This window comes from Exiguobacterium sp. s56 (genome assembly GCF_018618255.1).
GTDB lineage: Bacteria > Bacillota > Bacilli > Exiguobacteriales > Exiguobacteriaceae > Exiguobacterium > Exiguobacterium chiriqhucha.
The window spans coordinates 53,762-109,775 of record NZ_JACSLR010000009.1 but is presented as its reverse complement, the minus strand read 5'-3'; the positions used below and the strand labels follow the sequence as shown (position 1 = coordinate 109,775).

General features: G+C 53.4%; 65 protein-coding genes and 1 riboswitch (1 of these 66 only partly in view). Of the genes, 23 read left to right on the top strand and 42 right to left on the bottom strand.

The features are described from left to right. The 3 genes in view from arcD to arcA are tightly spaced (at most 53 nt apart) and all read right to left on the bottom strand, a layout consistent with a single transcriptional unit that may run on beyond the window. A protein-coding gene (gene arcD, locus KNP71_RS10110; RefSeq protein WP_214715650.1) for an arginine-ornithine antiporter crosses the window boundary here: on the bottom strand, positions 1-791 show its 5' portion. It extends 685 nt beyond the left edge of the window; 791 of the gene's 1,476 nt are visible here — the first part of the coding sequence; its start codon is at positions 789-791; the stop codon falls past the left edge of the window. Between the two features lie 53 nt (positions 792-844). After that, the gene (gene argF / locus KNP71_RS10105; protein ID WP_214715651.1) at positions 845-1,873 is read right to left on the bottom strand and encodes an ornithine carbamoyltransferase; all 1,029 of its coding nucleotides are present in this window, start codon (positions 1,871-1,873) and stop codon (positions 845-847) included. Positions 1,874-1,889: 16 nt separating this feature from the next. Further along, positions 1,890-3,119 carry an arginine deiminase gene (arcA, locus tag KNP71_RS10100; RefSeq protein ID WP_214830635.1) on the bottom strand — a complete coding sequence of 410 codons (1,230 nt, stop codon included), beginning with the start codon at positions 3,117-3,119 and terminating at the stop codon, positions 1,890-1,892. Between the two features lie 342 nt (positions 3,120-3,461). Here arcA and mgtE point away from each other — a divergent pair, with 342 nt between their 5' ends. From mgtE to KNP71_RS10070, 6 genes are all read left to right on the top strand, one after another. After that, positions 3,462-4,820 (top strand): magnesium transporter, encoded by a 1,359-nt coding sequence (gene mgtE / locus KNP71_RS10095; RefSeq protein WP_021065972.1) that lies wholly within the window; start codon positions 3,462-3,464, stop codon positions 4,818-4,820. 145 nt (positions 4,821-4,965) lie between these two features. After that, positions 4,966-6,747 (top strand): solute:sodium symporter family transporter, encoded by a 1,782-nt coding sequence (locus tag KNP71_RS10090; protein ID WP_214830627.1) that lies wholly within the window; start codon positions 4,966-4,968, stop codon positions 6,745-6,747. Between the two features lie 107 nt (positions 6,748-6,854). After that, on the top strand, positions 6,855-7,880 hold the full coding sequence (locus KNP71_RS10085) for a serine hydrolase domain-containing protein (protein WP_214830626.1): 1,026 nt from the start codon (positions 6,855-6,857) through the stop codon (positions 7,878-7,880). Then, entirely contained in the window at positions 7,880-8,266 is a 387-nt protein-coding gene (locus KNP71_RS10080) for a GNAT family N-acetyltransferase (RefSeq protein ID WP_214830625.1), read from the top strand. The genes KNP71_RS10085 and KNP71_RS10080 overlap by 1 nt, the downstream gene beginning before the upstream one ends. 11 nt (positions 8,267-8,277) lie before the next feature. Next, on the top strand, positions 8,278-8,982 hold the full coding sequence (locus tag KNP71_RS10075) for an SDR family NAD(P)-dependent oxidoreductase (protein WP_029594541.1): 705 nt from the start codon (positions 8,278-8,280) through the stop codon (positions 8,980-8,982). 88 nt (positions 8,983-9,070) lie between these two features. After that, entirely contained in the window at positions 9,071-9,277 is a 207-nt protein-coding gene (locus tag KNP71_RS10070) for a hypothetical protein (protein WP_021065967.1), read from the top strand. 19 nt (positions 9,278-9,296) lie between these two features. On the opposite strand, the gene KNP71_RS10065 is transcribed toward KNP71_RS10070, so the two are convergent. Beyond that, positions 9,297-9,728: a hypothetical protein gene (locus KNP71_RS10065; protein WP_021065966.1), complete on the bottom strand. Its 432-nt coding sequence runs from the start codon at positions 9,726-9,728 to the stop codon at positions 9,297-9,299. 146 nt (positions 9,729-9,874) lie between these two features. Between KNP71_RS10065 and KNP71_RS10060 the strand changes: the two genes are divergently transcribed. Further along, on the top strand, positions 9,875-10,870 hold the full coding sequence (locus tag KNP71_RS10060) for an MDR family oxidoreductase (protein ID WP_021065965.1): 996 nt from the start codon (positions 9,875-9,877) through the stop codon (positions 10,868-10,870). Positions 10,871-10,930: 60 nt separating this feature from the next. Here KNP71_RS10060 and KNP71_RS10055 read toward each other — a convergent pair whose 3' ends face one another. The 4 genes from KNP71_RS10055 to KNP71_RS10040 all read right to left on the bottom strand — a co-directional run bounded on the left by KNP71_RS10055 (position 10,931) and on the right by KNP71_RS10040 (position 13,418). Beyond that, positions 10,931-11,275, bottom strand: coding sequence for a YflT domain-containing protein (locus KNP71_RS10055; RefSeq protein WP_021065964.1), 345 nt, complete (start codon positions 11,273-11,275; stop codon positions 10,931-10,933). Positions 11,276-11,371: 96 nt separating this feature from the next. Continuing rightward, positions 11,372-12,832, bottom strand: a complete 1,461-nt coding sequence (locus KNP71_RS10050) for a UDP-N-acetylmuramoyl-L-alanyl-D-glutamate--2,6-diaminopimelate ligase (RefSeq protein WP_214830623.1) — start codon at positions 12,830-12,832, stop codon at positions 11,372-11,374. A gap of 155 nt (positions 12,833-12,987) precedes the next feature. Then, positions 12,988-13,188: a helix-hairpin-helix domain-containing protein gene (locus KNP71_RS10045; protein ID WP_029594536.1), complete on the bottom strand. Its 201-nt coding sequence runs from the start codon at positions 13,186-13,188 to the stop codon at positions 12,988-12,990. Then, positions 13,185-13,418 carry a hypothetical protein gene (locus tag KNP71_RS10040; RefSeq protein ID WP_029594535.1) on the bottom strand — a complete coding sequence of 78 codons (234 nt, stop codon included), beginning with the start codon at positions 13,416-13,418 and terminating at the stop codon, positions 13,185-13,187. The genes KNP71_RS10045 and KNP71_RS10040 overlap by 4 nt, the downstream gene beginning before the upstream one ends. 130 nt (positions 13,419-13,548) lie before the next feature. On the opposite strand from KNP71_RS10040, the gene KNP71_RS10035 reads away from it, so the two are divergent. Further along, positions 13,549-13,764 carry a hypothetical protein gene (locus tag KNP71_RS10035; protein WP_251128688.1) on the top strand — a complete coding sequence of 72 codons (216 nt, stop codon included), beginning with the start codon at positions 13,549-13,551 and terminating at the stop codon, positions 13,762-13,764. Positions 13,765-13,929: 165 nt separating this feature from the next. Continuing rightward, the gene (locus tag KNP71_RS10030; RefSeq protein ID WP_214827583.1) at positions 13,930-14,202 is read left to right on the top strand and encodes a sigma factor; all 273 of its coding nucleotides are present in this window, start codon (positions 13,930-13,932) and stop codon (positions 14,200-14,202) included. Positions 14,203-14,208: 6 nt separating this feature from the next. Here the strand turns inward: KNP71_RS10030 and KNP71_RS10025 are convergent, their stop codons facing one another. Then, positions 14,209-14,997, bottom strand: a complete 789-nt coding sequence (locus KNP71_RS10025) for an HAD family hydrolase (RefSeq protein WP_214827585.1) — start codon at positions 14,995-14,997, stop codon at positions 14,209-14,211. Between the two features lie 63 nt (positions 14,998-15,060). Here KNP71_RS10025 and KNP71_RS10020 point away from each other — a divergent pair, with 63 nt between their 5' ends. From KNP71_RS10020 to KNP71_RS10000, 5 genes are all read left to right on the top strand, one after another. Continuing rightward, a complete protein-coding gene (locus KNP71_RS10020) occupies positions 15,061-15,312 on the top strand; it encodes a hypothetical protein (RefSeq protein WP_214830621.1) in 252 nt (83 codons plus the stop codon). A 113-nt stretch (positions 15,313-15,425) separates the two neighbouring features. After that, positions 15,426-15,986, top strand: coding sequence for an RNA polymerase sigma factor (locus tag KNP71_RS10015; protein ID WP_214803226.1), 561 nt, complete (start codon positions 15,426-15,428; stop codon positions 15,984-15,986). Further along, positions 15,983-16,696, top strand: coding sequence for an anti-sigma factor (locus KNP71_RS10010; RefSeq protein WP_214754394.1), 714 nt, complete (start codon positions 15,983-15,985; stop codon positions 16,694-16,696). The genes KNP71_RS10015 and KNP71_RS10010 overlap by 4 nt, the downstream gene beginning before the upstream one ends. A gap of 84 nt (positions 16,697-16,780) precedes the next feature. Next, positions 16,781-17,692, top strand: coding sequence for a Gfo/Idh/MocA family protein (locus KNP71_RS10005; RefSeq protein WP_214827594.1), 912 nt, complete (start codon positions 16,781-16,783; stop codon positions 17,690-17,692). A 15-nt stretch (positions 17,693-17,707) separates the two neighbouring features. Then, on the top strand, positions 17,708-17,893 hold the full coding sequence (locus tag KNP71_RS10000) for a hypothetical protein (protein ID WP_021065953.1): 186 nt from the start codon (positions 17,708-17,710) through the stop codon (positions 17,891-17,893). Between the two features lie 37 nt (positions 17,894-17,930). Here KNP71_RS10000 and KNP71_RS09995 read toward each other — a convergent pair whose 3' ends face one another. Further along, complete coding sequence (locus KNP71_RS09995; protein ID WP_214827596.1) at positions 17,931-18,848, bottom strand: DMT family transporter; 918 nt, start codon at positions 18,846-18,848, stop codon at positions 17,931-17,933. A 326-nt stretch (positions 18,849-19,174) separates the two neighbouring features. On the opposite strand from KNP71_RS09995, the gene abc-f reads away from it, so the two are divergent. Then, on the top strand, positions 19,175-21,022 hold the full coding sequence (gene abc-f / locus KNP71_RS09990; RefSeq protein ID WP_214830620.1) for a ribosomal protection-like ABC-F family protein: 1,848 nt from the start codon (positions 19,175-19,177) through the stop codon (positions 21,020-21,022). 17 nt (positions 21,023-21,039) lie between these two features. On the opposite strand, the gene KNP71_RS09985 is transcribed toward abc-f, so the two are convergent. Then, positions 21,040-21,201 (bottom strand): hypothetical protein, encoded by a 162-nt coding sequence (locus KNP71_RS09985; RefSeq protein WP_214830618.1) that lies wholly within the window; start codon positions 21,199-21,201, stop codon positions 21,040-21,042. Between the two features lie 66 nt (positions 21,202-21,267). On the opposite strand from KNP71_RS09985, the gene KNP71_RS09980 reads away from it, so the two are divergent. Beyond that, the gene (locus tag KNP71_RS09980) at positions 21,268-21,480 is read left to right on the top strand and encodes a hypothetical protein (protein ID WP_214830616.1); all 213 of its coding nucleotides are present in this window, start codon (positions 21,268-21,270) and stop codon (positions 21,478-21,480) included. Between the two features lie 516 nt (positions 21,481-21,996). Here the strand turns inward: KNP71_RS09980 and KNP71_RS09975 are convergent. Continuing rightward, entirely contained in the window at positions 21,997-22,851 is an 855-nt protein-coding gene (locus tag KNP71_RS09975; protein WP_214830614.1) for an HAD family hydrolase, read from the bottom strand. Between the two features lie 192 nt (positions 22,852-23,043). Here KNP71_RS09975 and kynU point away from each other — a divergent pair, with 192 nt between their 5' ends. Genes kynU through kynB form a run of 3 tightly spaced genes read left to right on the top strand, consistent with a single transcriptional unit; the run spans position 23,044 to position 25,810 of the window. Beyond that, the gene (gene kynU / locus KNP71_RS09970) at positions 23,044-24,321 is read left to right on the top strand and encodes a kynureninase (protein WP_214830612.1); all 1,278 of its coding nucleotides are present in this window, start codon (positions 23,044-23,046) and stop codon (positions 24,319-24,321) included. An 11-nt stretch (positions 24,322-24,332) separates the two neighbouring features. Next, on the top strand, positions 24,333-25,172 hold the full coding sequence (kynA, locus tag KNP71_RS09965) for a tryptophan 2,3-dioxygenase (protein ID WP_214830610.1): 840 nt from the start codon (positions 24,333-24,335) through the stop codon (positions 25,170-25,172). A gap of 14 nt (positions 25,173-25,186) precedes the next feature. Continuing rightward, on the top strand, positions 25,187-25,810 hold the full coding sequence (gene kynB / locus KNP71_RS09960; protein ID WP_021065946.1) for an arylformamidase: 624 nt from the start codon (positions 25,187-25,189) through the stop codon (positions 25,808-25,810). Between the two features lie 30 nt (positions 25,811-25,840). Here the strand turns inward: kynB and KNP71_RS09955 are convergent, their stop codons facing one another. After that, on the bottom strand, positions 25,841-26,710 hold the full coding sequence (locus KNP71_RS09955) for a MurR/RpiR family transcriptional regulator (protein WP_214830608.1): 870 nt from the start codon (positions 26,708-26,710) through the stop codon (positions 25,841-25,843). A 204-nt stretch (positions 26,711-26,914) separates the two neighbouring features. On the opposite strand from KNP71_RS09955, the gene KNP71_RS09950 reads away from it, so the two are divergent. Then, a complete protein-coding gene (locus KNP71_RS09950; protein WP_214830606.1) occupies positions 26,915-28,312 on the top strand; it encodes a 6-phospho-beta-glucosidase in 1,398 nt (465 codons plus the stop codon). A gap of 38 nt (positions 28,313-28,350) precedes the next feature. Here the strand turns inward: KNP71_RS09950 and rbsB are convergent, their stop codons facing one another. The 7 genes from rbsB to KNP71_RS09915 form a co-directional block, all read right to left on the bottom strand. Beyond that, positions 28,351-29,262: a ribose ABC transporter substrate-binding protein RbsB gene (gene rbsB / locus KNP71_RS09945; protein ID WP_021065943.1), complete on the bottom strand. Its 912-nt coding sequence runs from the start codon at positions 29,260-29,262 to the stop codon at positions 28,351-28,353. Positions 29,263-29,285: 23 nt separating this feature from the next. Next, on the bottom strand, positions 29,286-30,251 hold the full coding sequence (locus KNP71_RS09940) for an ABC transporter permease subunit (protein WP_021065942.1): 966 nt from the start codon (positions 30,249-30,251) through the stop codon (positions 29,286-29,288). Between the two features lies 1 nt (position 30,252). Then, a complete protein-coding gene (locus KNP71_RS09935; RefSeq protein WP_021065941.1) occupies positions 30,253-31,731 on the bottom strand; it encodes a sugar ABC transporter ATP-binding protein in 1,479 nt (492 codons plus the stop codon). A gap of 11 nt (positions 31,732-31,742) precedes the next feature. After that, positions 31,743-32,132: a D-ribose pyranase gene (gene rbsD / locus KNP71_RS09930; RefSeq protein WP_021065940.1), complete on the bottom strand. Its 390-nt coding sequence runs from the start codon at positions 32,130-32,132 to the stop codon at positions 31,743-31,745. Continuing rightward, on the bottom strand, positions 32,132-33,016 hold the full coding sequence (gene rbsK / locus KNP71_RS09925) for a ribokinase (RefSeq protein WP_021065939.1): 885 nt from the start codon (positions 33,014-33,016) through the stop codon (positions 32,132-32,134). The genes rbsD and rbsK overlap by 1 nt, the downstream gene beginning before the upstream one ends. Further along, entirely contained in the window at positions 33,013-33,996 is a 984-nt protein-coding gene (locus KNP71_RS09920; RefSeq protein WP_021065938.1) for a LacI family DNA-binding transcriptional regulator, read from the bottom strand. The genes rbsK and KNP71_RS09920 overlap by 4 nt, the downstream gene beginning before the upstream one ends. Before the next feature lie 100 nt (positions 33,997-34,096). After that, positions 34,097-34,648: a GNAT family N-acetyltransferase gene (locus KNP71_RS09915; RefSeq protein ID WP_214830604.1), complete on the bottom strand. Its 552-nt coding sequence runs from the start codon at positions 34,646-34,648 to the stop codon at positions 34,097-34,099. Between the two features lie 67 nt (positions 34,649-34,715). On the opposite strand from KNP71_RS09915, the gene KNP71_RS09910 reads away from it, so the two are divergent. Continuing rightward, the gene (locus tag KNP71_RS09910; RefSeq protein WP_021065936.1) at positions 34,716-35,162 is read left to right on the top strand and encodes a DUF4385 domain-containing protein; all 447 of its coding nucleotides are present in this window, start codon (positions 34,716-34,718) and stop codon (positions 35,160-35,162) included. Here the strand turns inward: KNP71_RS09910 and KNP71_RS09905 are convergent, their stop codons facing one another. From KNP71_RS09905 to KNP71_RS09825, 17 genes are all read right to left on the bottom strand, one after another. Further along, the gene (locus KNP71_RS09905; protein ID WP_214830603.1) at positions 35,163-35,600 is read right to left on the bottom strand and encodes a GNAT family N-acetyltransferase; all 438 of its coding nucleotides are present in this window, start codon (positions 35,598-35,600) and stop codon (positions 35,163-35,165) included. An 88-nt stretch (positions 35,601-35,688) separates the two neighbouring features. After that, positions 35,689-36,138, bottom strand: a complete 450-nt coding sequence (locus KNP71_RS09900; RefSeq protein WP_021065934.1) for an OsmC family protein — start codon at positions 36,136-36,138, stop codon at positions 35,689-35,691. A 45-nt stretch (positions 36,139-36,183) separates the two neighbouring features. Further along, a complete protein-coding gene (locus KNP71_RS09895) occupies positions 36,184-37,749 on the bottom strand; it encodes a diguanylate cyclase domain-containing protein (protein WP_021065933.1) in 1,566 nt (521 codons plus the stop codon). A 134-nt stretch (positions 37,750-37,883) separates the two neighbouring features. Next, positions 37,884-38,519: an SDR family oxidoreductase gene (locus KNP71_RS09890; protein WP_214830602.1), complete on the bottom strand. Its 636-nt coding sequence runs from the start codon at positions 38,517-38,519 to the stop codon at positions 37,884-37,886. Between the two features lie 23 nt (positions 38,520-38,542). Continuing rightward, complete coding sequence (thiE, locus tag KNP71_RS09885; protein WP_029594509.1) at positions 38,543-39,181, bottom strand: thiamine phosphate synthase; 639 nt, start codon at positions 39,179-39,181, stop codon at positions 38,543-38,545. Then, complete coding sequence (thiD, locus tag KNP71_RS09880) at positions 39,153-39,989, bottom strand: bifunctional hydroxymethylpyrimidine kinase/phosphomethylpyrimidine kinase (protein ID WP_214830633.1); 837 nt, start codon at positions 39,987-39,989, stop codon at positions 39,153-39,155. The genes thiE and thiD overlap by 29 nt, the downstream gene beginning before the upstream one ends. Further along, positions 39,989-40,777 carry a hydroxyethylthiazole kinase gene (gene thiM, locus KNP71_RS09875; protein WP_214830601.1) on the bottom strand — a complete coding sequence of 263 codons (789 nt, stop codon included), beginning with the start codon at positions 40,775-40,777 and terminating at the stop codon, positions 39,989-39,991. The genes thiD and thiM overlap by 1 nt, the downstream gene beginning before the upstream one ends. Next, the gene (tenA, locus tag KNP71_RS09870) at positions 40,774-41,448 is read right to left on the bottom strand and encodes a thiaminase II (protein WP_214830600.1); all 675 of its coding nucleotides are present in this window, start codon (positions 41,446-41,448) and stop codon (positions 40,774-40,776) included. The genes thiM and tenA overlap by 4 nt, the downstream gene beginning before the upstream one ends. 81 nt (positions 41,449-41,529) lie before the next feature. Beyond that, positions 41,530-41,634, bottom strand: a riboswitch (TPP riboswitch). Between the two features lie 61 nt (positions 41,635-41,695). After that, positions 41,696-43,144 carry an exopolysaccharide Pel transporter PelG gene (gene pelG, locus KNP71_RS09865; protein WP_214830599.1) on the bottom strand — a complete coding sequence of 483 codons (1,449 nt, stop codon included), beginning with the start codon at positions 43,142-43,144 and terminating at the stop codon, positions 41,696-41,698. Then, positions 43,125-44,543, bottom strand: a complete 1,419-nt coding sequence (gene pelF, locus KNP71_RS09860; protein ID WP_021065926.1) for a GT4 family glycosyltransferase PelF — start codon at positions 44,541-44,543, stop codon at positions 43,125-43,127. The genes pelG and pelF overlap by 20 nt, the downstream gene beginning before the upstream one ends. Continuing rightward, positions 44,540-46,387: a DUF2194 domain-containing protein gene (locus KNP71_RS09855; protein ID WP_021065925.1), complete on the bottom strand. Its 1,848-nt coding sequence runs from the start codon at positions 46,385-46,387 to the stop codon at positions 44,540-44,542. Before KNP71_RS09855 ends, pelF begins: the two co-directional genes overlap by 4 nt. Further along, positions 46,369-47,307: a tetratricopeptide repeat protein gene (locus tag KNP71_RS09850; protein WP_214830598.1), complete on the bottom strand. Its 939-nt coding sequence runs from the start codon at positions 47,305-47,307 to the stop codon at positions 46,369-46,371. The genes KNP71_RS09855 and KNP71_RS09850 overlap by 19 nt, the downstream gene beginning before the upstream one ends. Positions 47,308-47,311: 4 nt before the next feature. Further along, complete coding sequence (locus KNP71_RS09845) at positions 47,312-48,481, bottom strand: GAF domain-containing protein (protein WP_214830596.1); 1,170 nt, start codon at positions 48,479-48,481, stop codon at positions 47,312-47,314. Positions 48,482-48,642: 161 nt separating this feature from the next. Beyond that, positions 48,643-49,470: a glycoside hydrolase family 191 protein gene (locus KNP71_RS09840; RefSeq protein WP_241764562.1), complete on the bottom strand. Its 828-nt coding sequence runs from the start codon at positions 49,468-49,470 to the stop codon at positions 48,643-48,645. Positions 49,471-49,689: 219 nt separating this feature from the next. Continuing rightward, positions 49,690-49,842, bottom strand: a complete 153-nt coding sequence (locus tag KNP71_RS09835) for a hypothetical protein (RefSeq protein ID WP_021065921.1) — start codon at positions 49,840-49,842, stop codon at positions 49,690-49,692. Between the two features lie 48 nt (positions 49,843-49,890). Beyond that, positions 49,891-50,730 (bottom strand): aminoglycoside 6-adenylyltransferase, encoded by an 840-nt coding sequence (locus KNP71_RS09830; RefSeq protein ID WP_214715750.1) that lies wholly within the window; start codon positions 50,728-50,730, stop codon positions 49,891-49,893. Beyond that, positions 50,727-51,329, bottom strand: a complete 603-nt coding sequence (locus tag KNP71_RS09825; protein ID WP_058765043.1) for a pentapeptide repeat-containing protein — start codon at positions 51,327-51,329, stop codon at positions 50,727-50,729. Before KNP71_RS09825 ends, KNP71_RS09830 begins: the two co-directional genes overlap by 4 nt. Before the next feature lie 53 nt (positions 51,330-51,382). Here KNP71_RS09825 and KNP71_RS09820 point away from each other — a divergent pair, with 53 nt between their 5' ends. Next, positions 51,383-51,829, top strand: a complete 447-nt coding sequence (locus tag KNP71_RS09820) for an NUDIX hydrolase (protein ID WP_214830595.1) — start codon at positions 51,383-51,385, stop codon at positions 51,827-51,829. On the opposite strand, the gene KNP71_RS09815 is transcribed toward KNP71_RS09820, so the two are convergent. Continuing rightward, the gene (locus KNP71_RS09815) at positions 51,800-52,510 is read right to left on the bottom strand and encodes a YjjG family noncanonical pyrimidine nucleotidase (RefSeq protein ID WP_214830593.1); all 711 of its coding nucleotides are present in this window, start codon (positions 52,508-52,510) and stop codon (positions 51,800-51,802) included. The two genes, KNP71_RS09820 and KNP71_RS09815, sit on opposite strands and share 30 nt — an antisense overlap. 71 nt (positions 52,511-52,581) lie before the next feature. On the opposite strand from KNP71_RS09815, the gene KNP71_RS09810 reads away from it, so the two are divergent. Continuing rightward, positions 52,582-53,424 (top strand): GNAT family N-acetyltransferase, encoded by an 843-nt coding sequence (locus KNP71_RS09810; protein ID WP_214830590.1) that lies wholly within the window; start codon positions 52,582-52,584, stop codon positions 53,422-53,424. A 12-nt stretch (positions 53,425-53,436) separates the two neighbouring features. On the opposite strand, the gene KNP71_RS09805 is transcribed toward KNP71_RS09810, so the two are convergent. From KNP71_RS09805 to KNP71_RS09790, 4 genes are read right to left on the bottom strand one after another with little or no spacing between them, the layout of a single operon-like run. After that, positions 53,437-54,384 carry an alpha/beta hydrolase gene (locus KNP71_RS09805; protein WP_029594495.1) on the bottom strand — a complete coding sequence of 316 codons (948 nt, stop codon included), beginning with the start codon at positions 54,382-54,384 and terminating at the stop codon, positions 53,437-53,439. Between the two features lie 59 nt (positions 54,385-54,443). Beyond that, positions 54,444-54,800 (bottom strand): hypothetical protein, encoded by a 357-nt coding sequence (locus KNP71_RS09800; RefSeq protein WP_021065914.1) that lies wholly within the window; start codon positions 54,798-54,800, stop codon positions 54,444-54,446. Beyond that, entirely contained in the window at positions 54,800-55,555 is a 756-nt protein-coding gene (locus KNP71_RS09795) for an HAAS domain-containing protein (RefSeq protein WP_021065913.1), read from the bottom strand. The genes KNP71_RS09800 and KNP71_RS09795 overlap by 1 nt, the downstream gene beginning before the upstream one ends. Beyond that, on the bottom strand, positions 55,530-55,883 hold the full coding sequence (locus KNP71_RS09790) for a PadR family transcriptional regulator (protein ID WP_128123661.1): 354 nt from the start codon (positions 55,881-55,883) through the stop codon (positions 55,530-55,532). The genes KNP71_RS09795 and KNP71_RS09790 overlap by 26 nt, the downstream gene beginning before the upstream one ends. Between the last annotated feature and the right edge of the window lie 131 nt (positions 55,884-56,014).

The following is a 56,014-nucleotide window of genomic DNA, read 5'->3' as shown; positions in this document are numbered from 1 at the left end:
ATGAGCAGATAGATGACGAGTGTCCCGAGCAACCCGATGACCGTCGCTTTCCCGACGTCCGAGCGCTTGCGGGCCCGTCCGGATAAGACGACCGCCCCTTCGACACCGATGAACACCCATAGTGTGACGAGCATCGTCGAGACGACCTGGTCTCTCACACTACCCCATGAGAAACCACCCTGGCCCCAGAAATCGAACGTGAAATTATCGAGGTTGAAGAAGAATAAGGTGATGGTGATAAAAGCAAAAATCGGTACGAGTTTCGCAATCGTCGTGATGATGTTGATCATGGATGCTTCATGAATGCCTCGTAAAATGAGCGAATGAACGAGCCACAGCATAATCGAGGCGCCGATGATGGAGGCGATGTTTTGACCGCCTTCGAAGATTGGGAAGAAATAACCGACCGAACTGAACAGGAGCGTCGCATAGGCGACGTTACCAAGCCATGCGGAGAGCCAGTAGCCCCACGCCGAGTTGAACCCCATGAACTGACCGAAGCCGGCCCGGGCGTAACTGTACACCCCTCCGTCGAGGTCTGGACGACGCATGGTCAAATTTTGAAAACTGAGACCGAGTGCGATAATCCCGATTCCGGTGATGACCCACCCAATCAAAATCGCCCCCGCGTTCGCACCTTGGGCCAAATCGGCCGCCAAGTTGAAGGCTCCCCCGCCAATCATCGAACCGACGACGAGTGCCGTCAACGCCCCGAGCCCTAATCGTCGATCCTTTTTCTCCGGTTGTACGCCAGCCGTTCCACTTGAGTCATGCGCTATTTTCGTAGACATTGAACTCATCCCTTTCGTTTAGTACGAACCGGAGGGGAAACCCCTCCCGTCCGTCAGCGTTCAAGCCATTCGTTCGTGTCGGTGAGCGTCGCCGCCATCACAGCTTTAATCGTGTGCATCCGATTCTCCGCCTGATCAAAGACGAAGGAATGACGACTCCGGAACACCTCGTCCGTGACTTCCATCTCGGTCAGACCGTATTCGGCATGGATGGCTCGGCCAACCTCGGTCTCCAAGTCGTGGAAGGCTGGCAGACAGTGAAGGAACATGACGTCTGGATTATTCGTCTTCGTGAGCATGTCCATGTTCACTTGGTAAGGATGGAGCAACTTGATCCGCTCGGCGAATTCCGCCTCTTCGCCCATCGACACCCACACATCGGTGTAAATCACGTCGGCGTCGGCGACAGCTTCATCGATACTCTCGGTCAACGTAATTTTCGCTCCCGTCTCAGCAGCGACCGAGCGGGCAAAATCGACGACCTCATCTGACGGCCAGAGCGATTTCGGCGCGCAGATGCGCATGTCCATCCCGACTTTGGCCCCACCAATCAAGAGCGTGTTGCCCATATTGTTGCGTCCATCGCCGACATAGACGAAGCGAATGCCAGACAACTCGCCTTTCTGTTCTTTGACGGTCAAGAAGTCGGCCAAGATTTGAGTCGGATGATATAAGTCCGTCAACCCGTTCCATACCGGGACACCGGCATCTTTGGCCAAACCTTCGACCGTCTCATGGGCGAACCCACGGAACTGGATGCCGTCGAACATACGTCCGAGCACGATGGCCGTGTCTCGCACCGATTCTTTTTTACCGAACTGGATATCCGATTTCCCGAGGTATTCCGGATGCATGCCGAGATCGATGGCCGCCACAGTAAACGCACAACGCGTCCGTGTCGATGGTTTTTCAAACAAGAGTGCCACGTTCTTCCCTTCACAGATGCGATGCGGGACGCCTTGTTGCTTTTGACGCTTGAAGGCGGCCGATAAATCGATCAAATAGTTCAACTCGTCTCCTGAAAAATCGTTCAATGATAGAAAATGACGGCCTTTCAAATCAAAGTTGTACGTTGTGGACATGCTCGTTTCCTCCTCGTTAAATGTCTTCGCGGATAATCGGACAGCTCATACAGCGTGGACCCCCACGACCACGCGACAGTTCACTCGACATGATTTCGATGACTTCGACGCCCTCGGAACGGAGCAACTCGTTCGAGACGTAGTTGCGGTCGTAGGTGACGACGACGCCTGGGGCGATGGCGAGCGTGTTCGACCCATCGTTCCATTGCTCGCGGGCAGCGGCAATCGGATCCCCGCCCCCACATGGGATTAAGACGATCTCATCGAGACCGAGTGCGGCTTTCAACACGTTCAACAGATCCGTGTGCTGCGTGATGTGAAGTTCGCCTTCGGCGTTCAACGTCAGTTCAAAGATATTCATCTTGCCTCCTGGACCTTGGATGAACGGATGAATCGTGAACTTGTCATGGTCGACCATCGTAAAGACCGTGTCGAGATGCATGAACGCACGCGATTTCGGAATCTCGATGGCGATGACTTTCTTGAATGTACCGCCTTTTTTCAACAAGTTGAGGGCGACCCGTTCAATCCCTTGGGCCGTCGTTCGTTCGGAAATCCCGATGGCGACGACTTCCTTCGACAACACGAGCTCGTCCCCCCCCTCCATCGCGAAACGATAGTCGCGGTCCGACCAAATCGGGATGTCGTGTTTCGCGAATCGCGGGTGATAACGCATAATATATTGTGTGAACAACGATTCACGACGACGAGCCGGCTCTTTCATCCGGTTGATGGATAGCCCGTTGCCGATTGCTGCCGCCGGGTCACGGGTGAAGTATAAGTTCGGCATCGGATCGAGATAGAACGGATACGTGTCCTCAATCATCTCGTGTAAGTGGCGCCGTTTTTCGGGCTTAATCTCGGATTTCCGAATCCCGGCCATGACGGTCTCAATCAACTTTTCATTGTCGTAGGCGAGCAAATATTCTTTCAGCGTCTCGTACGAACCGTTGATATTTGATTTGGACTCTGACAAGATATCAGCGACGAAACGTTCACGGACACCCGGCAACGACAACGTCTCAGCCATTAAATTTTCTAGATAAAGCACTTCGACGCCTCGGTTTTGGAGCACGCTCGCAAAGTAATCGTGTTCTTTTTGAATGACTGGAAGATGAGGAATGTCGTCAAACAGGAGTCGTTCCAAATATTCCGGGGTCAAATTTTCGAGTTCGCGTCCTGGACGTTTTAAAAGGACGGTCCTGAGTTCACCAATTTCTGAATACACGTGGATCGGATGTTTCAGCGTAGTATCCCGTGCGGTTTGTTGATCCGTCATCGATATCATCTCGCTTCCTCCTTGTGATTCGGGTGTGTTGCTACCCTTACATTATCAACTTACCCATTTCCACGATGGGCAAGTCCGACGTTTGGACTGTGGTGGATTCCACAGAAAAGTGCATAGATCATGACGTGACATGAATGAACAATCACTCGAGAAACTGTGTGGCCCCTCGAATCGAGAGAAAGTGACGTATACACGCTGTATAGATTGTGAAAAAAATTCATAGCTTTTTTTTGATTTTGTTTGAGACCGCTCAAACTCGTGACATAATATAGACAAATGATGTGAAAAGGAAGTGAGTCGATGGCAATCGAACGTACAGAACGCGCCCGTCATGAAGCCCAAGTGACAGCGCTCATTCAAAAAGGGGACCCGGTCGATTTCCGCGACGTGTTCCTCACCCTCCACCCTGGTGAACAGGCCGACCTGTTCATCGAACTTGAACGTCCGGGCCGTGAGTTCGTCTACGAGGCGTTATCCCCGGAAGCGTTCACCGACTTGTTTGAAAAACTTGAACTGGACGAACAGGAACAGTTCATTCAAGAGATGCCACGTCCGTTCGCCGTACGTGTGTTGAACGATATGTTCTCGGATAACGCCGCCGACTTGATGACCGAGCTCCCTGACGACTTCATGAACGAACTGTTCGAGTTGATGGACGAGACCGAGGCGACCGAGGTCAAAGACTTGATGCGCTATCCGGACGATACGGCCGGTGCCATCATGACGACCGAGTTTATCGTGTTGAAGGCGGACAAGACCGTCGGTGCGACACTCGAAGACTTGCGCGAACTTGGACCGGAAGCCGAGACAATCTATTACCTGTACGTCATCGACACCGATCGCCGGCTCGTCGGCGTCGTCTCGCTACGCGACTTGATCGTCTCCCCGCTCGACGTGCAAATCGCGGACATCATGGGCCGGCGCGTCGTGTCGGCCCACGTCCTCGCCGATCAGGAAGACTTGGCCCGGACCGTTCAGAAGTATGACTTATTGGCCCTGCCTGTCATCGACAGCGAGGACCATCTGCTCGGGATCATCACGGTCGACGATGTCATGGACGTCATCGAACGCGAGACGACCGAGGATTTCGAAGAGCTGTCGGCGACGAAAGGTTCGTCGGACATCAACATGGGACCGGTCGAGGCGGCGATGAAGCGCGCACCATGGATTATTAGCCTCATGTTCCTCGGGATGATCACTGCGTCGACAATCGGTGGTTTCGAGGACACGCTCGAAACGATCGTCTTGCTCGCCGTCTTCATGCCGCTCGTCATGGGTTCGGCCGGTAACGCCGCCACCCAATCGCTCGTCGTCGCCGTCCGCTCAATCGCGCTCGGGACGATTAATCGAAAGAACGTGTTGAAGATGATTCGCCGTGAGTTCGGGACGGGGCTATTGCTCGGTCTCGCCTGTATGGTCGTCATCTTCGGCGTCATCACCGTCCTCTATGACAGTGCCTTAATCGGCATAATCGTCGGTCTGTCGATTTTTGCGTCGCTCAGCGTGGCGACCATCGTCGGGACGCTCGTGCCGCTCTTGATCAATCGATTGAAACTCGATCCAGCCGTCGCGTCGGGTCCGTTCATCACAACAGTCGTCGACAATCTCGGCTTAATCATTTATTTCACGGTCGCGACTTCGTTGCTTCGCTTTTTTTGACACCTGACCTCTCAGGTGTCTTTTTTTGTTGTGAGGTTTGTTACAGTTCTTTTACAAAAGAGAAAACGGGAAATAATCATACTTCCTGAAGGGTAGTTATGAAAAAGTACTTATAAATAAGAAGAAGTTGAGGGAGGGAATGTCGTTGACCATTCAACAAGTTGTTTACATATTAATCACAGGGGCCTTATTCATGGGGCTCGTCGCTTACGTCTCTTATCGCATGACGAAAGGGAAAGTCGAGAGTGCCGACGACTATTTCTTGGCAGGACGGGGGCTAACCGGCATCTTTATCGCCGGATCACTCTTATTGACGAACTTGTCAGCCGAGCAGTTGATTGGCTTAAACGGGCAATCGTTCGCCGGCAACATGTCGGCTATGGCGTGGGAAGTCACAGCCGGAATCGCCGCCATCATCATGGCGCTCTTTTTACTGCCGCGTTTTCTCGGAATCGGGATTTCGACGATCCCTGAATTTTTGAGCCAACGGTATGACGAGGACGTCCGCCGCTTGACGGTCCTGTTGTTCTTGTTCGGCTATATGTGCGTCACGATCCCATCGATGCTCTATTCCGGCGGATTGGCCGTCCTGCAACTGTTTGACGTACCGGAATTACTCGGAATCAGCTTCGAGCAGTCGCTCTGGCTCGTCATTTGGTTCATCGGGATTATCGGAGCCGTTTACGCCATTTTCGGTGGTCTCCGCGCCGTCGCCGTCTCCGACACGTTGAACGGGATCGGATTAATCATCATCGGTTTCCTCGTCCCGACGCTCGGCTTCATCGCGCTCGGTGACGGCAACCTCGTCGATGGGATGAAGACGATTGCAACCGAGAATCCAGAGAAACTGAACGCGATCGGTTCAGAGAACGATTCCGTTCCGTTCTTGTCCATCTTCACGGGGATGATTTTTGCGAACTTGTTTTATTGGGCACTCAATCAATATGTCATCCAACGGGCACTCGGGGCGAAGAACTTGGCCGAGGGTCAAAAAGGGGTACTTTTCACCGGTTATTTGAAGTTGCTCGTCCCGATTTTCATGCTGCTTCCAGGGATTATCGCGTTCCATTTGTATGGCACGAACGTCGATAAGGCGGACCTCGCTTATCCGAGCTTGATTGCCGACTTGTTGCCGATGTGGCTCATGGGCTTCTTCCTCGCCGTCTTGCTCGGTGCCGTGTTCAGCTCGTTCAACTCGTTGCTCAATAGTATCGCCACCTTATTCGTGCTCGATATTTATAAGCCGAAGTTCAAACCGGACGCGTCTGACAAAGATTTGATTCGTGTCAGCAAATGGTTCGGGACGTTCGTCGCGCTCGTCTCGTTCTTCGTCGCTCCGAACTTGATGTACGCACCGGACGGACTGTGGGACTTGATTCGCCGCTTCACCGGTTTCTTCAATATCCCGATTCTCGTCATCGTCTTAATCGGGATGCTCGTGAAGCGCGTACCGCCGATTGCCGCGAAACTCGTCATCGGCTTCCACGTCGTCACGTATTACTTCCTCGTCTGGGGAACGGAGCAGTGGTTCGGCTTCGACCTTGGCATCAACTTCATTCACATTTACGGGATTTTGTTCGTCCTCGAAACGACCATCATGCTCGTGTTCGCAAAAGTTCGACCGATGCAACACATCAATCCGATTCGCATCGATCTTGGCCGCGTCAAGCCATGGCGTCATGCAATTTCGACTTCCATCATCCTTGTCGCGTCGATGATTTTCGTCTACTTCGTCTTCTCACCGATCGGTCTCGCCTACGCGGACGGGATCGTCTCGAGCTGGTTCTGGCCGGCGACCGTCGCCTTGTTCGTTGTGACGGGTGGCCTCGTTTGGGCGTCCTATCGCTACTGGCTCCCGAAATATGAGGCTTACTTGACGAATCTCGGTACGACAGACACTGAACATGAAGAAGCGATTGGTGAATAATCAGCGTCTCCTCCGCCTTTGACGGAGGAGACATTTTTTTGTGTGGTTAGGGATTGATTGGCCGTATGCTATGCTAAAAACACTAGACAATCTTTCGGAGGTGCCCGATGAACAAGCTTTTGCACGACGACTTTACTGACCTTCCCATTAAACCTGATTTTTCTGGATCGACGCTCGTCATGCGACAAGACGACATCCTGTTCGACCATCAACAAGGTTATGCGAATCGTGCGGAACGAATCGAAAATCGAACGTCGACCCGATTCGGTATCGCTTCGGGCTGTAAGTTATTCACGGCCATCGCCGTCTGCCAGCTCATCGAACAAGGCAAGTTGGCATTCACATCGACGCTCGGCGAATGCCTCACCATCGATTTTCCAACGTTCGATCCGGCCGTGACAGTCGAACAGTTGCTCACTCACACGTCCGGCATCCCCGATTATTTCGACGAGTCTGTCATGGACGATTTTGAGGAATTGTGGCAGCAACGTCCGATGTATCACATCAGGCAGCTACGTGACTTTCTCCCAATGTTCCAGCACGAGCCGATGCGACAAGAACGGGGCGTGTTCCAATACAATAATGCCGGTTATATCCTGCTCGGCCTCATCATCGAACAAGCGAGCGAGTTGATGTTCTCGGACTATATCGAACGATTCGTGTTCAAGCCGGCCGACATGACCGATTCGGGGTACTTCTCGCTCGATGCCTTGCCGGCGAATACGGCGCTCGGGTATATCGACAACGCGGACGGCTCTTGGCGGACGAACCACTATTCCATTCCCGTCAAAGGCGGAGCGGACGGCGGCGCGTTCGTGACGGCACAAGATATGGCCAAACTTTGGTGCGCCTTGCTCGCTCATCGCCTACTTGGCGAGGAGATGACATCACGACTGCTGACTCCTCATGTGAAGGTAAACGATAAAGGCGGACATTATGGCTACGGTCTGTGGATTCAATTGGATGCGAAGCGACACGTGTTCAAATATCATGTCATGGGTTACGACCCCGGCGTCAGTTTTCATTCTGCGTACTACCCGGCCACAGACATCGTCTCGGTCGTCTGTTCGAACGAGTCAGATGGTGCGTTCGACCTCATCAAAGCCATTGAAATGAAAGTAGGTGAAGGTTGATGGTCATTCGTCCTTATGAAGAATTTGATTTTGAACAGATTCAAGCGTTGAATGAAGCGGAAGGTTGGAGTCAACTCGTGCGACAACACGAGTTGACGAAACAGGCGTGGCGGCAATCGAACGTTGCCTATGTCGTCGAGTCAGAAGGACTGGTGATTGCCTACTTGCGTGGGTTGACCGACACGACCGTGAGCCTGTACGTGTGCGAACTGCTCATCGCGGCCTCGCACCGTCGCCTCGGGATTGGCGAGCAGTTGTTGTCACACGTCCATGCGCTCTACCCTGAGACGCGCCTCGAGATGCTCGCGAGTGCTTCATCCCAAACGTATTACGAAAAACTGAACTTCCGTCCGTTTTACGGGTACCGGAAGACGATTCACGAATAGGAGGAACTGTCATGAAACTAGCCATCGTGACCGGTGCGTCGCGCGGTCTCGGCCGTGCCATCGCCGAGGAACTATTGAAGCGGGATTACGAGGTCGTCAATTTTTCACGGACGCAGGCGACCGATGCCTCGTTCCGTCACGTCGAGGTCGATTTGGCTGATCCGACAAGTACACTGGCCGCGCTCGAACACGTGAAGCCGCTCATCGAGACGGCGACATCCTTGCTCGTCGTCCAAAACGCAGCCTTGATTGAACCGATTCACCGGGCCGGCCAATTGGACGCCGCGCAGCTCATCGCCCACGTCCAAGCCAACCTGCTCGCCCCGATGCTCTTGACGAACGCGGTGCTCGCGTACGATCTGCCCGTCTCGCTCATCCACGTGACCTCTGGGGCCGCCAAGCGCCCGATCTCGGGCTGGAGTGCATACTGTGCGACGAAAGCCGGGCTCGACCATTTCACCGAGACGGTCGCCCTTGAATTAACCGGTACGAACGATAAAATCGCCTTGTTCAACCCAGGCGTGATGGACACCGCGATGCAGGCAAGCATCCGGGCCTCATCAGAAGACGCGTTCCGTGACGTGGAACAGTTCCGTTCTTACGTGACAGAAGGCCGATTGCGCACCCCGGAGACCGTCGCCCATATCTTGGCGGAACACTTACTAGACGAGCCGTTCGAGAATGGCAAGACGTATTCTGTATATGACCTCGCTTGATTTTTGACCTGGTATAAAATTAAGTCACCCTTTTCTTACTAGACCGCCTACACTAAAGGCAGACGAAACAAGAAAGGATGAATTAATCATGAAGACGATTGCAGGAGGATTATTATTTTTCGGCTTGTTCAGTCTGACGCTGTCGTTCACGATGATTGGAGATACCGCCATCGTCGGCGCGTTAGTGAGCGGTGTCGCCGTCTTGTGTGGGGTCGGGCTCTGGTTCGGCGCGACGGAACTGACACGCATCCGTGCCTCATTCCTCGACAACAAAAAAACGTCTTTCCCTGAATGAGGGAAAGACGTTTTTGGATTCATTGATTGTCTTCGTCTTCGTAATCATCATCCACGTATTCTTCGAAATCATACTCTTCGAAGTCCGCTTCGTCGATGAAGATGTCGCGGTCATTGACGACGTGAATCGGACCGTTGGCCACATCGATTCGAATCGTCCATGCCCATGGAATGCGCAATCGGCTATAAACGCCTGTCCAGAATTCCATCGATTCTTGCTCGTATCGCTCGAACTCTGCCAGCAACTCTTTAAAAGTGATTCCTGACAACTGGAAGTTTGAGTCTTGGATTCGCTCAAGCGCATTATGCGTCGCCTCGAGCTCCGCCGCACGTACCATTTCTTCGGCCGTAGCCATCTCAAGAATGGTTCCATCCGGTGGCAGAATGTCGTATACGTTAAACAATTCGCCTTCTTCTACTTCTTCATCAAACTCATAGTCGTCGTGCCGCATGCTTCATTCCTCCTCACTCTAGTTGAATCTCTTTCATTGTACCATTCCACTCCCTGTTAGAACGAAACATTCGTGTATATATTTTGGCAGGTGGGGAATGATAACAAAAGAATAGAATACGTATCAGCGAAAGGGGCCAATTGACCATGAACGAATCATTTCAAGCACTCGTCCTCGACAAAAAAGACGACCGTCTCCATTCCACGGTGACCGACGTCAAATTCGACGCCCTTCCGAGAGAAGAAGACGGCAACGTCCTCGTCGAAGTCCATTATTCAGCGCTCAACTACAAAGACGCTCTCGGGCTGACCGGATCCGGCAAAATCGTCAGTCATTATCCGTTCATCCCCGGGTGCGAGTTCGTCGGGAAAGTCGTTGAATCCGACCATCTCGATTTCAAAGCCGGCGACGATATCATTGCGACCGGTTTCGGCATCGGCGAACGACATTTCGGTGGCTTCAGCCGTTACGCTCAAGTCCCTGGGAACTGGCTCATCAAACTACCGAAAGGCATGGCGCTGCGAGATGCAATGACAATCGGAACGCCAGGACTTACCGCCATGTTCGCTGTTGAGGCGCTCGAACACGAGGGTGTACATCCTGGTCAAGAAGTACTTGTGACCGGTGCTTCCGGGGGAGTCGGCAGTTTTGCCATCGCCTTGCTCCACAAGCTCGGCTATCACGTGATTGCCTCGACCGGCAAACAAGACCCGGCGTATTTGCGCGACCTCGGTGTCGAGAACGTGATGGCCCGAAGCGAGCTCGAAGGACCGGCCCGACCGCTGGATGAACAGCGGTTCGATGCTGCCATCGACTCGGTCGGAGGCGAGACGCTCGGTAATATCCTCAGCCGAACGCGCTATGAAGGGACGGTCGTTGCGTGTGGGCTTGCCGGTGGCCATGAGCTCCACACGACCGTCTATCCGTTCATCTTACGAGGCGTACGGCTCATCGGCATTGATTCGGTCATGCAACCGATCGCCCGTCGCGTGAAAGCGTGGGAACGGCTCCATGAACTTATCGACACACGCGTGCTGAACCATATGGTCCATGAGATTCCGTTGCATGATGTTCCGCGTCACGCCGAGGCGATGATGCGCAGTGAACTGAGCGGCCGGACCGTCGTCCGCATCCACGACTAATACAAACAGGGCTGAATCCTTCGATTCAGCCCTGTCTCTGTATTCTCCATGGTGGTGGAATTATAATGTGAATCCGGCTGGTGCGTCTTTGACGACGACAATCACCTTGCCTTGATCTAATTTCTTCTCAAGTTGATCGGCTTCGGTCGATGAGAAACCGAGCTGTTCGAACTGGGCTCGGAGCTCGTCCCCTTTTTTACGGAACAAGTTTTTCGCGGCCGTCCCCAGGCCGACGTCCGATGCCGTCACCGTATTCGCGTCGGCGTTATCGGCCACACGGTCGGTCCGGTCATCGTCGTGGGTGATGACATAAATGTGCTTGTCCTCAATCCCTTTCGCTTTCATCGATTGAATGGCGGTCACGACTTCTTCATCATTTGTAAACTCTTTGTACAAAACTGACATGTCTGTTCTCCTCCTTCGATAGCGTTACATGAATAGTTATTACCTTTTTCTGCAAAAATCACACATTAAAAAACGATGACAGCTGTCATCGTTTCGTTAAACGGCCGGTTCTTGGCCCTTCAATTTTTTTAATTCATCGAGCAGGATGTCTGATTCGTTGAACGGAATCGACTCTCGGCCGACGCGTTCGACGTGGTCATGCCCTTTTCCGACGACGACGATGCGTTTGCCGTCGAGCGCTTGTTGCGCCGCGTGGCGCAGGGCGTCCCGTCGTTCCTCGAACGTCACATAATGCGTGTTCGCGTCGATTCCGGCGAGCAGTCCATCGATGATGCGCTTCGGTTCTTCCGTGCGCACGTCATGCACCGTCACAATCAAGTCGTTCGAATAGTGACTCGCGATGCGACCCATCTCCGCCCGTTTGGTCGGGTCACGGTCGCCCGCCGCACTCAACACGACAACGAGTTCACGTTCCCCTTGCTGAAGCGTCGACAGACACTTCTCGAGGCCGTCCGGCGTATGGGCATAATCGAGATAAATCTCGGCGTCTTCCGTATCGAGTCGTTCGAGCCGACCTTTCGGAAGCGTGAGTCCCGGCACGTTGGCGATAATCGATCGCAGCATCAGTTCCGATGTGGAGACGAGACCGATGGCCGCGGCCAAGTTAGCGGCATTGAATGCGCCCATGAAGCGGACCGGAGCCTCAATTGTCAGCGCGTTCATTTTAATGACGACCGTCTGGTCATGCCAGATGACTTGAATATCAGCCGGTACGTCCGCATGGGTGCTGTACATGATGCGCCGACGAGTCGGGGCAAACGCGGCCATCGTGTCACTGGCCGAATCTTCAGCGTTTAAAATGATGGCATCCCCGTCCGTCGTCTCGACTTGTTCGAACAATCGGGCTTTGGCTCGGGCGTACTCATCCATCGAGCGATGGTAATCCAAATGGTCATGCGTCAAGTTCGTGAACGCCGCCGCGTGAAACCGGACACCTTCGACACGTCCTTCCATCATTGCATGCGAGGAGACTTCGACGACACAGTCGGTCACGCCGGCATCCGCCATCTCGGCCAAAATACGATGTAAGACGACGGCTTCCGGCGTCGTATTTGGTGTTTTTAATGTTTGATCTCTATAACGTGCTCCAATCGTACTGACAATCCCGACCGGCCGTCCGGACAGACGAAATAAATCATATGTCAATGTCGCGGTCGTCGTTTTGCCATTCGTACCGGTGACACCGTAAATACGCATCCGATGTGAGGGGTGGTCATAAAAGGCACTGGCCACCACGCCGGCTGTCCGCTTCGTGTCCGCGACGACAAGGTTCGGCACCTCAAGATCAAGCGGGTATTCCGAGATGACAGCAACCGCTCCTTTGGAGACGGCATCCTCAGCGAATTCATGTCCGTCCACCGTATAACCGCGGATACAGATAAATAAATTCCCTGGACTGACCTTTCTGGAATCTGTCTCAATTCCGGTCACCCATGGATCGCGTTCGATGTCATCCATCTCATTTTCTAGAATGGCGGATAAACGTTTCGTCCTCATGCTGTGTACTTCCTTTCTCATGGGTGTCGCTAGGTTCGCAAACCTTATCGTCATGGTACTAGATATTAGGCTGTAATGGAGATGACAAATATATTACTTCCCTTTTTACGTGCAATGCAATCGCCCAACCAAAAAATTCCTAGTCCAGGACGGGACTAGGAATGTATTTCGCTGTCGGTGAACCGAAGTCCTTGCTCATGAAGCGCGGTTTCCAAGATTCGCAGCACACTTGGCCCGACCCCATGTAAGGCCGCAATCTCTTGCTTCGTATACGTGGCCAACTGTTCGAGCGTATCGATATAGGCGGCCTTGAGCGCCCGTTCGGCCGGCGCCGAACATTTCGGAAGTGGTGTCATCCAATTCCCTCCTCTCGTCCTGAATCTCGTTCGATCGTCGGGAGACAGGCGAGGACACGTTCCATACAAAATGTCCGACGGGCCTTCTTGCGTATATCCCACGCGACAAGTCGATCGCCTTGTAGCTTCATCAGTTTGACGCGTCGCTTTGAAATGACCCCGTTCCGATCGATATACACCATTTCTACGACTTGTCCGTTCCGCATCCAACGCATGACCTCTTGCCTCATCTGATTTCCCTCCTTTTGTTACCTTTATTATATCGAACATTTGTTCGTAACTCCAGTCTAGAGGTGTGCGTTTGAGCGATTTGCCGTATGCTAGAAGAAATGAATCTTTTGCGAAAGGGGTTTACCCGATATGACCTATTTGCTGTTGGCCGTTTTGGCCATCGTCTTATTCATTTCCATGATTTATGCGGCCAAAGCCTTGCCAAATTTAAGCAATGTTTTATTCAACCGCGGCAGCCTGTTCGGTCAAGACACCGAGACCGTCACGTGTCCGAACTGTAAGAAAACGTTCAAACGGTCCGGCGGGAACACACAGACGTGCCCGCACTGTTATACGTCGTTTTAACTACAAAACAGCCAACATTCCGCTCATCAGCGGAACATTGGCTGTTTTTGAATGTGCTCGAATCGGAAAGTAACCGTTTACGTTCACCTTATAAGTGAAATAAGAAGGTTACGTCATTTGCCCGCAACCCAACCACGAGAGAGTCTCATTCTGAAGGAGTCCACCATGTCATTCATATCCGATCACGATTTATACGCACGCATGTTAAACCGCGACACTTCTGCGCTCGAACTGCTTTACGACCGCTATGATCGCATCTTATATTCACTCGCCCTCCGCTTGACGACGCGAGCCGACTTGGCCGAGGCCGTCCTCTCCGAAGTGTTCACAGAGCTTTGGAAACGTCGTCTGCCGCTCGATTTGACGACCCATCGGCTGAAAACTCATTTGTTCGAACGTGTGGAGACCGCAGCGCTACGTCTAGTCGCCAGCGCTTAAATCCGTCTACCGCACCGCTCGATGCAACACTTCTAGAATCCCATCCGCATACATGCCCTCGGTGACACGACCATGTTCTCGTTTGGCTTCTTCGGTCCCGTTGCCAAGTACATAGCCGTTGCCGACATACCTCAACATCCCTAAATCGTTCCCACTGTCCCCGAACGCATAGGCGTGCTCGGTCTGAAACGTATATCGGTCGCACACGTAGTCGACTGCAGCGACTTTCCCCGCCCCTCGTGGGATGAAATCAATATCGTAGGCGTCTGCCGGATCCCCGGCGAGCGGGTTGCAACGACTAACGTTGACCGCGATTCCGAAGTCACCGGCACTCGAACGAATATGCTCGAGCTCCTGTGCGCTCTCGCCGAAGTAATAATAATTGTGCATCCAGCCGCTTGTGCCAAGATTCGTCTGTGGTTCAATCGTGAGTGTTCGCCCTAGCCTGTCGACGACTTGGGTGACGCGGTCTGAAAAATCATCGGGAAACCGTGACGAATAACCGGGATCAAGCTCCAGTTGTCCGGACGCCGTCACTTGATACAGCTCTGTCCCGAGACTCGCCGCGATTCGATGTGGGAAGTAACGCATCTCGGCCCGCTTCACTTTCTCCATAATCGTCTCGAGCGAACTCCCCGTCACCCACATCGTCGATAAGTGATGTGAATGATGATCGAGAAAATCTTCGAGTTGCCGCAAGTGCTCCAACTGCTTTGCGGAACAAGCATGCGGGAAGTACGTCTCGTCGAAATCAAAACAGATGAGCGTCCGTCCTTCCTTTGTAAATCGTTTCATCGTCATCCTCCTTGTGTCGCCATACCCCCTTCTCGTATAGTAAAAGGAGAAAGGACGTGCAACATGAAAAATCGTTTAAGCCGCTACTACTGTCAGTATAGCGGAATCGTAATCGGGTTCGGGCTCGTCTTCACCTTTTTGTTCGGCATACGGACATATTCATTTTGGCAACAATGGCTCCCGAACGGATTTGCGCTTCTCATCACATTCCTCACAGCAACGCTGTTCAGTTACGTGACCTACCGCCTGCTCAGCGCCTTGAATCTACGCCTGTTCCGCCGTATCGGAGGGATGGCGTCCAGTTGTTCCCGTTAGACGCGGGAAAATCTTGACTGTTCACAAAATAGTCACGTCAAATAGGCATCCATTTCACGGTTTCATCCGTTAGATCAATACAAGGGATTCCCTTATGTGTAAAGGAGCAAGCCATGACTGATATTGAATTGTACGAGCGCGTCAGGCAAAAAGACAAACAAGCGCTCGAGACACTTTATGACCGCTATGAACGAATCCTCTACGCGTTCGTCATGCAGTTGACGAAAGACCGCGACCTCGCCGAAGAAGCGATGCAAGAAGTATTCATCAAGCTATGGCGCGGTGGCGGCGTGTATGATGAGACAAAAGGAAAATTCAAATCGTGGCTGTTCACGATGAGCCGTCACGTCACAATCGACTTGATTCGCAAACGAAAACCTGACCTGCAACTGGATGAGTCCTACGCGGAAGCCATCCCGTCCCCGGCCCCGTCCGTCGAGACCGAGGTCGAATGGCAAGAAGAGCGGACCCAAATCGAGACGGCGATGGCCGAACTGCCGGCCGAGCAACAACAAGTCGTCCGTCTCATGTACTTCCAAGGGCTCAGCCAACAAAAGATTGCCGATACGTGCGGCATCCCGCTCGGTACTGTAAAAGGAAGGATTCGATTAGCGTTGAAACAGTTACGAAGGCATTTATCCCATGATCTGAATGATAAGGAGGTGGAACGATGAACGCTTGTGACCAATTGATCGATTATTTCAACCAGCATTTGACAGAAGACGAACGCATCCGGTTTGAAGCGCATCTCGCGACATGTCAAACATGTCAAGAAGAGCTCGAACAACTCGAGGCCCTCGTCGGCGGCGTCGCGTTCCTCTCTGAACCGGCTGAACCGCCAAGCGGGATGAAGGCACGCATCCTCGACAACGTGTTCGCAGAAGACAAGACGGAGACGGAGTCGAAGCAAGACGAACCGACCCCGATCACACCGTTCACAGCCACGAAGAAGAAACAGAAGACGCCATGGGGGGCGCTCGCTCTCGCGGCCGCACTCATGCTCTCCTTGATCGGGAACGGCTATCTGCTCTTGAACCAAGATGACCCGAGCGGAATCGCCTTGACCGAGACCGTCCCGCTCGAAGGCGAATCGGAAGGCGTGGCTTACCTCGCCGAACAGGACGGCCAGCGCCAGCTCATCGTCCAGACGAACGGACTCGATGCGCTCGAAGCGAACGAAGTGTATCAAGTTTGGTTGTTAAAAGACGGCTCGCCGATTCCGACCGGGGCGTTCGTTACGGACGACAAAGGGAACGGGACCGTCATCTATACGCTCGATTCGACCGAATCAGAGATGGACTGGGATACCGTTGCTGTCACGAAAGAACCCGAACGGGGCAACACGGCACCCGAGGGCGACATCGTGCTCAGTGCCAGCCTATAAGCAAGGACCGAATGACCTGACGCACCGCGCGTACGTGTCATTCGGTTCTTTTTTCGTTATGATGATAGAAAAGGAGTGGTACATATGCGTCAGCCTAAAATTGGTGTCGTCGGTCTCGGCGGCATCGCTCAGAAAGCGTACTTACCGATTTTAACGAACAGCACGTCGTTCGAACTCGTCGGTGCCTATTCCCCGACCGTCGCCAAACGTGAGGCGATCTGTCGGGCCCACCGGATGGAATCATTCACGGGACTGCCCGAGCTCGCGGCAGCCGTCGACGCGGCGTTCGTCCACAGTTCGACCGAGACGCATTTCGACGTCGTCTCTTATCTGCTCGCAAACGGTGTCGATGTGTATGTCGATAAACCACTCGCTGCGACAATCGAACAGGCGGAACGTCTCGTCGAGCTGGCCGAGCAGAAGAACCGGAAGCTCATGGTCGGCTTCAATCGCCGGTTCGCCCCGATGTATCAGCACGTGAAAGCAGCAGCCCCATTCCACACGCTCGACTTCGTCAAGCATCGCGGGGACGGATTGCGCGGCCATGACTATCAGTTCACGTTGCTCGATGACTATTTGCATGTCGTCGACACGCTCCGGTACTTCGCCGGAAGCGAGTTGCGCTTAGTGACGGGCCAAATCGCGACGACCGAGGCGAACGGTCTCCACTTCGCGCGCCATATCTGGCAAGACGAGCACGGACTGCACACGACGTCGATGCACCGTAAAGCCGGGACGAATCATGAAGGACTCAGCGCCATCCGCGACGGACTGCGCGTGACGGTCGATGAGATGGTGACGCTTCAACGGTTCGAGCACGGCGCCCATTCAACGAAGACGTTCGGGTCATGGGACACGCTCCTGACCCAACGAGGCTTCCAAGGGGCAATCGACCACTTTATCTCGGCAGTGACCGAGGATACAGCCATCATGACGGACGGTCGTGAGGCGCTCCTCACACAACAGCTGGTGACGGATTTGTTCGGCTCACACTAAAAGGAGGCGTATCAAATGGATTTCTTTTTCTATATTATGGTCATCGTCGTCGTGTCCATCGCCGCAGATACATTTAATAAGACACGGAAGGCTCGTTTAGAAGAACTTCGACTCAAAATCGAGCAAGAGAAACTCGCGATTCAGCGGCTCGAACTCGAGATGAAGCGCGACGAAGACAAACTCGATCATCACGGATTTTAAAAAGACGATCGGCCCAGAGCGGGTCGGTCGTCTTTGGTTATAAGATATGGCGCTCCTCAGCTTGACGTGTCTCGCGGACACGCTTTTGCCGTCGCTCGGCGAGTGTCGACCACGTGACGGCCGTGACGATACAGGCGGCGCCGATAAAGAAGTTGCGGTCGAGTCGTTCGTCGAGGACGAGCCAGCCGAGGTAACCCCCGACGAGGGGTTGGAAAAAGAAGAATAATGACCCGACGCTCGCATCCATGAGCTCGAGCCCTTTGTTCCAAAAGAAGAACGCCCCGGCTGTCGAGATGATGCCGACATACAATACGCTCATCCACAGCACCATGGTCATATTCGGTAAGCCGGATGCGGCCACTTCCATTCCCATGAGCGGCGTCATCAACACGAAGGCGATACCGATGGCGAACGTCGTGATCGTCAACGACGACATCGTCTCGGATGCGATTTTCACATAGATGGACATGAGCGCCCACGTGATGGCCGCACCGACCAAGACGAGGCTCCCAATGAAATACGTGCCTTCAACGTGCCAACCGACGACGATGATGACTCCGAGCGTCGCCAACAGGAGTGACCCGATTTTGACAGGTGTGAGCCGCTCTTTCAAGATGACTCGGGCGAAAATCACCATGAACGCCGGTGTCGCCGCCGTGACGAGCGATCCCGTATGGGCGTCGGATAGTTTCGTGCCGATGAACTGAAACGAAATCGAGGCGACGTATCCGATGACACCGACGAGTGCAATCCATTTCCAGTCGCGTCGACCGATTCGCTCGCGCCCGAACGCCCACCACATCGCGAACAGGACGACAAACGCGACGGCATAACGCATCCAGATGAGCGTGAACGGTTCGATATAGCCGAGCGCATATTTACTGACGACGTACATCCCGCCCCAAATGCTGGCGGCGAGCGTTAAACTGATAGCACCTAACCATTCTTTGCGCATGACGTCTCTCCTCTCTGATGCCTAAACAATACGACATTGCCCCCTAATATTCCTGTCTCACTAGTTGTCGAGTCGACCGAAATCGCTTACAATGAGCGTAATGATGATAGAAAGGAGGGAGAAAGGTGAACTTTGTCGGACGTACGCATTGGTCAACAGAACATTTGTACATTTTGCGTGCGATTTTTCACGATGTCGCATAATCACAGGACCCGTCTGTCCTTTTTTAGACATTGCTGAAATACGACAAAGCGCCTCTCTCTCTTGCCGAGCGCTTCTTTGCGCTCGGCTTTTTTGATAGGCCTCTACTTTAGGAGGAACCACTCATGTTAATCGAGTTACAACACATCCAAAAACAATTTGGCGGCCATGCCGTCTTGACCGATGCCAATCTTCATGTGAACGCCGGCGAACGAATCGGGCTTGTCGGGCGAAACGGGAGCGGCAAGACGACTCTTCTGCGTCTCATCGTCGGTGCCGATTCGCCAGACGAAGGGACCATTTATCGCAAGCAACGGTTACACATCGGCTATTTGGCCCAAATCCCGGCCCATCCCGGTAAGTCAGGTCGAGACGTGCTCTACACCGCGTTCGCCGAGTTGACGCGACTCGGTGACGAGATGCGACAGCTCGAGGAACAGATGGCCTCAAATGACGACATCGACGCGCTGCTCGAGACGTACGGTGCCTTGCAGACGCGCTATGAGAACGGCGGCGGGTACGTCATCGATTCGAAAGTGAACGCGATGATCGACGGGCTGCGCCTGACCCGCTTCGTGGACCGACCGTTCGATACGCTCAGCGGCGGCGAACGGACCAAAGTCGGCCTCGCCTTGGCATTGCTCCAAGAACCGGAACTGCTCATCCTGGATGAACCGACGAACCACCTCGATTTAGAGGCGATGGCTTGGCTCGAGTCGTTCCTGCGTGACAGTCCGTCCACGTTACTCCTCGTCTCGCACGACCGTGTCTTTCTCGATGCGGTCGCCACGCGCATCGTCGAGTGCGAGGACGGTGAATTGACAAGCTTCGACGGCAATTACAGCGCGTTCGTTGCGCAAAAAGAAAAACGGCTGCTCGATCAGTTCCACGCCTACACGGAGCAACAAAAGAAAATCAAGAAGATGAAAGAGACGATTCGCCAGCTTCGGCAATGGGCGAACGAGGGCAATCCGCCGAACGAGAAATTTTACCGCCGCGCCAAATCGATGGAGAAGGCGCTCGCCCGCATCGAGACAATCAAGCGCCCTCGCCTCGAAGCCGTGCAACCTGACATCCAGTTCACAGCGCACGGACGGACCGGCCGCGATGTGTTCGAGGCGACCGATGTGACCGTGAGTTACGACCGGACCGTCTTCGAGCATGTGTCGTTCTACACCGGTCACGGGGAGCGTGTCGCCATCGTCGGTCCAAACGGGAGCGGTAAATCGACACTGTTGAAAGTGTTGCTCGGCCAACTCGAACCGACCTCGGGTACGATAAGACGAGCGGAACGCGCCCGCATCGGCTACTTGTCCCAACACATCGACTTCGAGGACTCCCACCGGCTCATCGAGGCGTTCCGCGACCGGATTGCCGTCGACGAGGGAAAGGCCCGTCAACTGTTGGCCCAATTCCTCTTCTATGGTGCGAGCGTCTTTAAACCGGTCAAAGATTTGAGCGGCGGTGAGAAGATGCGGCTCATGCTCGCCATTCTCATGCATGAGGATGTGAACGTGCTCGTCTTGGACGAACCGACGAACCACCTCGACATCGAAGCACGCGAAGCGCTTGAAGACGCGCTCGATCGTTTCACTGGAACGCTCGTCGCCGTCTCGCACGACCGCTACTTCTTGAACAAACTGTTCCCCGTCACCTATTGGCTTGACGTTACAGCGACACGTTTCCCGGGAAATGTCACGTATGCGCTCGAAAAACGCCAGTACGAACCGGAAGCAGTCGTGGCGGTACCGAAGAAAACGAAATCAACAGAAGCGCCCGTGACGGCGGTCGAGGCTCGAGACATCTCGGTGGATGAGGCTCGTCTGTCTGCGCTCGAAGAAGCGCATCAGGAACTCCTTCATCAAATGAATGAAACGAACGACCTCACCGAGCTGATGACGTTGCAACACCAGGCCGATGTCCTCCAGTCTGACATCGACACGTTGCTTGACCAACTCCTAGAATCGATGTAATGAAAAACGACGCCGGCTTAACGGCGTCGTTTTTGTTCGAACCAAGATTGAATGAGAAACCCGGTCACACCGAGCGCCATCAAAAAATAGGGAACGATCCGCGGGACTCCGCCCGCTTCTCCCATCGTCGTCAGAATCACTCCGCTCGCGAACGTCCCGAGCCAATAAATCTTTGGCATACCCTCACTCCTCTACAACTTTCCTCTACGTCTGCTACTCGACTAAGATTCAGCAGCTAACCCGCCTTGCAGCAACAGCTTGCGACTCATTATAACATTTCAGGCGACACGGGTATCCTCTCCCTAGACTGGTACGTGTACGGTTTAACGTCCGCGGACGGGGCGGACGCCGCCTATACGTTTCAAGTCAAGCGAACGGCGAACGACCGGTCCGCGTCACAACCTTCGCCCCATAAGAAAAGCGCCACGAACGTGGCGCTTACCGGTGAGCGTTTCTAGAATAGCGGACTTTCAACCGACCGAGAATTTCCCCGGCCGACCGTCCCATGCGGTACATGAATATAAACTAGAAAACGGACGTGGTTCAGAACGTGATTTCGGGGCGTACGTTCGTCTGAACAGCAATCAAGTCCTTGACGGGAATCTCGTCTCCACAATGACTCTGACTGCGTTTTGACGGATGTGGTTGAAATCAATCATGAACCTCATCGGGCCCACCTTTTTTTGAAACACCGAGTTGCCTAAACGTCTAGTCTCCCACCGATTCTCTTTTGTCTGCCCCTCACCCCTTACGCGAGGTCAGGTGGACGACAGCTTGAACGAGGAGAGTCGTCTAGTCAGCCGATGCTTCATCCAACATGTCTCTCATTTCACCGAGCCGGCCTCAGTTAAACAACGATGGAATCTTTGTTTCATCCGTTGCCCCCTTTCAGCTCAACACGTTGAATGAGGACTACACAGATACATTAACCGTTTTATCGATTGACGAATCCTTGTTCACCATTTCTCCAAAAATTAGTTATCGATATAGTGGTCGAGCGCATAGGCGACGCCGTCCGCTTCGACATCTTTCGTGATATGGGTACTGATGTCTTTCAACGGATCGACGGCGTTCCCCATCGCGATCCGTGTTTCCGCCACTTCAAACATCGAGATATCATTCAAGTTGTCACCGATGGCCACGATGTCTGATTGCGGGATGTTATGATGCTCCGCTAACTGCGTCAACGCCATCCCTTTGCTTGCGTTCGGATGACCGATTTCAATCTTCGTCCAGCCCGCCGTCGTGATTAAAATATCTGTCCGTGGTTCATACAATTTCCGGAGCTCATGCAGCTTGCGCCGGTCGAACGAATAGACGAACACTTTATACACTTCGTCGGCCTCGAAGTCGATGTCCTCAATCGCATCGACGTATGTCAACCCGAATTGTTCGTTTTGAATCTCGATCTCCCGCTCGCCCCACTCTCGTGTGAACGATTGATCATGTGGCAACACCTCGTCCAACTCACCCTTCAACAAATCGGTGCCCGATCGGAGCACTTTCACTCCGGCGTTCGTATAGAATTCAACGTACGCTCCGTGCTCGTGGGCCACATCCCACAACTCTTGCACGACATCTTTCGGGAGCGCATGGTAATAAATCCGCTCATTTTCATAGAAGGCGATTGCGCCGTTCCCTGACAAAATCGGGCACGACAAATCGCTCCGCTTCAACAGCTCCTCAATATCATGAATCGAACGTCCGGAAGAAATCGAGACTAAATCCCCTTTGGCCTGACGCCGGCGAATTGCCTCTTGGTTCGCCTCCGTGATGACACCTGTCCGAGATAATAGCGTCCCGTCTAAATCGATGGCAATTAGTTTCATGTCCTCTTCTCCTTTCACGTGGGTCTGATCACCCAATTCCCTCAGATTGACTCTCTCCATTTCATCATCACATATACACGCGCGAGAAGCACGTGCGAACCATGCCCGAACTGCGGTCATTCGTGTTGACACGCCATGCCCTGATTGCTACGCTTTTGTCAGCATGACACGCAAGTCAAAGGGGGAAATGATATGGCTCAAGATTTCACACGGGCGTACGCAGAAACACGCGACGCCAGCGACTCGCTCGCACCATACCGGGGAGAATTTTATTTGCCGCAAGACGGCATTTATATGGACGGTAACTCGCTCGGCCTGTTATCGAAACGGGCCGAACGGACGTTACTCGAATCACTGAGCGATTGGAAAGAGCTCGGGATTGATGGGTGGATGTCGGGACGCCACCCTTGGTTCAACTTATCGGAACAATTAGCCGCACTTAACGCCCCACTCGTCGGAGCCAGAGCCGAAGAAGTGATGGTCACCGGGTCGACGACGGTCAACTTGCACCAACTCGTCGCCTCATTCTTTAAACCCGAAGGCAAGCGGACGAAGATTTTAGCCGACACGCTCACCTTCCCATCTGACATCTACGCCTTGAAGAGTCAACTCGAGCTCCGTGGACTCGACCCGAGCGAACATTTGGTTCAAGTCTCGAGCCTGGACGGACGCTATTTGAAGGAAGAAGACATCATCGCAGCGATGACGGACGAGATCGCCTTGATCGTCTTGCCGACCGTCCTCTATCGCAGCGGACAAATTCTCGATATGGCCCGTCTCGCCAAGGCGGCGCATGAACGGGATATCTTGATCGGCTTTGACGCCTGCCATTCGGTCGGCGCCATCCCGCACGCATTCCACGACTGGGGCGTCGATTTTGCCTACTGGTGCAACTATAAACATTTGAACGGCGGACCGGGCAGTGTCGGCGGCCTGTTCGTCCATGAACGTCATTTCGGGACGACACCTGGCCTGGCCGGTTGGTTCGGTTCACGCAAAGATAAACAGTTCGATATGGATCACACGATGACGCCGGCCGATGACGCCGGAGCGTTCCAAATCGGGACACCGCACGTCTTGAGCCTGGCCCCGCAACTTGGTGCCCTCGAGATGTTCAACGAGGTCGGGATGGACGCCATCCGTGAGAAATCACTCGCTTTGACGACGTATATGACTGCATTAATTGATGAGGTGCTCGCCCCATACGGATTCGTCATCGGCAGCCCGCGCAACGAGACGCAACGCGGTGCCCATTTGAGCCTCGAGCATCCGGAGGCGGCCCGCATCTGTAAAGCGCTCAAACAGCATCGCGTCATTCCGGATTTCCGGGCCCCGAACATCATCCGACTCGCACCGGTCGCGCTCTACAACACGTTCACCGATGTGTATGATGTCGTGATGACGTTACAGACAATTATGGAAAACAAAGAATACGAGGCGTTCGAGAACGTCCGCGAAGTCGTGGCCTAAGGAGAATCGATATGAGTGAACGGATTGAACATAAAGTCGAGCAATCGATTCAGACAGACTTTTCAAAAGACATGTCATACGGTGACTATTTACAACTCGACCCGATTTTATCGAGTCAGCACCGCTTATCGGACCATCATGACGAGATGCTGTTCATCATCATCCATCAGACGAGTGAGCTCTGGATGAAATTGATTTTGCATGAACTGACGGCAGCCGTGACCGCCATCGAGACGGGAGAGCTCGAGCGTTCGTTCAAGATGCTCGCCCGCGTCTCGAAGATTCAACAACAGCTCATCCAGTCGTGGAGCGTCCTCGCGACGTTGACCCCGGCTGAATATTTGGAGTTCCGGGACAAGCTCGGTTCGTCTTCTGGTTTCCAATCGTATCAGAACCGCCAAATCGAGTTCGCGCTCGGCTTTAAGAACGCGCGCACACTCAGCGTGTACGCCCATGACGAGAAATTGTATCCGCTTCTCGAGTCGTCGCTACAGGCACCGAGCATCTATGACATGACCGTCCGCGAAATGCATCGCCGTGGTCTCGCCATCGATGACGCCGTGCTCAACCGTGACGTCACGAAAGACTGGGAATGGAACGAAAGCGTCGAAACGGCTTGGGCCGAGGTGTACCGGGACGTGGACAAGTATTGGGACTTGTATGAGCTCGGAGAGAAACTGCTCGATATCGGCAGCCAGCAACAGATGTGGCGCTTCAACCATATGAGCACGGTCGAGCGAATTATCGGTCAAAAGATGGGGACGGGTGGATCGTCCGGCGTCAACTATTTGCGACGCGTCCTCGACCATCGCTTCTTCCCTGAACTTTGGACCGTCCGGACAAAACTGTGAGGAGGACGAACACGATGACATGGATTGATGTTTCGCAACCGCTCGAAGATTCCATCACGACATGGCCAGGTGACACGGCGTTCCGTTACGAAATCGCTTGGCCGATGGCCGACAGCGGTTCGGTCAACGTCGGGAAAGTGACGATGAGCCTGCATACAGGCACGCACATCGATGCCCCGTTCCATTTCGACGACGCCGGACAGCGCGTCATCGACCTTGATCCCGGTCTCTATATCGGCCCGGCCCGAGTCATCCATCTCCCTGGCCGCGAACGGATCGAGGCGACAGACTTGGACGGCTTTGACTTGACCGGCGTCGAACGATTGATTTTAAAGACGGACGGCTGGCCGAATAAGCAGGAGTTCCCGAGCCATATCCCTGAACTCACACCTTCACTCGCCGACCGGCTTGGCGAACTTGGGATTTACTTGATCGGTCTCGATCTGCCGTCGGTCGACGCGATCGACAGTAAAGAGATGGCGGCGCATCATGCACTCGCCCGGAACGGGGTCCATATTCTCGAAGGACTCGTCCTCGACCATATCGCCCCTGGTGATTACGAATTGAACGCCGTGCCGCTCCCGATCGTCAAAGGAGATGGCAGTCCGGTGCGCGCGCTCTTGCGTTCGCTCGATTGAACAAACACCCCTTCGCTTGAAGGGGTGTTTTCACTCTTCCTGCATGACTTCACTCGAACTTTTACGATGATCAAACCGTTTCGAGATTTGCACTTTGTAAGCCATGTTCGCCTCATAGTCTGTCGAGAACACACCAGCGTACAACAGGTCGAGCAGACAATGAATCGAATCGTTCGTCGTGAAGCTCCCAATTTTCGAGTAGAGGCGCTCACGGGTCGTCAAACGGAGCGTGCAGTCGGCCTGATGCGAGATCGCGTTCTCTCCGAGACTCGTTAAGGCGAGCACCGGCACACGTTGTTTCTTTAAGTAAGGAATAAGCCCGACCGTATAATCACTTTCCCCCGTATAGGAAATCAGGAGCGCGCACGTCGTTTCGTCCGAGTTGGCCGCTTCGAACTCGGCGTCGAATTCGCAGAGACTGACTTGCTTGCCGATTCGGTTCATCTTTGACTTGAAGTCGTGACAGAGCAACAAATTATGGATGACAGAAAAGACTTTAATGTGCCGCGCCTCACATAACATCGTTACGGCCTGCTCGAACGCCTCGTGATCGAGCAACGACAGCGTATCCTCAATCGTCATCTGCTTGAGCGCCGCCAGCTTGTTCGCCACGACCATCAAGTTGTCCTTGGGTGAGAATGGCTCATTGGCATCGATATCCGAGAAGTGACGATTTAAATACTCGATTTCTTCCAAAAACTGTTCCTTCAACTCGAGCCAACCCGCAAACTCCAATTTCATGGCGATACGACTTAATATCGACGGGTGTGTATACGTCACCTCGGCGATTTGTTTCATCGTCTTGTCGTGGATTCGCTCCCGTTCGGCGAACAAATAGTCGATGACGGTCCGTTCCGATTTAGAGAACAGGTCTTGTTTCATTTTCTCGGTCAATAGCATGTCCGGTCTCCTCTCGTAAATTGAATTCACAAAAATAAGTATATATGTGTTTTATTTTGTAAACGCTTTCGGAGTTGTCTGTAAATCTATTGTGTTCATTTTTCTTTATTTTATACTGAAATGGACATGAGGAGTTGTATTCAGCCAGCAAATATATTTACACATCCAGAACTTTTTTTGTGAACAAATGAGGAGGAGATTGAAATGACAACCGGAATCAAGCTCGTCACCATCGGGGGCGGCAGCAGCTACACACCAGAATTGATGGAAGGGTTCATCAAGCGTTACGAAGAGTTACCCATCCGTGAGATTTGGCTCGTCGATATCGAAGCCGGCCAAGACAAACTCGACATCGTCGGACAGATGGCGCAGCGGATGTGGGACGCATCCCCTTATGACGTCAAAGTCCACTTGACGCTCGACCGTCGAGAAGCGTTACAAGACGCCGACTTCGTCACGACCCAGTTCCGTGTCGGTTTGCTCGACGCCCGAATCAAAGACGAACGAATCCCGCTCTCGTACGGTATGGTCGGCCAAGAGACGAACGGGGCCGGCGGCATCTTGAAGGCGTTCCGTACCATTCCGGTCATCCTTGATATCGTCGAAGACATGAAACAGCTCTGTCCGGACGCCTGGCTCGTCAACTTCACGAATCCGAGCGGAATGGTGACCGATGCGGTCATCCGTTACGGCAAATGGGACAAAGTCATCGGCCTGTGCAACGTGCCGGTCAATGCGATGATGGCAGAACCGGAACTAATCGGCAAGAAACCGGAAGAATTGATTTACTCGTTCGCCGGATTGAACCACTTCCACTGGCACCGGGTTCATGACGTCCATGGTCAAGACGTGACACGCGACATCATCGACAAGATGTATGATGGTGATTCCGGCATCCCCGCCAATATTCATGACATGCCGTTCTTCCAAGAACAACTGCAACAGATGAATTTGATTCCTTGCGGCTATCACCGATACTACTATCGTGCCGAAGAGATGCTCGCCCACATGCTCGAGGAATATCGGGACCCGTCCGTCGGCACGCGGGCTGAGCAAGTGAAGCAGACGGAAGCCGAGCTGTTCGAGCTCTATAAAGACCCGAACCTCGACCATAAACCGGAGCAACTGTCTAAACGCGGCGGTGCCCACTACTCGGATGCGGCGTGTGAGACGATCGCCTCGATTTACGCCAATAAGAACACACATATCGTCGTCTCGACGAAGAACAACGGGGCCGTCCCTGACCTCGCCCCGGACGATGTCGTCGAAGTATCGGCCTATATCGGTGCGACCGGTGCGAAACCAATCGCGTTCGGCGCGCTCGCCCCCGCTGAAAAAGGATGGCTCCAAGTTATGAAGAACATGGAGCTGTGCGTCGAAGAAGCGGCCGTGACCGGTGACTACGGACTCGCCCTTCAAGCGTTCATCATCAATCCGCTCATCCCGAGCGGCGAGACCGCGAAACGGGTGCTCGATGAACTGCTCATCGCCCACAAAGCGTACTTGCCGCAGTTCGCCGATAAAATCGCTGAACTCGAAGCGAGCGGCGTCACGATCAAAGACGAAGTCGTTCAAGCACTCCAACCCATTAAACAAGCATAAAAACAGCCGACGCACCTCGAATGCGTCGGCTGTTCATATTATTTAATCAATTCGAGGTCGACCGGGATGTTCTCTTCCACTGTCTCCCCTTTTAAATGGTTCACAGCAGCCTCGACACCGAGTTTTCCAATCTCCGTCGGTTTCTGCGCGACCGTCGCGGCCATCGTTCCGTCTTCGACCGCCTTGACGGCATCATCCGTCGCATCAAAGCCGATGACTTTGACATCGTTCAAGCCAGCACTGTTCAACGCTTGAACGGCACCGAGCGCCATCTCATCGTTATGAGCGAATACCGCGACGATGTCTTTATTGTCTTGTAGGATGTTCTCCATGACCGTCAACCCTTGGGCCCGGTCAAAGTTAGCCGACTGTTTGGCAACGACGTCAAGTTTTCCGTCAATCGCTTCGTTGAACCCTTGACCACGGTCACGCGTGGCTGACGCTCCTGGAATGCCTTCGAGCTCGACGACTTTCCCGCCTTCACCGACGAGTTCGACCATATATTCACCTGCGAGCTTCCCACCAGCGACGTTATCTGACGCCACGTGCGCGACCACGTCGCCTGACTCGGCGTTACGGTCGACTGTGATGACCGGGATGCCCGCATCGTTCGCACTTTGAACGGCTGCACCGACTGCTTCCGAATCCGTCGGGTTGATGAGAATCAAGTCCATCCCTTTTTGAATCATGTCTTCGACGTCGCTCACTTGTTTGGCTGCATCATTTTGCGCATCGGCCACCGTAAGTGTCGCATCTAGTTCAGTTGCTTGCTCTTCCGCACCGTCTTTCAACGCGACGAAGAACGGGTTGTTTAGTGTCGAAATCGAGAGCCCGATTTTGAAGTCCCCGTCTTTTGTCTCTTGCTCCGAACTTGTCCCCGGTTGTTCCGTCGAACAAGCTGCCATGACGACCATTGTCAATACGAGTAGCCAAGCTGTCCATTTTTTCATCTTCTGTTTTCCCCTTTCGATGATTAAGCGTTTTGTTTCCGATCAAGTAATACCGCGAACAAAATGACGGCACCTTTCACGACAAGTTGGAAGAACGATGAGACGCCAAGAAGGTTCAAGCCGTTGTTCAACGTTCCGATAATGAGCGCCCCAATGAGCGTCCCGACAATCCAGCCTCGTCCACCCGCAAGACTCGTTCCCCCGAGAACGACCGCTGCGATGGCGTCAAGTTCATAAGACGTCCCGGCCGTCGGTTGGGCCGAGTTGAGACGCGATGTTAAAATGATGCCGGCGAGCGCCGCTAACGTACCCGACAACGAGTAAATCAAGACTTTGACTTTATTGACCCCGATGCCCATCAGTTTGGCGGCTTCCTCGTTGCCGCCAATCGCGTACGTATGACGACCGAACGTCGTCTTTTTCAAAATGAAGTACAACACACCGAAAGCGATTAACATCGTCACGGCTGGCACCGGGATGATCCAGAAGTAACCGCGTCCGAGCAGTTCGAACCACGTCGAGTCGCCTAACCCGGTAATCGGACGACCGTCCGTATAGACGAGCGTCAACCCCCGGTAAATCGTCATCGTCGCGAGCGTCGCAATGAACGGTGCGACTTTCCCGTATGTGATGACGGCGCCGTTGAACGCACCGAGCACAGCACCGGCGATCAATCCGAGGGCGATGGCCATGACCGCATGTTGTCCATCGACCATCATGCCGGCGACGAACGCCGAAGACAAGGCGAGAATCGAACCAACCGATAAGTCGATACCGCCTGTCAAAATGACGAACGTCATCCCGAACGCAATCAAGGCGTTGATGGACACTTGGCGTAGGACGTTAAAGATGTTGTTCAACGAGAGAAAACCTGGTTCGAGCGCTGTCACCACAACGATGATGGCGAGCAATCCGAATAACGGTCCGAGTTTTTGTCCCCAACCGAGCTTTTGCGGTCGACCTAATGCAGTCGCTGCTTTCAATTCCATATCATTGTCCTCCTGTCGCATATGTCATGACTTTTTCTTGCGTCGCCTCGTCTTTTGCCAACGTTCCGGTGACGACACCTTCTCGCATGACGACAATCCGATCGCTCATCCCGAGTACCTCGGGTAAATCCGACGACACCATGATGATGGCGACGCCCGACTCAGCAAGCTCACTCATGATTGTATAAATCTCTTTTTTCGCCCCGACATCGACACCACGCGTCGGTTCATCAAGAATCAAGACGTCCGGCTCGGCGCCGAGCCATTTGCCGAGGACGATTTTTTGTTGATTCCCGCCCGAGAGCGACTTCACTTTCTGCTCCATCGAATGATGTTTGACGCGCAGCTTTTTCAAATAACCGTCCGCGAACTGTTCTTCCGCTTGCCTTGAGATGATGGTCCCCTTCGCTCGTTTCTCGAGCGTCGGCAGCGATAAGTTCTCACGTAACGTGAAATCGAGCAATAACCCTTCGCCTTTTCGGTCTTCCGTCAAGAAGGCGATACCGTGTCGGATGGCGTCGGCCGGTTGCTTGATTCGGATTTCGGTTCCGTTCAGCTTGACGATGCCTGCTTTGGCTCGGTCGGCTCCGAATAAGGCACGCATCACTTCGGTGCGTCCAGCTCCCATGAGTCCCGAGAAACCGACAATTTCACCGGCCCGGACATCAAACGAGACATTGTGGAACCGGTTACCTATCAATCCATCGACTTCAAGTACGACGTCACCAATCGTAGCGTTCCGATCCGGATAGCGTTCCCCAATCTCTCGCCCGACCATCTCTTTAACGATTTCTTCGAACGATGTCTCATTGATGCGGTGTGTCCCAATCGACACACCGTCGCGGAGGACCGTGATGCGGTCGCATAGTTCAAAAATCTCTTCCATCCGGTGCGAGATATAGATGATCGACACGCCTTGGTCACGTAATGCCCGAGATACCGAGAACAGCGCTCGAATCTCGCGGTCGGTGAGTGCGGCGGTTGGTTCGTCCATGACGATGACTTTCGCATCCGTCATGAGCGCTTTGGCGATCTCAATCATCTGCTGTTGTCCGACAGATAATTGTTTGGCAAGCTGATCGACTTCCATGAACACGTTCAACTCGGCCAAATACTCCCTCGCCCGACGCTTCATCTCTTGCTGCTTGATGACACCGAACGGACCGGTCAATTCCCGTCCGAGAAACAAGTTTTCCATCACGGTCAGCTCCGGTAGTATGTTCAACTCTTGATGGATGAACGCGATACCGGCTCGCTCGGCTTCTTTTGGATGTTTGAACTGCCGAACAGCTCCATCGATGACGACTTCCCCTTCATCGAGCGGATGCAGCCCGGTCATCACTTTCATGAGTGTCGATTTACCGGCCCCGTTTTCTCCCATCAACGCATGAATTTCGCCGGGTAACAATTCGAAGTCGACGCCTTTCAATACACTGACCGGACCAAACGACTTATGGATGCGCTTCAACTGGATGTGCATCGAACCCCTCCTTAAAATATGACGCCGGCATGTAAAATGACGTTCGCATACGGAGTCGCTTCCCCTGTCCGGATGACGACTTTCGCCTGTTCGACCTCACGCTTGAACGCTTCATGTGAACAAGTTTTAACCGTGTCAAATCGATCGGTCAACGCTTTTGCGATCGGCTCGTTCTCCGTGAACACCTCATCGGCTACGGTAATCTGTTCGATGACCATGTCCGCCTCGACCGCATCTAATACATCGAGGAACGACGGTTCACCGAGACGAAGCGCCAAATCGACTCGCGCCACGCCGTTTGGAATCGGTAGTCCACAGTCCGCGATGACGACCGTGTCCGTATGACCCAAGTCCGCAAAGATTTTGGTCAAATGGCTATTCAAAATCCCATGTTTCTTCATCACACTCGCTCCAATCGTCTCATGACGTCATTTCGGTTCGGCATGCCGCCTTGTGCCCCGAACCCTTCCACGCTCAATCCTGAAGCGACGACAGCGAAGCGTACCGCTTCACGTAACTCGCTTCCTTCCATCAGGGCGGCTGCGAGGGCCCCGTTGAACGTATCCCCTGCCCCCGTCGTATCGACGACATCGGCTTGAATGGCTGGAACGTGCTGAATCGTCTCGCCATCAAAGAAGCGGACACCGTTGACCCCTTCGGTCACAATCAGTTTGTTCGGATAGCGGCGCAGTACCTCATCAAGCGAGACATCTCCGAACAAATCTCGGCACTCATGCTCGTTGGGCGTCACGTAGGTCACATGCTCGAGCAGTTCATCCGTGAGCGGTTGTGACGGAGCCGGATTTAACAGCACCGGGATTTGGCGGGCGCGACAGTATGCACTCACGTGTTCGACCGTCGCAATCGGAATCTCGAGCTGGAGCAAGACGAGCGACTCGTCATCAATCAACTGTTCGAGCTCGGCTTCCGTGAAGACGACCTGTTTGTTCGCCGATTGGACGACGACAATCGAGTTGTCGCCTTCGGCGAGCACGATATGCGCCGTCCCGGTCACTTCGCCGTCAATCGTCCGCAGCTGTTGGGTCCCGACTTCATTCTGTTCAAAGTTTTGGCGGATACGTTGCCCGAACTCATCGGAACCGACGCATCCGACCATCTCGACTCGTCCTCCGAGTCGAGCGGCGGCGACCGCTTGGTTGGCTCCCTTTCCTCCGGGCACCGTCTGAAACGCCTGTCCGATGACGGTCTCCCCTGCCTGCGGACGTTTGTCTGTCGTGACCACTAAATCCATCGATACACTACCGATGACCACAATTCGCTTCATGTGTCATGCCCCTTTCGGATCGTCGTCTGTCGCTCCGTCAACGTGACGGGCAACAAGATTTCTTTCGTAACGGTCTCCTTCTTCTCAATCAAATCAAGGAGTCGCTCGGTCGCACGTCGTCCCATCTCATAGATGGGTTGCGAGATCGTCGTGAGCGGCGGCGATGTCATCTCACCGAGCTCGATGCCATCGTAGCCGATGACTTGCAAATCTTGCGGCACACGCACATTCCGACGCACCGCTTCCTGCAACACCGCGGCCGCGATGACGTCATTGGCGGCGAACAATCCATCGAACGGCCAATGCTCATCAAACAGCGTTTGCGCCGCCGTGAGCGCTTCTTTGAACGTGAAACTCGAATGCGTCATGCCGACGAGACGATCTCCCGCGACGTCAAGGAACCCATCCGTCCGTCGCTTCACCGTCTGCAGCTGTTCAGGTCCGCCGATATGAGCGAGCCTTGTCGCACCACAATTCAACAGCGTCTCCGCCGCCAGGCGACCGCCTTCATACCCGTCTGAGATGACGGCGTCAATGCCAGACTTGACGATTCGGTCGAGCGCGACCATCGGCAACTCTAACTTTTCGTAGTTCGGGTTGTCTGAATGGTTCGTCGTGATGATCAGACCGTCGACATGCATCGTCTGAAGCGCGACCAAGTACGACTGTTCTTTCGCCAGTTGCTCGTCCGTGTTGCACAAGACGACTTGATAGCCGTGTTGATTGGCCACGTCTTCAATCGCGCGGGCCAACTGCGGGAAGAACGGGTTGGTGATGTCTGGCATAATCAATCCGATTAGCCCGGACGTTTTGGTGAATAACGAACGAGCCACCCGGTTTGGGGCGTATTCGAGCTCGGCGATGGCCCGTTCCACGGCTTCCCTCGCTTCAGCGCTCACATAGCCGTTATTGTTCATGACACGAGACACGGTTGCGACAGAAACGTTCGCCCGTTTGGCCACTTGTTTGATTGTTGCCATCTCGTCCCCTCCTTTTGGTAACGCTTACAAACACATCATAATGTGTAACCGGTTACATATCAAGTGTTAATTTTCCGGCATCAAAAAAACGTCGGGCTCATCATTGAGCCCGGCGTTCCTCATACTCGTCTTTCGTCACGACGTAGATGAGGCTCTGCACAGTGCGCCCATCTAAGCGCGTCAACTGTTGGGATGTCGTGAACACGTATGTGAATCCTGTCTTTTCGACGACACGGCGCGACTGGTCGTTGAAGTCGAAATGACCGCACCAGATGCGCTCGAGGTCGAGGTCGTCAAAACCGTGACGCATCACTTCATGAACGGCCTCCGGGATGTACCCTTGCCCCCAATGGTCCGGGCTGAGGACATACCCGATCTCGCGTTGCCGGTCATGTTGAATCTCAGGGTCCGGCCGGCGGTCGTGCAACCCGAGACTGCCGATGATTTCACCCGTCTCTTTTAACGTGATGGCCCAGACGTCTTGGTCTTGTTGGAACAGCCGGATGACGTCACGCGTCTCCTCGACCGATTGGTGCGGCGCCCATCCTGCTTTTGGTCCGACCCGCTCGTCTTGCGCGTATCGAAACATCTGTTCAGCGTCCTCGAGTTGAAACGCCCGCAACTGGAGCCGGTCTGTATCAAGTTGAATCATCTTGTTCTTCCTTTCTGTCGTTTCCCTCGGATTCGTTCCGGGAATGAGTCCATGAGGAGGGATGACGATGCCGTTTGATTATGATTTAGATTTTGAAACGATTGATTTCCGTAAACAACCGGAGCTGTATCGAGTCGGACGAGGTGAACAAGGCGTCCTACTCGTCGAACCGTATAAAAGTGAGATTCTCCCCCATTGGCGTTTCAAGACGCCAGACATCGCCAAACAGTCCGCTGATGAGATTATGGAGCTGTTCGAAAAATACCGGGCCAACGATGATTTCGTCGGAATGGATATGGCCCGCAAATTCATCCAGATGGGCTATACCCGGGCGAGACGTTACGCCAACTATAAAGGCGGACGAAAATATAAGGACGACGGCGACATCCACGACCGACAAATCGATGAAGAAAAGGCGGAATCGGCCCGCATCTTCAAGGAACGATGGGACCAACTTCGAGCAGATGAAGACTATTTGAAGCGAAAGAAAGCCCACCAGAAACAGTACGGATGATTACCGGGTCATGACGAGAAAACGGGTCGACCCTTTTTCAAACGAAGTGACCTGTTGAAATCCTAGCCGCTCATAGAGATGGATCGCCCGCTCGTTGAACGCGGCCACCGTCAACCGGAGCGGTTTGCCTTCGCGCGCCGCTTCTTGCATCACCAACTGGACGAACGTACGGCCGTTTCCCTTCCCCGTTCGGTCCGGATGCATGCCGAGCCCGAGGTCGATGTATGTGTCATCGTAGACATATGTATCGTTCGGCACTTGTGCGTATCGGCCGAGACAGTAAAAACCGATCAGTGTACCGTCATGGACGGCCTGATAGGCCATCAGTTCATCCAGCCCTTCCGCTGAAGCTTCTTGATTATAAAAGTCATATGGCGACTCATACGTCCACGCTTGAATCGCGTGGGCGTCTTGTCGCGTCATCGAGCGAATATCCATGACAGCCTCCTTTCTCATGTCTCTTTTTGTTCGTGCTCGTCGGCAAACATTCCTGTCTGCATCAAAAAAAGGATGGGTCGCCCCATCCTCACTTCCGTGTCCACGTCGCCGTGATGTCGACGTCGGCCGCATGCATCAAATTATGGATCGGACAACGAGCTTCGACGCCTTTCTGGAGCGCCGCAATCCGTTCATCCGATTCGGTCGTATCGAGGACGATGTTGACGTGTACTTTCTCAAAATACGTCCGTACTCCTTCAACGCCTTGGAAGCCGCGCGGGTCGAGCGTTCCTTCAGTTACGAACGTCACTCCGTCGTAGTTGAAATCTTGATCTTGCGCCACGTAGGCAATCATGATTGTCGTACACGACGACAACGCCCCGAGCAAATATTCGAGCGGATTCGGACCGGCGTCCGTTCCGCCGAGACGTTCCGGCTCATCGACGACGAACGGCTCGAGGTCACGCACGTGCACCGTCGTCTTCACACTCGTCGCTTCCCCTTCGGCGCGCATCGTCACTAACGGTTTTTCAGTCATATCGTCTCCTCCTCTATCAAGGTACCATCTTCATTCTCGTTCCCGTTATTTCGGTCCGTGTAACACCTCGTCATAAATCGCATAGTCGTTTTTACCGTGTTGCTTGATTTGATACATCGCCTGATCGGCTTTGTGAATAAGCGTGTCTAAATCTGACCCTTGACCCGGTGCGACGCTGACCCCGATGCTCGCTCGAATCGGAATCGTCTCCCGTCCGAGTCGGAACGGCCGCTCGGCCAATTCGGATTGCAATCGTTCGACGAACGCGACGATCTCGTCTGCTTCGACATCCGTCAAATACATATAAAACTCATCACCGCCAACCCGCGAGGCGAGACCCGTTTCCGGCGTCACCGTTTCGAGCAGGACACCGAGATGAACGAGGAAATCATCACCGACCTGGTGGCCGTACGTATCATTGATACCTTTAAAACCATCGAGGTCGAGAATGACGAGCGCGAGCGTATCCGCTTGCAGTAACGCCTGATCGGCCTGTTCATAAAACGCGCGACGGTTCGCGAGTTTCGTGAGCGGGTCGTGATAGGCGAAGAAGCGAATCGATTGCTCGGCTTCTTTGAACGTATGGACGTCCCGAATCAAAATCATGCCATGAATCTTCTGGTCGATATAGACGAAGTCCCCGTCGATGACGACGTACCGCTCTTGTCCTGATTTTGTCTGAATCTTCGTCTCGAACTCGAGAAACTTCTTTTGCGCATTAAAATGTTGAGCGTAGTGTTCACACCATTCGTCCCGCTTTTTCTCGGGCAATAAATCGATGAAACGCTCATTGACGACTCGGACGGTATGGAACAACATACGCGCAGCCGGGTTCGCACTCTCGATGCGACCGGTGTCGTCGACGAGGAGAATTGCCGATGGATTCAAGTTGTAGAGGGTACCGTATCGTTTCGCATAAGACGCGAGGAAATCGAGTCGGTTCATCGCCACGACGAGGGCGACCGTCCAGACGAGGCCCCCATACATATACGCATACGGTGGCATGATGCCACGGAACTGGAAATAGCCGAAGACGATGTCCCAGATGAGGACGGCGACAGCGGTCCAAATGAGCATGCGCAGGACACGTTGATGCTCGGTCCGATCGGCGCGTTTGAGTGCATAGACGAGTAACAGGATGATGAGAAAATGGAACACGTTGCCGACGGTCATCGTCGTCAAATACGATGCGTTGAACTCAGGATAAATCCAGACGCCGACTTGGTCGAACCGCTGACTGTTCAAAATGTTCTCTTGGCGGATGAACGTCAACGCGACCGGCACGAGCGGCAAATAGATGACATACGGATACATCCATTTCGGCAGTTTCGCCCCGACTCCCGTCACTTTGACGATGAAGTGGACGGAACACACAAAAATCAAAATGCCAGCGTTGCCGAACCAATAGGTGACGAAGGCGGGACTGGCTTCAATTGGGGACAGATGTCGTCCAAACTCGGCCAAGAACAACATCGCGTAGCCAAATACGAACAGGCTGAGCAGTCGATGCTCGACTTGGCGAGGGTTCCGGAGCAAAACATCAAGGGCAAGGTGGCTCAATAAGAAAGCCGGAAGTAAATAAACGGCCATATAGAGAAATAGTGTGGTCACGGATAGACCCCTTTCTTCAAACAAATCCATCTCTTACTTTCTCTATCGGTCGAAGCGAATCCTTTCTCGAGTGCGCGGACACATCCATACAAAAAGCGAGCGGAACCAAGTCCGCTCGCAGTCGTCATCTCTTTTTATAACGTGTCTTCGATTGCCGTGTCGCCTTTGACGAGGTCAATCGCTTGATTGTAGGCCGCGTCATGACCGATGAGGTGGGCCAAGAAGGCCGCCACGTCTGCACGTGGAATCTCACCCGTTGAGACGTCGCCCGTCTTCACTTTGCCCGTGCCAGCGTCGTCCGTGAGGGCGCCCGGACGAACGATCGTATACGTCAGTCCGCTCTCCTCGAGCAAACGATCGGCATGATGCTTCGCGACATAGTATGGTTTCATCTCTTCCGGCCATGCCGAACGATCTTCCGCCTTCAAGGCGCTGACCATGACGAACTGTTTTACATTCCCGTTCGCCTGAGCCGCCTCGACACTTTTCGCCGCGCCGTCAAGATCGATTAACAGCGTCTTGTCGGCTCCGGTACTACCGCCCGAACCGGCCGCAAAGATGACCACGTCCATCCCAGACATCGCCTGTTCAAGTGACGACACGTCACCTTCGAGGTCGCCTAATACGGCTTGATAGCCTTTCGATGTAAAGTCGTCGAGTTGCTCTTGTTTCCGCACCATCGCCGTGACTTGATGCTTCCCTTCCTCGTGCAATCGTTCGACGAGCTGTTTTCCAATCTGTCCATTCGCGCCTATTACAAATACGTTCATCTGTCTTCCTCCTCAAGTTGAATTCAGAGACAAGCGAAACGCCGTGTGGCCATGGCCACATCCGGTGCAGAAGCGATGGCCGAGATGACGGCGACGCCGTCCGCCCCGTCGTTCCGAATCATCGAAACGTGTTCCGGTGAGATGCCGCCAATCCCCACGATTGGCAGCTCTCTATACAAGGCTCGAACTTGGCGGATGAGCACCGTCCCGTTCACTGCCCCGGCGTCTTCTTTCGAATTCGTCGGGTAGACCGGACCGATGCCCACATAATCCGCATGCTCGATGGCCGCCGCTACTTCTTCGAGCGTGTGCACCGAGACACCAAGCCATTTGTTCGGGCCGATTCGCTTACGAACGCGTGCGGCCTCGGCATCATCCTGTCCGATATGCACGCCGTCGGCATCGATGCGCTCTGCTAGTTCGACGTCATCATTGATGATGAACGGAACATCGTATGAGCGGCAGAGTGTTTGCAACGCTCTCGCCATCGCTTCTTTTTTATCCCCATACAGTGCATGTTTACCTTTTTCACGAAATTGAAAACATGTCACGCCACATTGAAGTGCCGTTTCCACCGTCTGGAGCATGTCTTCCGCGTTCGCGGTTCCGCAAATAAAGTAGAGCCGCAACTGCTCAGCGATGGTTCGTTGTGATGGATTCAAGCGTCACACCTGCCTCTCCATGTGTCGCATACGCCCAGTGATTCGTCGGTCCATGTCCGGCACCGATATCGAGTCCATGCGTGATGGCACTTTGAATGAATCGCTTGGCGGTCACCGTCGCCTCGAGGATAGAATGGCCTTTGGCCAGTTCCGCCGTGAGCGCTGCCGAGAACGTACAACCGGTGCCATGCGTGTCACTCGTCTGGATGCGCGGGGCCGACAGGAGGAACGCCTCTGACGCCGTCATGACCAAATCGTCCGCAGTTGCGCCATCGAGATGTCCCCCTTTTAAAATAACGGCACGGACACCGTACGCTAACATCCGTTCTGCTGCTTCGATGCTGTCTTCAAACGTCCGAATCGTCATGCCCGTCAACACTTCCGCTTCCGGCACGTTCGGTGTGACGACGGTCGCGAGCGGCAAGAGGGATGTCTTGAGCGCCTGGACCGCCGAATCCTGAAGCAGCGAGGCCCCGCCTTTCGCAATCATGACCGGGTCAACGACGAGCCGATTGAATGTGTGACGCCGCACCCCGTCAGCGACCACCTCGATGCGCGCCGCATCGAACAACATCCCGGTCTTGCACGCTGCAATCATAAAGTCTGAACCGATTGCATCGAGTTGTTGCGTCACGAGTTCTGGTGACACCGCCTCGACCCCATGCACCCCACGCGTGTTTTGGGCCGTGACAGCCGTCAAAACACTCGTCCCGAACACACCGAGCTCTTGAAACGTCTTCAAATCAGCTTGAATGCCAGCGCCACCGCCCGAATCCGAACCGGCAATCGTCAACACTTGCTGCCGTATCATGACACCACCTCGATGCGGTCACTCGGCAACTCGACCGCCGTCATCTTGCCGAGCTCATTCAAGAAGTGAACGGGGAAGTCACCCGGCCCGTCGGCCAAAGCGGTAGCGAGTTCCCCGCACCGGGCATAACCGGCTAGCGCTGTCGCCGTGGCCGTAACCGCATCCCGTTCGACCGCAAGGAACGCACCGACGACCGCACTCAGTAAACAACCGGTCCCTGTCGTCCGGGCCATCGCGCCAGTGCCGCCTTTAATTTCAATCGTCACGTCCCCGTCACTGACGATATCCGTCTCTCCGGTCACGGCAACGACACAGTTGTAGCGCTTAGCCGCTTCACGCGCGATGTGATTCAAATCATCCCGCGTTTCCCCGGCGTCAACGCCGCGCGCCGCCGCGTCGAGACCAATCAATGTGGCGATTTCTCCGGCATTCCCACGGATGACCGTCGCACGGACAGATTGCAGAATCGCCTGGGCGACGTCGCGCCGAAATGAGGTCGCCCCGACACCAACCGGATCGAAGACGATCGGACTACCTGCTTGATTCGCCGCCTGTCCGGCTCGAATCATCGTACGTTCCGTCATTGCATCGAGTGTACCGATATTGAGCACGAGCGCATCGCTTAAAGACGCCATCTCGGCCACTTCTTCAACCGCTGACGCCATGACCGGGGCCGCCCCGATGGCGAGCAACCCGTTCGCTGAAAAGTTGGCGACGACGATATTCGTGATGTTGTGGATGAGTGGCCGTTCGGCTCTGACTTTGTCCCATAAGTCGCGCTTCATCGTGTCACCCCCGCCGGTAAATCCCACGACTCGAGCGTCCACGCCATCTCCCAAAACGCATGTTCATAATAACAACTCTTCAAGAACAACTGTTGATACCGAAAGCGTTCTTCCGCCGTCGCCTGCCCAGCGAGCACGTCGAGTCGTTCAATCTGTTCCTCGACGAGGTCGCGGAACCATTCCGACCCGTACGTCGCAATCCACGTCGCATAAATCGGATGATCGGGTGTCGCGTCTTTCATGCGTTCGCCAATCTCGTAATAAACCCAATAGCACGGCAAAATCGACGCGAGCACATCACCGAGCGTTGGACCGGCCTGTTGCATATGGAGCGCATAGGCGTAAGCCGTCGGGGCCGGCTCAAACGTCGCCCACTCCGCCTCCGTCACGTTGAGCAAGGTGAAAAACTCACGGTGAAGCGCATGCTCTGCTTCGATGGTATGGAGCGCGTGCGTCAAAAAGCGGCTCGCCACTTCCATGTTCGGGGCGAGTGTCGCGCCTTTCGCCTGTACTTTCGAGAACTGGTTCAAATAATACGAGTCTTGCATGACGTAATGCCGAAACTTCGCCTCGTCGAGTTCACCCGTTCCGAGCTCGCGGACGAACGGATGGTCAAAGCTGGCTTGAAACAAGGCATCGGCCTCTTGTCGTAAATGTGCGGTGAATGTCATGTTTTCTCCTCCTTTGTAATCAAAAAAGACGCCGCCTTCCATAACGGAAGCGGCGTCGGATTTACACAAAGTGTACGAAAACAATCGGTTCGCCCACTTCCCTACGCTAGCGTGAACTAGATCAGGTTCAAAGGGTCTGGACCTCGTCCATCTCAGCCGCGTCACGCGACTCCCCTAGTGGTAAACATTATGAAATTCGGTCGTCTACGACCACATCATATCAGTCTTTCCCTGTACTGAAAACCCTTTATCGCGAAAAGCGCCGGTTCAACAACGTCCCCATTTGCGAGAACCGCTCGGTGCCGAGCTTGCGACGGTTCGACGCGGCGAACACGTAATAATCGACTTTGCCCATATAATAAATCAAACGCAGGCCGGCCAAGAAGAACGTGATCGTCGTGCTGACGGCAAAGCCGACACCGTACCAATCGATGCCGCGCGGCAAGAGCAGTAACGCGAACAACGCGTTCAACGTGAAGAACGAGATGTTGACGAACAACGCGCCGCGCCGGTCCTCGAAATAGAGCAACAACAACGTCAAGATGAGAATCATCGCATTCGCGAACGCCGCGAGCGTCGTCATCCGAAAGATTTGACCGATCTCATCCGGGACACCAATCCAACTGACGAACACGCCCGCCATCAGGATGGCGAACAGCGTCACCACGCCTTGGCTCCGTGCGAGTCGAATCAACTCATTTTTCAATACGGACGTCATCGTCTGTTTCGCCTTCTCGATTTGATGGAGTGCCCCGCCGTAGTTGATTAATCCATAAAACGTACGGTAGCGCTCATAAAACCGGGTCTCGACGGCAACGACGAACAACAGTTGCGTCGGGATAATCGTCAAGTACGACCAGAAGATGGCCGTATCATAATACGGGTTGAACAGGAACGAGTCCGCGATGATGACACGTCCTTCACCGAACCAGATGATGAAATTCGTGACCCAAATCCCGAGCACGTACAACACGCCGATGGCGAACAAGTCCGGATAGCGGTCGAAGTACTTGAAGTACGAGAACTCTTTCACCGCGTAACGGAGTGGGAACGTCCGGAGCATCGCGAAGAATAACCCGAACAACGTCACAATCATCCCGACCGTGAAACCGAGCAACAGCTCGAGACTCGACGGGTCGACCATGAGACGGCTGATCGCATAGACGCTCCCGACCGAGATGAGTCCACCGAGCAGGAAGCTATAGGCCACCGCTTGATAATACTTGGCGGCACTGAGAAACAAAAACATGACCCAGATGACGTTAATCGTCATGAATAAAACGAACAACGTCAGTTTGTACAGAAAATCGAGCGGCGACAATAGCCAAAAGATACTATACAGCAAGCCTGCAGCGAGAATCGTCACTTTGAGCATCCCGGTGAATACCGGGAAAATCTCATGTGCCTTCTTCTCATAAAACAAGTCCGCCACGTATCGGGTGACGACGAGCTGTTGAAAACTGAACAAGATTTGCGAGAAGATGAACGCGTACGAGACCGAGATCATGAAGAGCGTCCGTTCGGCGAGCGACAACGTCGGCATTTGGAACGCCAACCATTGAATCGTACCGACGACCAAGATGACAATCAACCACGGTCCGGATGTGACGAGGCCGGAGAACGTGTACGCCTTCAGCCGGGACGAATAGTAGTCTTCTTGGAACAACTTCTGTAACTTAAACCCGATGCCCGCCATACTGTTCCCTCCTCGCTTCATAGATAGCCTTATAGCGGTCCACGACTTGTTGGAGACGATAATATTGGCGGACCCGCTCCCGTCCGTTCTTGCCGAACCGCATTCGTTCCTGCGGGTAATCCATCATCCATTCGACTTTGTCGGCGACCGCTTCCGGATGAACCGGTGGCACGATGAAACCGGCCGGACCAAACGGGTCATCCGCTCGTCCGTATAAAAGCTCGGAACAGGCGCCGACATCGGTGGCGACCCACGGAATCCCGGCGGCCATGCCTTCGAGAATCGCGAGCGGCTGCCCTTCCGAGATGCTCGTCAGGAGCAGTAGATCAAAGGTCGGCAAATACGTTTGGACGTCCACTTTCCCGGCCAGTTCGACATAATCGCTCAATCCGCTCTGTTCGATGAGCAGACGGCACTCTTCCGCATATTCTTCATCCTCGTCGAGTGGACCCATGATTGTCAGTTTGAACAGACGATGCCGCTCCTGCAAAATCTTGGCGGCGTAAATCATCGTCTTCAAGTCTTTGATGGGAACGAGGCGGACGATGGCACCGATTTGAAAGAGGTCGTGCTCCGGACGATTGACCGTCGCCTGGATTTGTCGGTCGGCAATCCCGTTGGCGATAATTTTCGTCTTCTCGCTCGGGGCGCCGATCCATTCCTGATATTCGCGATTCCGCTCGAACAAGGTGATAATTTCATCGGCCGCGTTATACGCCTCGCGGGACAAGTGGTGGAAGAACCGGACCCATCTCGGCTTATACGGCGCCGGAATCCAATACGACTGTAAAATTTCTTCCTCGCGTTCACGGGAATAAATGCCATGCTCGGTCAAGATGAACGGGATCCCTTGCGTCTCTTTCATGTAGGAAGCGACTACCCCGGCATAACCCGTCGATACGGAATGGACGAGGTCGACTTTCGGGAGCGGCTGATGGAGCACCCGCAAAATCGGGGTGTACATGCTTTGCCACATCCAGAAATAGTCGATGAACGAGCCGCCGTTCATCTCTTCGGCGTAGGCGGCCTTCACGTTGCGCCAAAAGAACTCGCTCGCGAAAAACGCCTCGCTCGAAGGCACTTCTTTCCCGAGTAGTCGCAACGCTTGCCGGTTCGGGCTTCTTAACATGAGCCAATCCGACACGTTCTGTTCGTCGTCGGCACCCCACTTCAATCGTCCCCTCGCGCGTTCACCTACGTCGTTCAAATACAGATGGGTGATGCCGGAGACGTTCGGAGGGAGCGCGTATTTCATGTCTTCTGGCCGTTTCTCGGTCGGTTGAATCGAGATGATTTCAAACGACACCTCGGGCATCGCCTCGATTAACGTCTGCGTCCAGCTCGATACGCCTCCGCTCACGTACGGATAACTGCCCTCTAAGACAAGTCCGATTTTCATTGCGCTTCCCCCTTGATGTCGATCTCAGCGTTCGCCGATGTCAGTTTGACGAGATAGAGCGGTCGGTCGGCCTCCCACTGCTCGACCGTCCCGAAATCAAACTTTCCTGTCTCGAGTGACTGGCCCGGTTTCAGGCGAATCGTAAAATGAGACGGGTTGACGAGCCCTTCCCCGGCCAAATAGACCGTCGACTCATCGAACGTGACGTTCAAATCAGCTTGTTGGTAGGTGATCATCTTTTCGGTCGCGTAATGTTGCGTATACGCTTCGAGATGCGGATATTGGTCTCTCACGTCATGGACGATTTTTCGCAGGCTCGTGAACATCGTATCCCAGTCCCGTCCGAAGGCCCGGTCTGGATCGATGACATCATCCGGGTGAATGAAGTGTGAAAACACGCCGAAGTTGGCGATTGCATCGACCATCTGAAAAATCGAGCCGCGCTCTTCCCCGTAATCGCTCGTCACGCGCGGGAAATGATAGAGATTCGGGTGCGTCGCATCAAATTCGAACTCTTGCACGAAATCCCCGCTTTCCGGTTCTCCGGTGTAGAGCGAGGCGATTGTACGAAGTTCCGGCAACGCCTCGGCAATCGCATCGACTCCCGTCCGGTTGAGCGCGTTCGACGGTGGGACGTATGACTTGAGCGTCTCGGCCGGGAAATAGTTCGCAAATACGGATTCGGCCTGTAATAACGACCGTTTCATCTCGTCTTTATCTTTCCACGGGATATATCCATACGTCGGATCAATCGGTTCATCGGCCGTGACGAGCGACTGATGATTGTAGCCATGCAGGCCGATTTCACCGCCGTGGGCAATCAGTTTTCGCCCGAAATACAACATCGGAAACTCGCCGCGCTTAATCAACTGCTCATCGACAAGTTCCATCTCTTCCTCATACGTCCCAATCATGGCACCTGTATAAATCACATCGTCGTCTTTCGCTAAATCGACCATGTCTTCCCACCAATCTTCGGCGAAGAAGTCTTTGACGGATTTATCAAGCGGGGTGGCAGAGACATCTTTCATCTTCCCATCCATGACCGGTGCCGGGAAATCATCAATGTACATGAGTTTGATGGCCGCTTGTGCCGTGACGAACGCCGGTGGCATCGTGCCGAGCGTCTGCACGAACAGTCCGCGAATCATCTTTTGGTTCGTGATGGTCGTGTTCCAGTATAGGACGTTCCCTTCGCCGACTCCGTATTCCCACAGGATTGGGAAACCTTCGGCTGACAACATGACGTTGGCGTCATCCGCGATTGCAAAGTCGACGACGCTATGAACGAACAGGTCGTCCGGCGGATTCAAGTCGACATAGCCCGGGAAAATCGTCTCCTCGAAATTCAAGCCGTATACGTCCGGCACATACTCACCAATTTCTTCAATCCCGGTCAACGCGTTCCACGCGGGGTCTTTGAACCGGTTCGCGAACACGAGGTTGCCGCCCTGTTCGACGTAACGCTTCATCGCGACGAACGGCCATCTCGATGAATCTTCTCCGGTAAAAATGATAATCGTATACGGAGAAGGCGCAATCGATCCGACGGCACCAGGACTGACTTCACGCACGTCGAGCTTCGCGTACTGCAAGCCGTGACGCAGATTGTCCGCCGTCTCGACCGCCAAATCTCCTTCATCCCGGACGAGATAAATTTGAAGTTGATGTTCGCCCGCTTTCGCTGACGCATCACTCTTCAATTGATCGATATTCATCTGCTGCTCGGCGACGTTCGGCAGTAACGTGTGCAGCGAATGAATCCGTAAGTATTGAATCGCACCGACGATGACTAGAAATAAGACGATGAAGAGCGAGAATGAGATTACAGTTCGTTTTTCCATGATGTCGTGTCACTCCATTCTTCAAACAACAGTCGGTACTCATACGGCACATCCTCGAGCGAAAACTGGGTCTGCATCATAAACATGACCGCCTTCACTTCGTTCCAACGCTCCCGCTCATAATAGAAGTTGATGAGCATGAGGTGGGCCTCGATTCGTTCAGGGAAATGATGGACGTACTCCTTCAGGATGTTCAATTGCTCTTTTGGATGCTGTAACGTGAGATAAATCTCGTTCAAGTCTTCATAAATCCATGGCGTCGGGGGATAGAGCGTCTTCGCTTTTAACAATTCTTCGAGCCATGCGGTCTGCTTGTCCTTCAACATGACCTCAGTGATGAGCTCGCTATGAATCATCCGTTTATAGATTGTCGCGAGCCGTTGAATCGTGTCGGGATTTCCCAAATCATACTCGCGTTTTGCCAATTTCAGTTCTTGTTCATACTGGTCGATTAAGATATTCATCGTCGCTGCCGCATAGTGGACGGTCTCACTGTCCGTACTCTCGAGACCCATCTGCAAATACTTCCCTTGTTGGTCAATCGACTGATTGACGTGCGTCAAAATCGAATGTTTCCGAATAGCCGGATCTTTAGAATTGATGGCATCGTTGAGCGGCAACAAGTGCGCGCTACTATTCGCTTCATGACGAATCTGTTCATAGTTGACGACTTTGAAATCGATATAGTCGTCATAGTCTTCAATCAGACCGCTCCGGCCAAAGCGCTCGGCCAAACGATACACCGCATAGACAGCAAATTCAGCCACAAACGGCAGGAACAGTCCGAAACTGAGGGCCGCCACCGCGACCCCATAGTCGGGTGCTTTCATCTTTCGTTTCAATACGATTAACAAGACGAAGGCGAGCACGGCGTGAACGACATAAATCCCAATCAATCCGAAACGAACCGTCGGCTCCATCCCGTCACACTCCCTTCTGGATCAAAATCCCTTCGATCCGATCATAAATCCGTTGACGGTGTTCTTCACTCGTTCCGGGGAGCAACAGCAACAGCTTGTTGTCTTCGGGATCGTAGCCGACGACATCGATTTCCCGTAAATACGAGTGGACGATGGCCTCGATACTCTCGAGCGAGACCGGTTCATAGCCGAGCGCATAATCGAGCACGATATACGGCTGTCCGTGGTGAAGTTTCTTTTGTTCTTGAATGGCGACCAGTTCCGTGAACGCCTCTTTCTTATAGAACGAGGTGCCTTTATGCATTTTCTCGTGCTGCTCTTTGCGAATCAGGTTTTCGGCGTTTTGGACGCGCGTCCCAATCCACGAGAATAAGATATTCAAGACGTGCAAGTCATCGGTCGTCAACTTGCGGAGCGGCAAGCGTTTGATGACGACGACTTCACGTGTCTGTCCGTCCACGACGATCGGCGCGAGCAACATCGGGTCCGTGTCCTCATCATCGAGCTGACGGAGTGTCGTCTCTTGCACTTGGAAGAACCGTTTGAACATGCTTGACGCCTCGTCGAGGAAAATTGTTTGCGGGAACTCTTTCTTTTCGGTTTGCCGAATCAAGAGGCGCATCGATTTCTGGGAGCGGTCGACGTGGTAAATGGCGACATCGCTCGCTAAAAACGTCTTTTTCAACAGGCGAATCGTTTCGCTTCGAATCAGTTCCGGGTGCGGCAAGTCGAGCGATACGGCAAGTTCATACAATTGGTTCAAGCTGTATTCGGATTGAAGTAGTTTTTGACGAAGTGTCGTTTGCGAAGTGTTGAGTAAATCGACGGTCTCTTTCAAATACGTGTTCTCATCTTTCAGTTCCTCATTGCGGAACTGACTGATTTCATAACGCTCTCGAAATGAGGTGCTGAACAACCCGACGATGACGGTGATGGCGAAGTAGTAAAACAGTGTAAGAAGTGAGTTTGTATCGTAGAACAAGAGGAAAATGTCCCCTCCCATTAAGCCGGTGTATAACACTTTATAGAGGAGCAAGATGCCAAAACTGATTAAGCCGAAGATAGTGCCGTATCGTAAGGCGAATAAGATGGCGGCCGCATAAAACATGTTCAACTCATTTTGAATCGTGCCTAGATTAAAGAATAGATCGATTCCAATCAACAGCGCGAACACGACAAGAATCTCAACCCATTTGAGCCACGGACGGTCTTGAGCGTATAAAATGATAATCCCCTCCTCGCGATTGGTTCCTCTTTACTGGTCCAACACATAGGCAGACGAATGTAAGTAGTGGATGACGGCATCTTCTAGTTTCCTCATACCCTAATCAACACCTAAAAATCCCACGTATTGTAATACGTCGGCTCGTGATAATGGATAAAACCGTTCGCTTCGGCCATGTCCCGACTGGTCGCTTCCTCTTGATCGGACACGGTGAGGACGGCAATCCCATACTCGTCTTGAATCACGTTCATCCGGTCGAGCATCTCCATCGACCACGAATCAGATGTGATTTCGGTGTAGTTGAAGCCTTCCCACATGAAGCCTTCCACATATGGGGCACTCGTCCGTTCGAGCGTCTCGATGCCCCAATTTTGAACGACCGGAACGCCGGGATACGCACGCTCAATCGCCTGCAGAAAATCCTCGAGCCCAGCCAACTGTTCCGCTAAGTCTTCTGGATAGTCCAAATGGACGTCATCGATGTCCCCAACCGTATCAAGGAAAATACCGTCCAAATGCTTGTTGATGACTTGTTTTTGAATCTCGCGGATTAAAATTTTGCGAAAGTCGGCCGAACTGATATCGGTCAAATACGAGTCCCACTTCGGAAAGTAAATCCGTTCCCCATCCCGATAGAAGTAGTCATCCTTGTCCATTTGGCCGATCAGCGCTCGATTCCACGAATCCGCCTCCATCACATTGATATACCCGAACACTTTCGTCCCGTTCGACCGAATCGTCTCGATCTGTTCGGGCGTATACCAAATCGGTTCGATAATGACGAGGTCGTAGCGAGCCATATCCTCGATAATCGCCTCGGTCGGCATGTTATAGAATATCTTGTAAGAGTGAATCTCATCAAAATCAAACGGCTCTCGTGTCGTACATCCTCCTAAAAAGAAAATGAGCAATAAGCCGGTAAGCCACAATCGTCGCACGCGGACACCTCCTTGGTGAGCAATCTGTCTTGGTGTGAATCGGTCCGTTTGACGTTGAACAACGAGTAAACATGCTAATTGTTTCTTTAGAAGGGAGAAAATGGATGAGAATCGATTTATTGAGAGTTGCCCGGTTCTGGCCCGACCTAAACGTCTCTCGCCCGATTCCGCTCACTAAAAATCTGCTATACAAAAAAGAAGACTGATGAAAACAGTCTTCTAGCGTCCAGTAATCAGCAAATATAAGTTGAAGGCCACGAGTCCAAGCGGAAATAAGGCCACGACAACAATCGGCCATTTCTTCGTCCGGATGCCGACAAATAAAAGTAAACTCCCTACTAGGAGCGCGATGAACGTCGTATACGGATTCAAGCGTCATTCCCCCTTCTATAGAGGGGCTTTTCCCGACTCGACCGAAACTTAACCGTTTGAACACCAAAGCGTCGAAAAGGCGTCACGAATTCGTCGGGCTTCATCTGCACGAAAGGGATATCCCGCCCGCTCGGCGACCCGTCTGCTCGTGCGTTCGAACTGCTCGACCAACGCTTCATGGGCCGCCTCGAGGGAAGTGGTCTCGATTGCCGGGAATGTATGAAGATAGCTGTCCCACCTTGCCGCATCCATATATGGGGCCAGAGCGTCACCGGCCTTCCCGGCGTTCACGGTGAAGTCCGTCTTAAAACCGACCTCCCACGACAGCATCTGACGGAGCATCGTCCGCATAATCGTGACATGGTCGTACGCGTATAATAACTGCCCCCGCTTGATGCCTTTGACGACGTAAAGCGACACCCACCAAAACTCGTTCCAACACTGCTCATAGTCAAATCGGCTCGGTCGGTGGATGCGGTACGTGTCATCAGATGGAATCGGTTCACCGGCAATCCCGTCTTTATCGACGAGGACGAGACTGAGTGAGTCCGCTTGAATCGCCTGTTGCACGTCACGCAGCGGGCGAACGGTCAAATCGACGCGATGACCGGCTGCAAACTGGACGAGAAACGCGAAACGCTCATATTCGTCGCCTCCCGGCACCTCGTCCGGCATCTGCATGATCAAGACGTCCCCGAGCGGCAGCATCCAGGAACGGTCCTCGATGAACGTGGTCACGTCTTCGACGAAACAAGTGACATCGACGTCTTGAAAGCAGTCCACCGGCACGTTCGGATTGACGAGCGACCCGTTCAAGACGAGGACGCGGACGTCTTCCCGCTCCGCGGCCACGGACGTCAAATGCTCGAGCACTTGCTCATTGGTCATATGACGTTCGCCCCGAGCGAGCGGGCGATTTGGACGGCCTGTATCACATCGATCGTCGCTTGTTTCAGGATGACGTCCGAGAAATCGACCCCGTCCATCTCGGCCCCTACAAAATCGGCACCGGTGCAATCCGCGTGCTGCAACACGGCGCGGGACAAGACGGCGTTCGTCCAGCGTGATTCTTTCAAATCCGCACCGTATAAATCGGCCTCGGTCAACCGGACACCGGACCAATCCATCTTCCGGAGCGGGGCGTGACGCAGATTGACGAACGACCAATCTCCTTCACGCACGACGACCCCTTCGAACGTGCATGACTCGAACGACGAGCCTGTCATCTTGCACTGATCGAACTCGCTCAAAAACAGATTCGCCCCATTGAACTGACAGTTTAGGAACGAGCTGCCGCTGTGGCGCGAGGCGTTCCACTTCGAATCGGTGAAGTCACAGTTGATGAAACGACACTGTTCGGTCTCGAACTCGGTCGCATCGATATAGGTGAAGCGACAGTTCTCGAACGTCGTCTGCGTAAGTTGGATGTCACGGAGCGTCTCGTCGCGGAAGTCCTCACCTTTATAACTCTCATTTGATTGAAACATGACCTGCCTCCTTGGCGTATACTTGATGTAGCTTAAGGAATGGAGTGATGAAAATGGATATCGTATTTCCGACCGAGCACGGCACGTTCAATTATCGCGTCGCCGGCATCTGGGTCCAGGACGGTCATTTGCTCGTTCATCGGAACGTGAACGATGACTTTTGGGCGTTGCCGGGCGGCCGGGTCGGCATCGGCGAAGAAGCCGAGCTCGCCTTGACGCGTGAGCTGCAAGAAGAACTCGAAGCGACATTGACGGGAACGACGTTCGCTTTCGTCTCCGAAAATTTCTTCACGTATTTGGAGCGCACGGTCCACGAGATCGGCATGTACTTTTATGTAACGGGTGACCTCCCGCTCCGGCATGGAGACTTCCATGGACCGGAAGGGGATCACCTCATCTATCGTTGGCAGCCGCTCGACGCGCTCCGGGACTTGAAACTCTTCCCCGAGACACTCTATGCGTTGCCGCAATCACTGCCGCCCCACTTTATCGATCGCTGAGCTTGATAGAATCGACTTCAACTCGTGCAAGTCTTGAATCTCATATGTCGTCTCGACCGACGCCGCAATCTCGTGCGGATTGTACCAGCACGTGTCGAGCCCATACATGCGCCCGCCGGCGATATCTGCCGTCAGCGAGTCACCGACGATGAGTCCACGTTGCGGTGCCACGTTCGGCACGCGGTCGAACACGTAATCGAAGAACGGTTTCATCGGCTTTTGCGATCCGGTCGCATCCGAGACGAACACGTCCTGGAAATAAGGGAGCAGTCCCGACGCTTCGAGCCGCTTGAACTGAGTCTCCGTCACACCATTCGTGACGATATAGAGCGGATACTGTTCACTGAGCGTTCGGACGAGCTCGAGTGCCCCATCGATGATGTGCACCCCGTCGTGCAAATGGTCGCGATAGCGCTGTTCGACTTCATGCGCGTCGATTGTGATGCCGAGCGTATCGAACAGTTGCGTGTGTCGGCCCATTAAGACGTCTTCCCGTCCGACCTCGCCACGCTCGAACGCGCGCCATAATCCGTTATTGATCGTCACGTACTGTTGTTTCAATTCATCTGTCATCCGAACGTTGTGTGCCGCGAGCAACTGCTCCAAGGCGACGTGCTCGCTCTGTTTAAAGTCGAGCAACGTGTCGTCGACATCGAATAAAATCGCTTCATACCGTTTCATAATCTCTATTACCCCTCTCTGCCTCTAATGTACAGGAACAGACATAGAAGTTCAAAAAAGGAGCGAGCCCTATGCCCAAAAAGCCAATCACCAACCTCGAGTATTCGAACAAAGAACTCGAATCGTTTTTTTACTTTGCCGATGAGACGTTCGGCATCGATTTTCGCGAGTGGTACAAAGCTGGCGAATGGACTGACCACTATCGCTGTTATTCATTGACGTTCTATCGGAATGTCATCTCGAACGTCGGGATGAGCCGAATGACAGTGATGATGGACGGAACCGCTCGCGAGACGTATCAGATCGGGACGGTCATGACCGACGAGGATCGACAAGGACAAGGGCTCGCCACCCGCATCTTCAAGCATGTGTTCAAGCAACATGACACGGATGGGTTACCTTATTTTTTGGCTTGTGACGAAGGGGTTGCACCATTTTACGAGCAACAGGGGTTCTCCGTCCAACCCGAACCGGAGCTAGTCGTTTCAGTCTCGGGATCGGCTTCCCTACTCGAACATGTTGACGTCGATGCCGAACAGTGGCGTCGTTTCAAACTAGAGTCACTCCCGTTTTCACCGCGTCTGTATACGACAGACGACATGCACATTTGGATGTTCCATTACTATCAAGGGATGGACGAGGACGTGTATCGTTTCGATGACGTCCATGTCATTTATATGATTGAGCGCTCGCGCTTAAACTTGTATGCCGTGCTGTCGCCGCGGCCTGTCGATATGCGTGACGTCGTGGCCCGGCTCTCCTTTGAAGGCATCACCGAAATCGTCTTTAAATTCACGCCGGACCTGGACGGTGTGGAGCAACGTCCGTCCCGCGACGGCCAATGGATGATTCGCATGAACGAAGGACAATTTTTCCCGGAAGGTTGTCGCTTTCCTTATTTATCGAAAGCATGAAAAAAACTCGCCTTAGGGGCGAGTTTTTTGCGTATGGAAGGCATGTCCGAGCGACTGCGCCGCTTCTTTGACGGCTCGTCGCGCTTCCGGAACGTATGCGTAGTAGTTGACGAAGCCGTGGATGAGTCCTCCGTAATTGTGATACGTCACCGGGACACCGAGACTAATCAATTTATTGGCGTACGCTCGGCCGAGGTCACGGAGCGGGTCATATTCTGCCGTCAACAGCGTCGTCGGCGGCAGTTTCGCCAAATGTGGCGAAACGATCGGCGAGGCGTAGGGGTGGGTCAATTCAGTCTCGTCATGAAAGTATTGGTGTTGGAACCAACGAATCAACGCCTCGTCGAGCAAATAGCCGGTCGCATACTCGATTAACGATAACGGCAGATTCTCCTCGGTCCCCGTCACCGGATAAAATAACAGCTGATGCATGGCGAGGGGACGGCCTTGCTCGATGGCCATCAAAGCGCTGACCGTGGCGAGCGTCCCCCCAGCGCTGTCACCGCCGACGGCGATGCGCTCGGCATCGATTTCGAGTTCCGAGGCGTGATCCGCAATCCAAACGAGCGCCTCATAGCTGTCGTAGACGGCTGTCGGGAATTTATGTTCCGGCGCGAGTCGATAACCGACCGAGATGACGGTACAGTCGGCCTCATTCGCGATCGTCCGGCAAATCGCATCATGCGTGTCGAGACTCCCCGTGACATAGCCACCCCCGTGATAATAGACGAGGGCAGGGGCAAGCGTTCGACTCGATCGATAGATGCGGATTGGAAGTGAGCGATTCGGGAGCGTGATCCAGCGCTCCTCGACATCAAGCACATGTTCTCTATGTTGAAATCGGGTCATCATTGCGTCTTCTTGTCGTCTTAATTCGAGCGGATCCAATTGGTCATATGTGGTCGAGAGCTGATTTTGAAACTGGTTCAAATAAAATTGAATCGTCGGATTGACTGGCAATGGGAATCCCTTCTTTCTCTTTTAGGCGTTCAGTTGCCTATTCCCAGCCGCGTCCGACCTTAAGCAGATTCACGTGCTTTTTGCAAAGCACGACGATACATATACGCCAAAACGACACCACTCGCGTAAACAATGGTCCAGACATTCACGAGGATAGACTGGCCAATCGGCTTGAAGAAATAATCCCACGCCCCATCGACGTGCCAAACCATCGCCGTGGAAATGACATACGATACGATGAGCCCACATGCGAGCCACGGGAACATCTCACGCCGCCCAAACCACCACACACTCGACCACACGATCGCTGGAATCAGAAGATAACCGAGCGCATTCCCCCATAGAAAGTCTGCCGCTGTCACGAAAAAGCCCCACGGCAGACACAAGATCGCGACAAAAATGATTCGTCCGAGCATCATGCTTGCCCCTGTTGATTCTTTTTCCACCAGACGAACAAGAAGACCCCCATCCCGACGAACAGAATCAGCATCGAGAAAATAAGTTGTTGCTCGAGCGGCAAACTCGTCTGGGCAAACGCGTATTGTGGTCCGAATAAGAGAATCGGAATGATCAGATTGATCCATGTCTTCGTCCACACCGAGACGGTGAGCAACGTGACGACGGCCAGTCCGAACAATACGAGTTGACCGGTTGGACCGAACACGATCGTCGGGGTCTCGACGAAGATGTCGAGTATCATCAGCCCGAGGAACAATGTCATCGGCAGCGCAGCGAGCGTGATGTACGTCGCCCCATTTTTAAATTTGCTTTCTTTTGAGCGGACCGACATGTGGCGGAACGCTTGTGAGGCGGCCAGCAAGAACAGGACGGCGATGAGCGGGAACCCAATCAACTGGACCGTCGAGAATGTCATCTCGCCTTGAATGAAATTAGCGATGATGATGTAGGCGAACACGTTCGGAATGATCATCGCAACAATTTTGACGAACCCCTTCACGTCAAACGTCATCTCGCTTCCGAGGTGTTGCATGTAGTCTTTCGGGCTCTGGCCGACGACCTCGTCCACACCTTTTCCCGCTCGTTCCGCTTCTTCGAGATGGTCTTTTAACTCCTCGACAACTTCTTTTACTTCATCTTCCGATTTCCCGCTCGACATGAGATATACCGCCAAGTCATCCAAAAAATCACGACTCTTTTTTGAAAGTTCCATCTTCATTCCCCTCTCCGAGTACGCGGTCGACACCGCTTGACACTTCCGCCCAACGTTGTTTGAAGGCCAGCAACTCTTGGTGCCCCGCCTCCGTCAAAATGTAATATTTTCGTTTCGGTCCCCCTGATGGTAACGCTTTTTGGACCGTCTCGACCCACCCTTCTTTCTTCATCCGTAACAGGACCGGGTAAATACTGCCCTCACTCACCATCGTGAATCCGTACGCCTGCAACTTCTCCGACATCTCATAGCCGTACGTCTCTCCTTTATCGATGATGGCCAACAGGCAACCTTCGAGCAATCCTTTTAACATTTGACTCATCGCCATGGCGTATCCTCACTTTCACCAAACTAACTTGTTATACATAATAGTAATGGAAGGAGCTACCATTTGCAACTACTTTGTAAAACAAGTTAGTTGCGCATCGAGAGGTTTATTTTTTCAAATCAGGTGAATAC

Coding starts and splice junctions, on each gene's coding strand:
- pelF (WP_021065926.1), bottom strand. CDS start 44,543: ATGAAAATCGGACTTGTCTTAGAGGGCAGTTATCCGTACGTGAGCGGA.
- rbsK (WP_021065939.1), bottom strand. CDS start 33,016: ATGAAGCGAATTGTGGTCATCGGTAGTGTATCGATGGATTTAGTGGTC.
- KNP71_RS10045 (WP_029594536.1), bottom strand. CDS start 13,188: ATGACACCACTTCCGAAATGTTCGGCGCCGGCCGAACGGGCGCTCAAG.
- KNP71_RS09900 (WP_021065934.1), bottom strand. CDS start 36,138: ATGACTGAAAAACCGTTAGTGACGATGCGCGCCGAAGGGGAAGCGACG.
- kynU (WP_214830612.1), top strand. CDS start 23,044: ATGGCTCAAGATTTCACACGGGCGTACGCAGAAACACGCGACGCCAGC.
- tenA (WP_214830600.1), bottom strand. CDS start 41,448: ATGACATTCACCGCACATTTACGACAAGAGGCCGATGCCTTGTTTCAA.
- KNP71_RS10085 (WP_214830626.1), top strand. CDS start 6,855: ATGAACAAGCTTTTGCACGACGACTTTACTGACCTTCCCATTAAACCT.
- KNP71_RS10020 (WP_214830621.1), top strand. CDS start 15,061: ATGAAAAATCGTTTAAGCCGCTACTACTGTCAGTATAGCGGAATCGTA.
- KNP71_RS09940 (WP_021065942.1), bottom strand. CDS start 30,251: ATGGAATTGAAAGCAGCGACTGCATTAGGTCGACCGCAAAAGCTCGGT.
- kynB (WP_021065946.1), top strand. CDS start 25,187: ATGACATGGATTGATGTTTCGCAACCGCTCGAAGATTCCATCACGACA.
- KNP71_RS09995 (WP_214827596.1), bottom strand. CDS start 18,848: ATGCGCAAAGAATGGTTAGGTGCTATCAGTTTAACGCTCGCCGCCAGC.
- KNP71_RS09810 (WP_214830590.1), top strand. CDS start 52,582: ATGCCCAAAAAGCCAATCACCAACCTCGAGTATTCGAACAAAGAACTC.
- KNP71_RS10025 (WP_214827585.1), bottom strand. CDS start 14,997: ATGAAACGATTTACAAAGGAAGGACGGACGCTCATCTGTTTTGATTTC.
- KNP71_RS09905 (WP_214830603.1), bottom strand. CDS start 35,600: ATGGATATTCGCTCGATGACGCGACAAGACGCCCACGCGATTCAAGCG.
- KNP71_RS10070 (WP_021065967.1), top strand. CDS start 9,071: ATGAAGACGATTGCAGGAGGATTATTATTTTTCGGCTTGTTCAGTCTG.
- KNP71_RS09985 (WP_214830618.1), bottom strand. CDS start 21,201: ATGCCAAAGATTTATTGGCTCGGGACGTTCGCGAGCGGAGTGATTCTG.
- abc-f (WP_214830620.1), top strand. CDS start 19,175: ATGTTAATCGAGTTACAACACATCCAAAAACAATTTGGCGGCCATGCC.
- KNP71_RS10080 (WP_214830625.1), top strand. CDS start 7,880: ATGGTCATTCGTCCTTATGAAGAATTTGATTTTGAACAGATTCAAGCG.
- KNP71_RS09850 (WP_214830598.1), bottom strand. CDS start 47,307: ATGGAGCCGACGGTTCGTTTCGGATTGATTGGGATTTATGTCGTTCAC.
- KNP71_RS09820 (WP_214830595.1), top strand. CDS start 51,383: ATGGATATCGTATTTCCGACCGAGCACGGCACGTTCAATTATCGCGTC.
- KNP71_RS09890 (WP_214830602.1), bottom strand. CDS start 38,519: ATGAACGTATTTGTAATAGGCGCGAATGGACAGATTGGAAAACAGCTC.
- KNP71_RS10035 (WP_251128688.1), top strand. CDS start 13,549: ATGACCTATTTGCTGTTGGCCGTTTTGGCCATCGTCTTATTCATTTCC.
- mgtE (WP_021065972.1), top strand. CDS start 3,462: ATGGCAATCGAACGTACAGAACGCGCCCGTCATGAAGCCCAAGTGACA.
- kynA (WP_214830610.1), top strand. CDS start 24,333: ATGAGTGAACGGATTGAACATAAAGTCGAGCAATCGATTCAGACAGAC.
- thiM (WP_214830601.1), bottom strand. CDS start 40,777: ATGAAGCGCGACTTATGGGACAAAGTCAGAGCCGAACGGCCACTCATC.
- KNP71_RS10075 (WP_029594541.1), top strand. CDS start 8,278: ATGAAACTAGCCATCGTGACCGGTGCGTCGCGCGGTCTCGGCCGTGCC.
- KNP71_RS09855 (WP_021065925.1), bottom strand. CDS start 46,387: ATGGAAAAACGAACTGTAATCTCATTCTCGCTCTTCATCGTCTTATTT.
- KNP71_RS09935 (WP_021065941.1), bottom strand. CDS start 31,731: ATGCACATCCAGTTGAAGCGCATCCATAAGTCGTTTGGTCCGGTCAGT.
- KNP71_RS10015 (WP_214803226.1), top strand. CDS start 15,426: ATGACTGATATTGAATTGTACGAGCGCGTCAGGCAAAAAGACAAACAA.
- KNP71_RS10030 (WP_214827583.1), top strand. CDS start 13,930: ATGTCATTCATATCCGATCACGATTTATACGCACGCATGTTAAACCGC.
- KNP71_RS09795 (WP_021065913.1), bottom strand. CDS start 55,555: ATGGAACTTTCAAAAAAGAGTCGTGATTTTTTGGATGACTTGGCGGTA.
- rbsB (WP_021065943.1), bottom strand. CDS start 29,262: ATGAAAAAATGGACAGCTTGGCTACTCGTATTGACAATGGTCGTCATG.
- KNP71_RS09915 (WP_214830604.1), bottom strand. CDS start 34,648: ATGATTCAACTTGATACAGACCGGCTCCAGTTGCGGGCGTTTCAACTC.
- KNP71_RS09955 (WP_214830608.1), bottom strand. CDS start 26,710: ATGCTATTGACCGAGAAAATGAAACAAGACCTGTTCTCTAAATCGGAA.
- KNP71_RS10060 (WP_021065965.1), top strand. CDS start 9,875: ATGAACGAATCATTTCAAGCACTCGTCCTCGACAAAAAAGACGACCGT.
- rbsD (WP_021065940.1), bottom strand. CDS start 32,132: ATGAAGAAACATGGGATTTTGAATAGCCATTTGACCAAAATCTTTGCG.
- KNP71_RS10010 (WP_214754394.1), top strand. CDS start 15,983: ATGAACGCTTGTGACCAATTGATCGATTATTTCAACCAGCATTTGACA.
- KNP71_RS09975 (WP_214830614.1), bottom strand. CDS start 22,851: ATGAAACTAATTGCCATCGATTTAGACGGGACGCTATTATCTCGGACA.
- KNP71_RS09815 (WP_214830593.1), bottom strand. CDS start 52,510: ATGAAACGGTATGAAGCGATTTTATTCGATGTCGACGACACGTTGCTC.
- KNP71_RS09790 (WP_128123661.1), bottom strand. CDS start 55,883: ATGGCGATGAGTCAAATGTTAAAAGGATTGCTCGAAGGTTGCCTGTTG.
- KNP71_RS09830 (WP_214715750.1), bottom strand. CDS start 50,730: ATGACCAATGAGCAAGTGCTCGAGCATTTGACGTCCGTGGCCGCGGAG.
- KNP71_RS09910 (WP_021065936.1), top strand. CDS start 34,716: ATGCCGTTTGATTATGATTTAGATTTTGAAACGATTGATTTCCGTAAA.
- KNP71_RS09825 (WP_058765043.1), bottom strand. CDS start 51,329: ATGTTTCAATCAAATGAGAGTTATAAAGGTGAGGACTTCCGCGACGAG.
- KNP71_RS09920 (WP_021065938.1), bottom strand. CDS start 33,996: ATGGCAACAATCAAACAAGTGGCCAAACGGGCGAACGTTTCTGTCGCA.
- KNP71_RS09800 (WP_021065914.1), bottom strand. CDS start 54,800: ATGCTCGGACGAATCATTTTTGTCGCGATCTTGTGTCTGCCGTGGGGC.
- pelG (WP_214830599.1), bottom strand. CDS start 43,144: ATGGCGGGCATCGGGTTTAAGTTACAGAAGTTGTTCCAAGAAGACTAC.
- KNP71_RS10055 (WP_021065964.1), bottom strand. CDS start 11,275: ATGTCAGTTTTGTACAAAGAGTTTACAAATGATGAAGAAGTCGTGACC.
- argF (WP_214715651.1), bottom strand. CDS start 1,873: ATGTCCACAACGTACAACTTTGATTTGAAAGGCCGTCATTTTCTATCA.
- KNP71_RS10050 (WP_214830623.1), bottom strand. CDS start 12,832: ATGAGGACGAAACGTTTATCCGCCATTCTAGAAAATGAGATGGATGAC.
- KNP71_RS10040 (WP_029594535.1), bottom strand. CDS start 13,418: ATGAGGCAAGAGGTCATGCGTTGGATGCGGAACGGACAAGTCGTAGAA.
- KNP71_RS09950 (WP_214830606.1), top strand. CDS start 26,915: ATGACAACCGGAATCAAGCTCGTCACCATCGGGGGCGGCAGCAGCTAC.
- KNP71_RS10065 (WP_021065966.1), bottom strand. CDS start 9,728: ATGCGGCACGACGACTATGAGTTTGATGAAGAAGTAGAAGAAGGCGAA.
- KNP71_RS10000 (WP_021065953.1), top strand. CDS start 17,708: ATGGATTTCTTTTTCTATATTATGGTCATCGTCGTCGTGTCCATCGCC.
- KNP71_RS10005 (WP_214827594.1), top strand. CDS start 16,781: ATGCGTCAGCCTAAAATTGGTGTCGTCGGTCTCGGCGGCATCGCTCAG.